Below are 57,671 nucleotides of genomic sequence, written 5' to 3'. Positions count from 1 at the left end.
AGTTGCTTCATATCCGTTAAAAACCGTTCGCCTGAATCGGTCAGGCGAACATGCCGTGTTGACCTGTTGAACAGTTTTACCCTCAAAGATGCTTCCAGCTGAGCAATCGCTCGAGTCACCGCAGGCGCTGATATATCAAGATTACGGCTTGCCGCCACGAAACTCCGATTGACGGCCGCTTCGACAAAGATACGGATTGTTTCCAGCTTATCCATTGAATATTCATCCTTATCATGAGATTATTATTACGCATTTAGTAATAGTTAATTACTATTTTAACCAATTATTTCATTAATGAATAACTGTATAGTCATTACTCCATTCACTAATTGACAAGGAGAACAGTTATGTCACGTATACATACACCCGCATCAATCAACGATGCACCGGAAGCTTCAAAAGGGTCGCTTGAAGCAGTGAACAAACTGCTGGGAAGTGTTCCAAACCTGTTCCGTATCGTTGCCAACAGCCCCCAGACTCTTGAAGGCTATCTGGGGCTGAACGGTGCACTTGGAAAGGGCTCACTTTCACCGCAAACACGCGAGCGCATTGCACTTGCTGTTGCCCAGATCAATGGTTGCAATTATTGCCTTGCCGCTCACAGCTACCTGGGCACCAATCTTGCCAGACTGAGCAAAGCCGAGATTGAAGCAGCCCGCAGAGGAACATCCAGCGATGCGAAGGCTGCCGCCGCAGTCAGTTTCGCCGTCAAGATCGCCAGAAACCGGGGCGCCGTCTCTGATAGCGACTTGCAGGCAGTTCGTGATGCGGGCTACAGCGATGCTGAAATTGTTGAAATTATCGGTAATGTCGCACTTAATACCCTGACCAACTATATCAATGAAGTTCTGGGTACTGAAATCGACTTTCCGGTCGTTGATACACTCGCGGCCTAAACCCTGGCATAGAACGGGTGGCGATGATCGTCACCCGATACCGTTGAAGCGGCAACAGGTTTCTGACGTATCTGCACAGTGAAAACCCGGGAAAATAACTGACGCGGTATTCGGAACGGGAAACGTGTAACAGGAAACAGAATTTCTAATACTCCCTTTAAACGCAAATTGACGGCAGCTTTATTACCCGTTCGCTTTTGTTCTTTCGGGCCATCAGACAGCGATAATTCACGCTTGAGCTGTCATGTATACCTGAATTGCCAGTACGCTGTCTTTCAATAATTTTAATCTTTCGGGATACTAATCAGACCATTAACGAGTGATGTAACATTGGAAATCAAACGCTTAAGGGAACTGTCAGCGCCCACTTCATATTCGCCAAGCAGCGCTCGCACTATTCCTATATCGGCCAGCGGCAATAGATTGCTTTCAAGCAGTTTGGTTAAGGCAATGAGCACGCGATAGCGAACATGCAGTCTTTTTGCACCTGGCGCGGCTTTAAGCAGTCTTTCGGCATCACCGGTCTCAGCCGACAGTATGATCGATTCTGCCAATCCGATCAGCAGCCCTTCGTGGTTCTCATTGGCTAGCTGATCTTTATTGATCCTGTTTGAGACAATATAAAAGGCCATTTGTCCCGCAGCCGCATTTTTGGCTCTTGTACGTTCCGAGTAATCCGGAAGATTGATCGCCATGTAAGCATCGGCCATTTCCCGCAGATGAGCGTCGATATCCTGCAAACCGGTATGCTTCAGCGTCTTAATTCCAAGTGGCTGTGCTGCCTTGAAATGCTGAAGCGCCAGCGATTTGACCTGATCCTGCTCCGCCTGCATGGATATAATACGCGCTTCCTGCGCTTCGACAACTGCCTTGATTTCTACACCTTCTCTGGTAATCGAAACAGCACTGCTCTTGTCTTCGATTCTTTTTGCAAGCGCCGAAATCACGCTTCGCAATTCCTTACGGGCTATGACGGCAATACCGATTGCAGTCGCCGGCCATGCAATATGGCCGATCATTGTGACAAATGCTTCAAGATAGTCCATTCTCAGCCTCCCGACAGGCTAACTGATGTTATAAATTTGCATTTTCCGGCCAGCAACAGAGAAAGATACGCAAATCTGTTAAACCGGTTTCTTGCTGACAATTATTTCGGTAAAGAATCGGGACCAACAACAGAATCTTTTACCTCACATACACACGACGACAGCCAGACTGCATAATACTAAACGGTTCAGGCAGTCCTTTACGAACCTGTTGAGGCTGTTATTTTGTCACCGGTTCAGATGCGCTTCGCAACATCTCGCTCCGCTCTACTGTCTCCAGTGAGAGTAGTTCGTTTCGTTCCTTGAGATATCCCTGAATAACAGGGGACTGGTAGTCATCAGGGTTTTCCAAAAACCACTTTCCACTTTCAATTCCGTCAATGATCAAATGAATGACCGCGGCGACAATGGCCTCATTTACGCAAAGCTGCGCAGGTTCGTTTCTGGTATAACCTCCTTCCGCTTCAAGCAGGCGGTTAAATGTCAGAAACTTGAATACGCCGGCTTCAAGCGCATAAGAGAATACGGTTTTGGTCGTCGATACGCTGCTGAAGATATTGCCGGTTCTAACATCCACGGCCCTCAGGGTAACCGTTACCTGGTCAGTCCGGTATTCACCAGAACCGCCTATCCCAAAATAACGCGCGCCCAGACCGCCTGTTTTTACATTCGTATCGTAACTGACAATACCGCCTTCCAGAATAACGCTGGAAGGAAACAGTGTGGGCAGCTCCGGTTCAATGTCAGGCCGTTGCTGCTCCACAGCACGAATGATTTTTCGCTCAGTCAACAGATTTTGCAAGCCTTCTCGTTCGACAGGTATGAACCATTGCGAATCAAGCAGTGCCTTGACCAGCATGCTCGCACCACCCTGCGTTACAGACGTGGAGAAAGCGCTTGCAGGGGTTGGTTTGAATTGACCGGTCTGATCGCGAAAACCATACACAGAAACACGAATTTTACCTTTCGATTTCGGCAACTTGACCAGGTCCTTATAGGTTGCGGATGCCGGTGTCAAACGCGCGGGAGTCTGCGTGGTCACGATGCTGGTTGCACAACCGCCGATCAATACCGCGATTGATATAATGAGAACCAGGTGCCTGTACCGGTAAAACAACATGTATAAAAACGAAAAGAACATCTTAAAAGTTATTATCAATTGAGAAAGATGTACTGTTACCGGTTACTTTATCAGTAGTTGTTATAGTCAGCAGGCCGCCACCAACATCAACGATATCGATAATAAAATCAGTCGTCTCCACCGTACCCGGAATCAGCCCGCCCTGGTCACCGATGACCTGACCGGCCACTGTTGCGCTTAACCGATTCAGAATCGATCTTTGCAGCGTCTCATTAAATTTTTCCAAAGGCGTCTGATCACCAAACGGATCCTTCTCGTCATTTTGTGCCTGGGCATTATTCAGCAGCGCCGGACCATTTAGTGGGTTGCCGCCAAACGCAGGGTTCTTGAAAGTATAAACCAGCTCGGTCGCATGGGCCGGGGACAAACTCATCCAACAAAACAATAGTAAGCATTGCAGTTTTTTCATTTGTGAACAACCTCTCAATTAATAGCCTTCCTTGGTCAGATCGGGATCATCAAACAACAAATCCTGCAATTCAATCTGTTCCAGTTGCTGATTGATATTTTTTGCTGCCATTTCAGCGATAGCCTCAGTTTTGGAACGCGCACTAAATAGATTGGCCCGAAAAATAATGATATTTTTATGCTCAATCCATACAATACTTCCCCAACGCGCTGTCGGTCTTTCATAAATTGTTAAATTATGAGTCGAAAATGCGGGTTGGTCCCGCCAGAATTTGACGAAATGCTGATAAAACTCATGCGCAATCATGGTAATTGTGTGATCGACTACAATGCCACCATCGATATCCTGAAGCAGATCCTGCTGTCCCTGCGCATTGTTCTCTATAACACCCTCATCGAGAGCGAATGCAGACATACTTCCCCCCAAAAATATTGCCACAGATACCAGAGCTAACACTGCAAACCACCTGCGGATAGTCGAGCCCGGTCGATTACTGCGGCACCTCTGTGCCAGATCACCAGGAATATTTTTCATAATTTCAGCTGTTGGCAAAATCTTTCATTTAACAAGCCAGTCGAATTAACTGGCTGTATTTTTTGATAACAGCCGGCAGCACCACCGCAATAGTGAACGGAAACATTGTTTAATCTTTCACATTAACGTTGATCAATGGAATTGAACCACTGTACGGCCTGAACACGGTTACTTACATTAATTTTCCTGAAAATATTGTATACATGCCGCTTTACCGTATGAATTGTTACAAACTGACTGTTTGCTATCCTGGTATTGGAATAGCCTTCCGATATTAAATTTAAAATAACCTTCTCTTTTTTAGTCAAATTTATCAACTGCTGCTTCGGCGACATATTATTCGAATGATGAATTTTTTTCAGAACCGCATTTAGTAACTCACGTGGCAACCAGTAATCACCCTGAGCAACTGTCGAGATACCGGACAACAGCTGTTTCTCTGAAATGGTATTCAGAAAACAAAATCTGAAGTTTTCCCAGCGCGTCAGTTTAATCAACTTCCCGGTATTGTATTTTTGATCAATATTGAATAAGCCAAAAATAGGCAAACGGGACAGTTTCTTATTCAGCCTGCTCATATGTTGATCAATCAGTTCCGGATTATTCACCAGGAAATCGATCATTAATATTGTCGAGGCGTTAAGGACCGGTTTCTCGACATCCCAGGCTTCGCGTTGCGTACAAGCAATCTTTTTTGAATTGAAGAATTTGATCAGAAAATCCACCTGAACACTTTTTTTAGTTATCAATAAAACCCTGTGTTGAGGTATTCCTGTACTCATCTCAGATTCAACGCTCCTCCGCATCCTGAAAACAAAAAGGCTTATTCATATTTCATAATTATTTTATGCTTTATAAAATCTCTTCTCAGCTAGCGACTCCTTATATGTTAAAAAAGCAAATTTTATGCCATAAATAATAATTTCATAGAAATCATATAATTATACTGATCACGAAAACCAGAAGAAGCGAAATGTAAGAAAAACCGACACCAGCAATAACAACGCGACCATCTTTGCTCAATCGACTGCTCCCAATGAAACAATCCTTTACTAACGTGTGACTTTCTACATTGACTTCGTTTCCCGCCAGCCGATTTTTTACACTTAAGTACTATTTTCAACTAACTATCCCTGTAAATTTCATACTTTCTGTCAGTTTTATTTGCAGAGGATAAATGCAATCATGAAGCCATATTTTTCGTAAGCGATGAGCGTGCAAACACCCATGCCAAAACAGACGAAATTCAAGCGCTTCATTCGATTGCTGATACTGCTTGCCGTATTGCAGTTTGTCAGCGTCACAGCTGCCAGTGCGCAAACCCGATATGACCTCGCGTCTTATTCGGATCTGGAGATCAGCATCGACCAGAACGGTAGCCATAACAATGCACTATCTACGCAGCATGGTTCGAATCTTTACGCCCAGATAACCCAGACCGGCAACCATAACAACCTACAAAGCCATCAATCTGGCAATACGCAGCACGCACTGATGTATCAGGATGGTATAGATAACAGCACTAATGTCGCGCAGTCAGGCGTTGGTAACCAGATCTATATCAGTCAGGAGGGAACCATTAATCGGACCGATGTACGCCAGTTGGGTGACTTTGGCGCGGCAGAGATCATCCAGAATGGAGCTGGAAATCAGATTTTGCTGGAACAGTTTAACTCCGGTCAGTTCATATCAATTCACCAGACAGGCAACAATATTCATACAGAAGTGTGGCAGTAGCATGCCCCCCCGAAGCACGCAACATACATTTCTAATGGAGAAAGCACATGTTGATTAACACATAACCAGAAGGAGTCAGGCACAGATAAACAAAACTGATTAAATTTCTATTTGTGACATATCAAGGTTCATCAAACCCAACTGAAAGGAGAAATGAAATGTATAGCAAACGAACAAGCGCACTGTTAGTCGCAGCAATTTTCGGTATGAGCAGCGCAGCATTTGCCGCAAATAATACCGGCACAATCAATCAGGATGGTGACGATAATACAGCAGATATCCAGCAAACAAGCTCGACTGATTCCAATGCGACCATTACGCAAACGGGCACCCTCAATGATGCAGCCACAACCCAGGATAACGTATTTGACGCTACGGCCAATACGACACAAACGGGCGAAGGAAACAGCGCCACCATTGATCAGTCCAACAGTGTGGTGGCAATGACCGCCACGATTGATACTCAGGGCGACAACAACATCGACACAATCACTCAGGATGATTCCTTCAATGCAGTAGCAACCATCCTGCAGACAAATGTCTTTAATAGCGATGCGACAATATCGCAGGTAAATACGTCTGATAACTCTGCGGCAACGATTACGCAATCAAATACGACTACTGACATTGCTATCATTGACCAGGACAATGCGGATAATTCAACAGCCAGCATTAATCAGGATAATTCGTTTGTTTCAGAAGCCGAGATTCAGCAAGTGGATGTAGTCGGCGCTTCAGCGACTATCGATCAAATCAATGTGAGTGATAACGCCACGGCATATATTTATCAGACCGGCGGCACTAACGTGACAGCGTCAATCACGCAGGATAGTGCATTCAACAGCAATGCTGATATACTCCAAAATGGTAATGACCTGAGCGCAACTATTGTTCAAACCAACAACTACAACGACGCGTATATCAATCAGGCCAATGAACTCAACACCGCCGTGATCAATCAGTCAGGACTGGGGCAATCCGGAAATGTCAATCAGGCATACATAACTCAGCTTGGTGTGGGCGATACCGCCACCATTAACCAGACAGGTGGTGCCGGCAATTACGCGAGCATTTTCCAGGCGCCTTAATTTTATAAGGCCATACAACAGCGCTGATGTTATCGGCAGGCAATCAATATGCGGCATCTCGATCCGATCAGTCAGCACCTTGCTGGTGCTTCGTATGCTATTTAAAATAACAGCGAAGCATCAGCCAAACAAACCTGCTTCAGTCAATACATTACAAGTGACTGTTTGCACATATCAAGTACACGCAAATTCTGAATTGAGTCATGAAAAATATCCTTACCCTGCTGTTGTTCCCGGTTCTGACCGGCGTTATTCCGCATGCTGAATCAGCAGAAATCATACTATGGATAGAAAAGGATGTAGCTGCGGACAATCAGGTTACTTTCACCCCGTATGCCAAAGCATTACGTGCATTCAATTTGCGATATACGCTTGACGTAGACAAACAGGGAAAATCCGGGCGCTCCAGCACGCGGCAGAGTGGTAAACTGTTGTTACAACCCAATCAACCGAAAGCGATTTCCACATCGTCCTTTAATTTAAAAGCTGACGATCACTACCGGATCAATTTCAAACTGTTTGACAAGAACAAACTGGTGGCAGAACTGGTGTCGGAAACACCTGACAATCTTCCTTAAAAACGCTCATCCGGCACAATTCAGGTGAAATTCTTAAGCAAAACAGTATTTTGCTGGCAAGATCGTTGCAGCATCAGCGTTATTCATCGTTTAGCCTGTAATTAAAAAGTTGTCAGAAATGCACTGCAAGCCACACAGTGTCCAGTTCCGGATCCGTCCAGTTGACCCTGTGTTTTTTGTGTGAAGGGATATGAATATAATCCCCTGCATCCAGAGAGATTACAGTTTGATCATCGAACATGAGCTCGGCGCGTCCCCTTAGCACCAGTACCCATTCATTTCTATCCTGATCATACCAACCGTTATCCGGCGATTGATGGCCTCTGGAAACAATTCTCTCGATGGTGACGTTGTCGCTCTGCAGCAGCACTTCAAACATCTCTGAATCCAGATTGACGGGGATTGCAGAAAAGATATTGTCAGCTTTCATGAAAAAATTTTTACAACACAGATTAAACTTGCCTGGATTGGCTGTTGACTGTTGCTTACGCTACGGTGCAAGGAAAGAAAAAACCAGGGCTGAAAAATGATCGGGTAGAAAGCAACGCAACACACGCCTCTTTGGCACGCCGAATATTCTACAAACAACAGCTTGCGCTATCCGGCATCATAAGGATTATGATCGGAATAAAAATCCCGAAAACGGCTGGCGGGCACAGCCACCGAGAAACAGGGGATTAATACCGACGCGAACCATTCCGTCAGAATTACCTGTCGTCTCGATGTACTGTAAATCAATCAAACAGAATCAGTGGTTTTTTACAAAATCGACCAGTTTCTGATATGTAAACAGATAATCCTGCCCAGAAAGCGGGGTGTGGCATTGTACGCAGTTCAAATCATTGCTTTTTTCGGTTCCATCCGGATTATAAACCGCAAAACCCCAGTTACCTGTGCGGTCTTCTGCTGAATAGGCATCGTCCCAGTTATCACGATTTTCCATAACAGCTACAGCAGCCAGCGAATCTATGACAAAAATACCATCATCACCGGGTATCGGCTTTCCATCTGCACCGGTTTTCGTACTGTAAATTTCCATTACCACTACAGAGCCCGGATCGCCTTTCTGGTCTGCTTTATAACTGTTTATTGCCGTATCGTTGGCGTAAAGCCTGGCAACCTGTGTCTGATTGGCACGATTTGCAGTGGCATATTTGGTAAAGGTTTTTGCATAGCCTTCCGGGAATTTAACAAATTCCGGGTTACCACCGCTATATGCATAAATAGGCGTTACTGCCAGTAGCGCTGCAACTATTCTCAAAATTCCTTTCATCGTTTTCTCCTTATTTATGGTCGTACGAAACAAAGTGATCCCTTCTATACATCCCCATGAAGATGCTATTCTTTCAGACCTATTTCGCTTATGTCAATCACCAGCCGCAGCGATAAATAGATTACCAGTATGGTTACAGCAAGGTGAACAATAAACAGAACGGGCCTTTCTTTTACTGCGTCGAGTAATGTTTTATGCTTCCCGGACTTCTTCAGGCTGTCGTATTCTTCACGCATCCTGATTGTTCGTGCCTGCTGGTATTCATCCAGCAACGCGCGCGCCCTATCGAACTGGTTTTCATCCCTTAACCAGATGGCCGGCATGGAAACGCCCCAGTTTCCGGCTGCTGTTTCAAAAAAATCAATATCGTTGTCACTCAGCAATGCGCGTACATCATTTGCCTCATCATCCGGAACGCCATTTAGTTTAAATAAAATTTTTGACATTGAAAGAATTTTTTCTATTGCACGTAAACCAAGGATTTCTTGTCTGAATGATGCTATCGTTGCGCTCATTTGATTGTCAAGTGATGTTATCACAGGCGGATTTAAACTATCATACAGACCATCATGGAAAAAACAATTTTAATTACAGGCTGTTCAAGCGGTATTGGCTATTGCGTTGCCAAGGCGCTGCATACGCACGGCTATCGCGTTTTCGCCACAGCACGTCGCCAGGAAAGTGTCGAGATGTTACTTAACGAAGGCCTGGAAAGCTTTCGTCTTGATCTGCAGGATTCAGATTCTATCGCTCAGGCCTTTGAACATGTCATGCACCAGACAAACGGAGAGTTATATGCGCTATTCAACAACGGTGCCTATGGCTTGCCGGGCGCGATCGAGGATTTAAGCCGCAAAGCGTTGCGCGATCAATTTGAAACCAACGTTCTGGGCTGGCAGGAACTGACTAATCTGGTCTTGCCTGTGATGCGCAAGCAGGGTTATGGTCGCATCATTCAAAACAGCTCGGTGCTGGGATTCGTATCACTGCCTTACCGAGGCGCATATAATGCAACCAAATATGCCATCGAAGGGCTAAGCGACACCATGCGTCTCGAATTAACAGGCAGCAACATTTACGTCAGTCTGATTGAGCCCGGCCCAATTGAAAGTAAATTCCGTGAAAATGCTGTCAAAATGCTGGCGAAATATGTTGATGTGGAAAAAAGCATTCATCGCGAACGCTATCGCAAAGTGCTCAAAAGACTGAATACAAAAGGACCCGCCGTACCTTTCACGCTTCCACCCGAGGCTGTTCTTAGGCGCGTTGTTCATGCACTGGAATCGGATAAACCGCATCCACGCTACTATGTCACTTTCCCTACCTATCTGTTTGGCATACTCAAACGTTTCCTCAGCACGCGCACTCTTGATGCACTGCTTGCCAGATCCGGTGGCGATCATTAATGGCAGTCCGTTGCCCCTGCTGAATTAACAAAAAAAACACCTCACTGAGACAGTGAGGTGAAACGGCTTCGTCACGAACTTGCAACTTTATTACCACTTTCATCGCTCAAACAACAACGATCTATTTGAAACGACGTTGAAACATTCGGTTTATACTTACATAAGACCGTTTAAATTTTAAAATCCAATTCCCAGATAACCACCAGCAGTCATCCCGCTCAGATTCACACCATCGATCTTACCTGCTGTCAGCTGGTAACGCCCATCAATACCGACAAAAAAGTTTTTCCACAGATGGTAATCAACCCCCGCCCCAAACTGGACGCCCGGCTGTATATACGTAATGGATTCAGTGGGTGGACTAAGAACATGAATGGCCAAACCTGCGGGAATAATCCACGGACGGAATTTCGAACCCTTGAAAAATTTTATTTTTGGAGAAGCAGCCAGCGTAAATTGATTAACAGTAACGTGAATCGGGTTCAGTTCACCACCTGCCAGCATGCTGGGCACATTACCTACCGCACCATTACCTGAAATATCATGTCCGAATTCTTTATATTCAAACATCAATTCGGCAAATATGGAGGTATTCGGAATAATACCCCAGACATCGTCAGTCAGGTTCCAGTCCAGCCCTGCTCCAATATACCAGCCATTCCGATCAGCCCTGTCCTGAGCGCCGATGGGCAGCACCTGACTTTGAATAGTCGCACCATTGCGGTGATTCATCATATGCGTAAAACCACCTCTGAAGAACAGCATACGGTCTTTCTGTTCCACCTGGCTGAGAATAGGCTCCATGCGTTCCTCCAGTACAGTATTTGTTCGCTGGACAGTTTCCACTTTCTCTGCCGTCTGGCTTGTTGTTTGTTCGATACGTCTTACCTGCTCCGCAGACTGTGCATTTTCGGATTTTAATTTTTCCAGTTCTGCCTGAATAGCCTGCAAACTTTGCTCCAGCTGTTGGATTCTCGCCGCTGTATTGTGAGCCATGGCATGTGGTGCGGTTGTCACCAGCACCCAGATAAAGATACTGAGCACACATCTGGCCGGCAGCCAGCCCTTTTTATAAAATTTGTTCATCCAATCCCCCGGTTTTTATGTAATTCTTTGTCTACACATGTAAAAATAGTATTATTGAAGCCATGTTGTTTCTTGCTTTCCTGAACAAGAAAACTTATCCATTCTCTTTTTTTGTTACGACCGAAACGGCCGACTCACACGTAAATACATTTGATGTTTGTTAATGTTATTGGATAATGGCCGCAACAACTTTGACCTGAGTCAAGGAATAAGTTGAAATAATCCTTTATTGGTGAATTTATGATTGCTTTTCTTTCATCCGAATCATCATTTCCTCCACTGGATAAAGCATTAACAGAGCCCAACGGATTGCTCGCAATTGGCGGTGATTTGTCTCCAGCACGTTTGATTGACGCGTATCGGCAAGGTATTTTTCCATGGTTTAACGAAAATGAACCGATCTTGTGGTGGAGCCCTGATCCACGAATGGTGCTGTACCCCAAAGAATTAACAATATCCCGTTCGCTACGCAAATCAATCAATAAAAATAGCTACCACATTCGTACCGACAGCCAGTTTGCTACGGTCATGCAGGCCTGCGCCGCACCACGCAAAAACCAGCCCGGCACGTGGATTCACCCTGAAATGGTTGCTGCCTATTCAGCATTGCATGAAATCGGCCTGGCACACTCAGTAGAAACCTGGATCGACGACGAACTGGCTGGAGGGCTCTATGGCATAGCCATGGGAAAGGTGTTTTTTGGCGAATCGATGTTTTCACGAAAGCCGGATGCGTCTAAAATCGCATTTGTGTATCTGGTCAGACAATTACTCCAGTGGGAGTATGTTGTCATTGATTGCCAGGTCAAAACAGCGCATCTGGCATCGTTCGGGGCACGTGAAATTCCCAGAGCCGAATTCAGTCAAATACTGAATACCTGGACCCAATCAAAAGCACTGGGAAAAAAATGGGATTTTAGCTTTATGAATGAATGATCCAATGAAGACACTCAAATATCATACTACGCATCCATATCCTTGCGGTTATCTGCCCGATAAAATGGCAAGATCCGAAGTTGTTGCACCTGAGTATCAAATCGACGCCACGACCTATGGCCGGCTATTGAAGCAGGGATACCGCCGTAGCGGGCATTTCATTTACCGCCCACAATGTGAACATTGCCGCGCCTGTCTGTCGGTGCGCATCAAAGTAGATTCATTCATTCCAAGCCGCTCGCAGCGCCGAAGCTGGAAAAGGCACCATTGCATGACTACGCAGCAGCATCAACTTCACTACAAAAAAGAGCACTTTTTACTGTATCAGCGCTATCAGAATGCGCGTCATGTTGATGGCAACCTGGACCACGACAAGCGCGAGCAATATCGGAATTTTTTGTTGCAAAGCCATGTTAATTCAAGATTGATCTCATTTTATGATATGGAGCGACTGCGTATCATCAGTTTTATCGACCTGCTCCCGGATGGACTGTCGGCAGTTTACACTTTCTATGATCCCGACGTCGCGCAAGCGAGTTATGGCACATACAGCATCTTATGGCAGATACAGCAATGCCGGGCGCTGGGTTTGCCATATTTGTATCTTGGCTACTGGATCAAGAAACATGAAAAAATGGATTACAAAGCCAATTTTCAACCTTTGGAAATTCTGATCGGTAACCAGTGGATGCCCTTTGAACATGTGATCGACGATCTATAATAGCTGAACACCAGGCCAATTCCGAAAGCGGCAAAACCGGCCGCTCATTAAAATGGAGACCAACGTCTCTCCACATTGATTTAATACAACCTGCAAATTTGCCAATGCTCTACTCAATATTGCGTCCGCTACTCTTTCAACTGGAGCCCGAGACAGCGCACCATGTTACTTTAAACGCAATTAACACAGCATTCAGGTTTGGCTTGCTCAAGCGCCCGACGATCAACTGTCAGGAACAGCACGTTATGGGAATAACCTTTCCTAATCCGGTTGGTCTCGCGGCAGGTCTGGATAAAAATGGAGAATATCTGGATGCCCTTGCCGAGCTGGGTTTTGGTTTTCTGGAGATTGGCACCGTCACACCGCGACCGCAACCCGGCAACCCCGCACCACGCATCTTTCGCATACCGCAGGCACGGGCAATTATTAACCGTCTGGGCTTTAACAATCATGGAGTCGACCGGTTAATTGAGAACGTCATTCATTCAAACTATAGCGGTGTACTGGGCATCAATATCGGGAAAAACTACGATACGCCGATTGATAAAGCCATAGAAGACTACCGGATTTGCTTGTCCAAGGTATATTGTTACGCCAGTTACGTTACCATAAACATTTCTTCGCCCAATACGCAAAACCTGCGTCAATTGCAGGCAAAAGACGCCCTGGATCAGTTATTATCCGCACTAAAGTCCGAACAACTGTCTCTAAGCCAGTCCCATGGCAAATATACGCCACTGGTCGTAAAAATTGCGCCCGATCTGGAAAAACCGGATATAGCAACTATCGCGCAGCTGCTCGTAAAGCATCACATTGACGGTGTTATCGCAACAAATACCACGTTGTCAAGGCAAGGTATCGATCATCTGTCAATATCACAGGAAGCAGGCGGGCTCAGCGGCGCTCCATTGACTGAAAAAGCCACGGCAATTGTGGCACAGTTGCGGCATTGTCTGGAAGACAGCATTCCAATCATCGGCGTTGGCGGCATCATGTCACCTCAGAACGCCAAAGAAAAAATAGCCGCCGGTGCATCTCTAGTGCAAGTATACAGCGGCCTGATTTACCAAGGACCCAGTCTGATTTCCCACGTAGCACAGGCAATCTGTAATAATCAAACCTTATCGGGCAAATAGGATTAATCAACATTGAAATCTGCCATGTTCCTGGAATTTTACGTGTTGTTTTCGACAACACCTGTATTTTAGCCTGCTTATCCCTATATACCGTTACAATAGCGCATCCGGATAGTTGTTGCCATCTCAAACAGAATCAGCAGATCATTGGAGAAATGAATGACGGGAATTTTTTCAAAGTTTAAATCAATCTTTAAATCAGAGAAAAAAACAAAGTCACCTGTTACCGCGCCGGAAGACAATAGCAGTTCCGCCAGTTATTCAATCACCACTCAGTTTTCGGCTGGCTTATTCATCCTGTCTGCATTATTGCTGGTCGCAGTACTTGCTTACAATCTGGAACAGACGCGCAAGAATACGGCAAGACTGGAAATTACCGCACGGATGCAAACGCATACTTTGCGTCTTCCAGCAGTGCTTCAACTTGTTTTTTCGGGCCGCAAGAATGCCTTTACGCAACTCGAAGACAGTCATAAACGAATCAATCAGTATCTCATGCTGCTGGCAGATGGCGGCGATTTTCGTCATCACAATATTTCAGCCATTACACAAACATACTTGAAGGCTCATCTTGAAGATTTAATTCAGAATTGGCAGCCGGAAGAAAACAAGATTGATCTGATTCTCAGTCACCAGCAAACGCTTGTTGACCTTGGCCAGGCAACAGGAGCCATTAACTCAACCAGCGACGCGCTCTCGAAAAAACTCGAAGAGTTAATTGAACGCCTAAGCCTGACCGGCGATTCACCAGACACGCTTGGCGCTGTGACTGCGATGCACACACTGTCCCAAAATGTGATACGCAGCGTTAATGTCGTGCTATCCAGCAAACTGCCGGTTTCAGAAATTAAAAAACAACTGTCACATGACCGCAAGCAGTTTTCAGCAATTTTGCAAGCATTTAATCAAGGTCACGATATACTGGATCTTACAGCGATCAATGATCCGGATACACAGCAATTGCTGTCGATGATCGAGACGTTTTTTATACAAATTGACAATAATATCAATACCATTCAAACTGGGATTTCTGATGTCATGGCAGCCAGGGCCGCTGCCAATACAATCATTCAACAGAGCGATGAGATTCTTAACAGCATAGTGGCGCTCGATAAAGCTTTGCAAGTAGAAGATACAAACCAGACAGAACTGCTGACGCTTATACATGTTGTACTGGTGATAATCACCATCGTGTCGCTCTTCATGTTCATTAACACGTTACGTCAGAAAAAAACCCTTGCACCAAAGGTTGCGACATCCATGATGGACGACACGCAAACAGCCATGTTAGATCTGCTTGACGACATGAAAAAAATGGCCGAAGGCGATCTCACTGTACGTACAGCTGTAACAGAGGATATTACGGGTGTGATTGCCGATGCGGTCAATTTTACCATTGATGAACTGCACACCCTGGTCAAACAAGTCAATACCGCCAGTACACAAGTGGTTAACACATCCGGCCGGGCACAGCAAATATCCGCCAGACTGCTATCCGCAACCCAGCAACAATCGAGCAAAATCGAAGAAACCACCGTGGCCGTTCTGGGCATGGCCGAATCCATCAATCAGGTCTCAGATACTGCATCCGGATCTGCTGAAGTGGCCAAACAATCGCTGTCTGCCGCGGAAAGAGGCGGTATCGCCGTGCGCGAATCAATTGCCGGCATGGAGCAGATCCGCACCTATATTCAAGAAACCTCCAAGCGCATCAAGCGGCTCGGAGAAAGCTCTCAGGAAGTCGGTGAGATTATTGCGCTGGTTTCAGATATCACAGAACAAACCAATATTCTCGCATTAAACGCTGCATTGCAGGCAAGGGCAGCGGGGGAAGCGGGACGCGGCTTTAACACAATCGCGCAGGAAGTGCAGCGACTCGCAGAACGCTCAGCAGAAGCCAGTAAACAGATCAGCCGGCTCATTAAAATGAGTCAGAATGATACATACGACACGATCGCCGCTATGGAGAGAAGCACAAGAGAAGTTATCAAGGGTGCACAAAAATCGAATATCGCAGGCAAAGCACTTGAAGAGATCGAAACGATCTCAAAACGACTTGCTGATCATGTCAATCATATTTATACAGCCACTCATGCGCAGACCCAGGCGGCCAAACAGGTGATCAACAATATGGAAGAAATACTGCTTATAACACGCCAGACGACTGACGGCACCCGGCAGACAACGGCCTCGATTAATCAAATTTCGGGCTTTGCATCTGACCTCAAGGCATCGGTGGCTAATTTTAAAATTTAAATTTCTGTTTTTATTACGCTACATCAATGAATATGCAAACCAGGCTTGACATCTCTTCTATCGCGGGAATCAAGGAAAATATTCATGAATTATTTGCACTCATACAGGAAAATCTTGAGGCTTACAGCCGGAATCCGAACGACCCGGAACTGATTGAAACATGCCGCACCTACATTAATCAGCTGGACAGCCTGTTCCAGGTGCTCGAGCTAAAGAGTATAACTGTCATTACCGGTAAAATCGAGCTACTACTTGACGACTTGATGACGCAGCGAAGCGATACCGTTCTGACATGCACGGACACAATCAATCGAGCTATCAATGCGATTCTTGACTATCTGAACCATCTGATCGATGGCTCGACAGGAAACCCGCTGCGACTTTTTTCAGCTTATCGGGATTTAATGTATCTCACAGGAAATCAGCAGGTATCAGAGCTGGATTTATTTTTCCCTTTTCTGAGAACAGACCCGCCATTAAAACCCCCTGTTAATGAAAGCAATTCCCAACAACTTAAATTACTTGCCAAACGCGCCCGTACGGAATACCAAATGGGACTGGTACAGTGGTTAAAAAACCCTTCAGCTACTGAAAATCTTGAAAAAATGCATCACGCGCTTACTGAGGTAGAGCAGTTACCCGGGCCTTCAGAACAGCGTATATTCTGGTGGGTAGCGGCCGGTTTTCTGGAAAGCCTTATATCTCAGGAGTCGGAGATCGAACTATCAAGCCGTAAGCTATGCGGTAATGTTGAAAAAATACTGCGCCATAGAGCAGAAGGCTCCCACCAAGATACGTCCCAACTGATACGCGAATTACTTTACCACCTGGCCAGATACCAGTCCTTTCCGGCAAGCGAACAAATTGAAGCAATACGCAAAGCTTTCTCGCTGCCATCGGTCACAGCCCACGAAGCGATTGAATCAGACCACCTGGCTGTACAACATGACAGTTTGTGTAAAATCAGGGAAACGCTCAAGCAAACCAATGAAGACTGGCAGGCATTTTGCTCTGGCAAGCAGATCGATTTAACGTCATTTTTAGAAAATATGGCACACGTCCGCGAACTGTCGAAGCATCTTCAATGCCTGCCGATACAACAACTGACCGATGCCATCGATCATGCGGCGCGCACTTTGCAGAATAAGCAGTCGCATTCAACGACTATGAATGAGCAAGCGACGATGGAAATCGCAACTGCGCTCCTGCATCTTGAAAGTATTCTTGAAAACTTTAATGTGCTGCCAAACGATCTGTCGGCGCAGATTGAGTCAATCTCTGCTCGCCTGAAAACCGTGACCGCCACTGATGAGGCCGAAGCAGGACTAAATGCCACTTCTTCCTCAGGCGAAACCCAGAATCCGGCCCGGAAAAGACAGTTACAGGAACAAGCCGTGCAGGAGATGCTCGCCAATCTAAAACAGATCGAAAAGAAAGTGGAACAGTTTTTTTTATCACCTACTGAACGCGAAGCATTACCTGATGTTTTAACACTATTTCATCAGACTGCTGGCGTACTTGACATGCTGGAATTGAAGCGTGCTCATCATTTATTGAATCTGTGCATCAATCAGACAAAAAAACTCCTGGCTGACGATTATGCAATGACGCACCAAGAACAGAACTTGCTGGCCGATGGATTAAGCAGTTTAAGTTTCTATCTGGAAGCATACAAGAACAACCCTGAAGCGAACCACAGAGTCATTGATTCCGCCATTGCGGTTTTTGAAACTACTGCTCACCAAAAGTCTGCAACATCATTGATTACTGGTGAATCAACAAACGATCCCGAAACTGAAGAGACTGATATCGAGGAAACAGGGACAGTCGAAAACGCGTACCCCGAACCGGGAAGCAAAACTGATTCCGGCGTGGATCCTGAATTACTGGAGATCTTTCTTGAAGAGGCGGATGAAATTCTGGCCGAAATCGCCGAAAGTACCGTCAACAGCCAGTCGGACAAGTCGGACTTGAAGTCACTTGCCACCATCCGCCGTGGCTTTCATACCATAAAGGGCAGCGGTCGCATGGTCAGACTTGATTCTCTGAGCGATGCAGCCTGGACTATGGAAAAAACGCTAAATTACTGGCTCAATGAAAAAAAACAGGTTACCGACGATCTGATTCATTTGATGCAAATTGCGCATCAATCATTCACGCATTGGTGTAACAGCCTTAAAACGACAGGCAAAGCGGAAATTCAATCAGATCAACTGCAGGAACTGATCAATTGCCTGGGTACTGGCGAAGAAAAAACACACCGCCTCGAACAGAATTCTACAGACAACTCTTTAATAAGTAACGACGTAACACAGGATGCAGTTACCATTGGTGGCATTTCTATTCCTGCTGATCTTTTTGAAATATTTGCCATTGAATCGAAACAGCATTTGACGACTCTTGAAAGAGAATTGAAAATGCTGCTGAACACCCATCCGGCAAAAATCAATCAACCGTTTTTACTGGCAATACATACCCTGGGAAGCACTTCCCGTGCTATAAAACTGGATTTTGTAGCCGACCTTTGCAGCGCACTCGAGAGCTGGCTGACACGGCTGATGGAAGCAGATGCGCATTTGCAGGAATCCGATACGCATTTGATACAAAACTGTATTCAACAAATCAGCGAACTGCTCAAAAAAGTCCTGCAACAGCAATTTCCGAATGATACTGATCTGCAACTGGGGCAATTTTTAATACATGAAATCGTAAACCACCAGACAAGAAGCAACGAAGCTGCGGCAGAAAATCGTTCCGAACCTGTCAATTTGAACGAGTACCGGCTCAAAAAAACACCGCCCGCTAACTATACAGAAACGGAATCAAACCGGCATGTCGATTCACTCCAGGAAATTGCTGAAAATATACATGATGATGTCAGTACAGAATTGATGCAGACTTTTCTTGAGGAAGCAAAAGACACCATTCCTCAAATCAGTACAAAGCTGCGCGCGTGGCGCATTTTGCCACAGGATGAAGAAATTCGTATCAGTCTTCTTAGATTATTGCACACATTAAAAGGAAGCGCGCATATGATCGGCGCGCAGCAGCTTGGCGAATTGATTCATGCAACTGAAGAAGAAGTAGAGCAGGCATTCAACAGCCCGGTTGTCTCAAGCCATGCTATCGAAACTGTTGAATATCAATTCGATCAGATCTGTGAAACTATTGAACGCTTGCAATCAAAAGCAAAGGCCGAACAGACACCAGAGATTACAAGTACGGCGACAGCAGCTGATACCGGTGCTGAATCACCGAAGATACATGAGATATCGGCATCGGAAATTTCATCCGCTCAGGAGCACTTAATTTCATCTGAAGCAAATTTCGAAGATGCACACCAGCCAATCAATGTGTTGCGTGTAAAGGCCGAGTTGATAGATCGCCTGGTAAATGATTCCGGGGAAGCCAGTATTTTTCGCAGTAAAATTGAAACTCAGCTAAATCATTTTAAGCAATCCCTTCAGGATCTGACTGAAAGTATTGATCGTTTGCATGGACAGCTTCGTGAAATCGAAATTCAGGCAGAAACACAAATGGCTTCACGAACTGCGTATCAACACAACAACGATCAATCCTTTGATCCGCTTGAACTCGATCGCTTCACACGTCTTCAGGAGCTGACCCGGCTCATGGCTGAAAGTATCGATGACGTCATGACTGTGCAGAAAAATCTCAAAACCGCACATATTGCTGCGGTTGAGGCAGTGGCACAGCAGGCAGACGTCAACCATCAGCTGCAACAGGAATTGATACGTATACGCACTGTGCCGTTTGGACATATTTCGGAGCGTTACTATCGCGTTCTCAGAAAAGCAGCAAATGAGCTTGGCAAAAAGGCCTGCTTGCAAATTCGGGGTGAAGCAACCGAGATTGACCGCAGCGTTTTAGAAAAAATCAGTGCATCCCTTGAACATATTTTGCGTAATGCGGTTGCACACGGTATTGAGAAAAGCGACCAGCGCATTCTATCCGGCAAGCCGGAAACCGGACAGATTGTGATGAATCTACAACAGAACAACAACGAAATCGTCATTACGATTCGCGACGATGGTTGTGGTCTCGATCTGGAAAATATCCGTAAAGCAGCGATCAGGCAAGGTCTGATTAATGAAAATGAATTATTGGAAGACGATCAGATTGCGGCGTTAATTTTTGCCCCGGGACTGACTACACAGGATCAGGCAACGGAGACCGCCGGTCGCGGTGTAGGAATGGATATCGTCCAAAATGATATATCCGAACTGGGCGGCCATATATCGGTCAGCACAGTAAAAAACAGAGAAACTGTATTTCATATCCAGTTGCCATTATTGCTAGCGGTAACACAAGCAATCATTGTATCTTCTGGCAATCAGGTATACGCAATACCGGAAACGATAGTTGAACAGGTACAGGAAATAAATGCCGATGCATTGCTGAAAGCATATCAGGATAGACAGATACATAATGACGGAAATATTTATCCGTTTTCCTACATTTCCTTTTATCTGGGTTATTTGGATAATAAACCCGAAACAAAAAAATATAATCACGTCCTGTTACTGCGCAGCGGTGATTTGCGGCTTGCCATTCATATTGATACCTTAGTTGGCAACCGGGAAGTCATCGTTAAACAGGCCGGCTCCCAGATTTTACATGCACCGGGAGTAGAAGGTGTCACTGTAACCGGCGAGGGCACGCCTGCACTCATTCTAAATCCACTTAAATTGCTGAACCGTGAAGACGTACAGCTGATTTTACAAACGCCTGCTTCTGAAATTATTGACCGCGCAGCTGATAAGATCAAGTCTGCGGCAACTGTACTGGTCGTCGATGACTCACTGACTGTACGTAAAGTAACCAGTCGACTTCTCGAACGAGAGGGCTACAATGTTTTAACCGCCAAGCATGGCCTTGAAGCCATTGAAACGATTACACAAATCAAGCCAGACATTATTCTGGTTGATCTTGAAATGCCTAAAATGAACGGTTTCGAATTCATTGAAAAAATTCGTGAAAAAACCGATACTGCGCAGATACCTATTATTGTCATTACATCACGGACTGCTGACAAACACCGTAAAATGGCACTAGATCTGGGAGCCAATGAGTTCCTGGGCAAACCATACAAGGATAGCGAGCTATTGAGTCACATTCTGCAATATGTACCGAATAATTCATGAACGGTTCTTTACTTTCCACGCATGAACAATTTATCCAGACCTGCCATGTTGATTTCGTACCAGGTCGGTCTGCCATGATTGCATTGATCAGCACGATCAGTCGCTTCCATTTCACGCAATAATGCATTCATTTCTGCAATAGTCAGCGTTCTGTTAGCCCGAATCGCAGTATGACAAGACATTGTAGCCAGGATTTCGTTACGTCCAGCTGTTAACACCCGATCACTTCCGTATTCTCTTATTTCACGCAATATATCCAGGGTCAATTTCACAATATCGGCCTGCTGCAGGATCGCAGGAACCGAACGTACAGCCAGCGTAGTTGGACTGAGAATAGCAAGCTCAAACCCTATCTGCTCAAATAGCGCCAGATTTTCTTCGGCAAAAACAACATCGCCTCGATCCGCATGAAATGTCACAGGAATCAAAAGTGCCTGCATGGACCACGATTGGCTATCCATTGCCGCCTTCAATTTTTCATACAAAATCCGTTCGTGCGCTGCGTGCATATCGACAACAACCAAACCATTATTATTCTGTGCAAGAATATACACGCCATGCAACTGACCCAGCGCAAAACCGAGCGGTGGAAAGTCAGGTACGTTTTCCGTTAATGCGCTGTCTGCTATCAGTACATCAGATCTACGATTTGCTTGCACTCCTGTGTCAGCTACTGCGGAAGTATTCAGATACGCATCGTCAATATCAAACAACGACTGATATAACTCTGTCGGCTGCTCGACTCCAAATTTTTTCGGTGGCCGGTTAGGACAATGCGGCATTGACTCAGAACCCGCGTTCGTTACCAGTTCCGGATGCATTTCTTTTGAAGGCCTGGCCAGTGATTTTTGAACGGCATGAAAAATAAATTGATGCAATGCGCGTGGATCGCGAAACTTTATTTCGGATTTCGCCGGATGAACATTGACGTCCACCTCTGATGGATTCATTTCCAGAAACAGGACGAAAGCCGGATATCGATCCAAATGGAGCACATCTCTGTAAGCCTCCCGGATCGCATGAGCAATCAGTCTGTCACGAATAAATCTATGATTCACAAAGAAGTATTGTGTGTCACGTGATGCACGTGAGTACGCAGGCAAGGCAACAACGCCCTGCAACCTTATATCGGCGGCCTGCTCATTGATACTAGCAACCGATTGCATAAAATCTTCGCCCAGTACAGCTTTAATTCGCTGCGATATATCAGTAATCGGGTATTGATGTCGCAGTTTTCCATTATGCTCCAAAGTAAATTCAACATCAGGCCGCACCAAAGCCATGCGCTTCAGCACGTCCTCACAATGCGTATACTCAGTTGTTTCTGTTTTCAGAAATTTTCTTCTTGCCGGAATGTTCGCAAAGAAATCATGCGCTTCCACAACCGTGCCTCTGCTTAGTGCCGCTGGTCGCGGCTGGGTAATCGATCCACAGTTGACCTGTACCTGCCACGCATGATTTTGCGTATCTGTCTGACTGGTCAATACTAAATTTGAAATAGCCGATATACTGGCAAGCGCTTCACCGCGGAATCCTAAACTTGTAATCTTGTGCAGATCATCCAGAGAACTGATTTTGCTTGTACTATGTCGTGTCAGGGCAGGGATCAGCTCATCTTTGGCAATGCCCGTACCATTATCAGTAATACGCATCTGCTTTATACCGCCCTGCAAAAGCTGTATATCAATCCGGGTTGCACTGGCGTCTATGCTATTTTCTAAAATTTCCTTGAGAGCCGAAGCTGGACGCTCGACAACCTCGCCAGCAGCAATCTGGTTTATCAACAGTTCAGGTAAGAGTTTTATAGCTGCCATAAAATTGTACAATTGCAAAACATAAACATTATAATGACCTGGATGATTTATTTTAATTTCAGTTGATGATAATAAACAAATGACTCAGGATGAACAGAAACGTGCCGTAGCGGCAGCTGCTATTGAACATATTTCAATTGGCAGTATCATTGGCGTAGGAACAGGATCAACAGCAAATTATTTTATTGATGAACTGGCAAAAGTAAAACACAAAATAGACGGAGCTGTAGCCAGTTCCGATGCAACAGCAAAACGTCTCCAGTCACATGGTATAGAAGTGATTGATCTGAATAATGTAGATGATCTTCCTGTATATATCGATGGCGCGGATGAAATAACCCCACATCTTCATATGATCAAAGGAGGGGGCGGCGCACTTACACGCGAAAAAATTGTCTCAGCTGTGGCAAGAAAATTTGTGTGCATTACGGACCAATCCAAGCTTGTCGATGTTCTGGGTAATTTCCCGCTTCCCATCGAAGTCATTCCGATGGCACGCAGCTATGTTGCCCGGGAGATTTTGTTATTAGGGGGACAACCGGCGCTTCGGCAGGGTTTTATTACGGATAACGGCAATGTCATTCTTGATGTACACGGTTTGCAGATTCTGAATCCTGTTGAAATGGAGTCCGCACTCAACCAAATAACTGGTATTGTAACGAATGGTCTTTTTGCTCGTCGTGCAGCAGATCTTTTACTGCTTGGCACTGATGAAGGTGTTAAAACCATGCATTCTGAGTAAATTCCAGTAACAATTGCCTTTTTTGTGCAAACTCAACAAAGGTGTTCACAATGAATAAAGAACATATTTCCAAACAATTTGATGCTGATCTTGAAGAAGCACGAACGCGTGTTTTACAAATGGGCGGTTTTGTAGAGGAACAAATTGAGCGCGCTATTGAGGCACTGACCACAGGCAACGAGGAACTGATTGACCAGGTTATCGAATATGATCACCGCGTCAATGCGATGGAGGTATCTATCGATGAAATCTGCAGTCAGATTATAGTTCGCAGACAACCAACTGCGGTTGATTTACGAATGATTGTCATGATCATTAAAACCATCACGGATCTTGAACGCATCGGTGATGAAGCACAAAAAATAGCGCGCATGGCACGATTGATATACACCAATGATCGTTTACAGATACCGCGCTTTACGGAAATCAAGCATGTCGCCAGCATCGCCATGGATATGGTAAAAAAGGCCCTCGATTCTTTCGCGCGACTGGACCCGAATTCTGCCTCAAAAATTGTGCGGCAGGATGAGTTTGTAGACGAAGAATTTCGCTCTATTATGCGTCACTTGATTACTTTTATGATGGAGGATCCGCGCAAGATATCCACCTCAATCGAAATATTATTTATTGCAAAGGCGATTGAGCGCATTGGTGATCATGCAAAAAACATGTCTGAATATGTCGTATACATGGTAAAAGGTAAAGACGTTCGCCATGTGTCACTGGAAGAGATGGAAAAAGAAATACAAAAATAAATAACTCATTTAATTGGACAGGACAGTTTCTCATCGATTCCAGCAAGTAGCAACATCTGCGCCGGCACCTTGTAATCCGGTATTTGTCAATGTTAGCGTTCCACAGAAATCACCGGCCATCGAACCGACAGGTACTGCTTGCAAGGTAAACGTATTGTTCGCGACAGCCTGAATTGAAACCTGATATTGCATATTCCCCGTTCTGGGAGACTGTGCTAAAGGTATGACAACCGCATTTCCTGCAAGATCCTGATCATAGCGATTGTTTTCCGTATAAAACTGTTCCATGAACTGGGCGTTCTCATAAAGAACTGTCTTCGCCACGCCACGATTCGTATCCCTGACATAATTCTGATAGGAAGGCAGGGCAACGGCCGCAATTATGCCAACTATTGCTACAGCTACAAGCAACTCAATCAATGTAAAACCACATGAACCACTTTTTTTTCTATTGTATTTCATTTCTACCTTCCTTTTGTTACTTTGTTAAAACGGAACCTGGCAACCGCTACACATTGACAGCAAGCTACCAAATTAAACACCACCCGCACTTGTGGCAACAATGAACGATATTTTTACGTACACACATATCATTTACAACACTATTGAATCAGTTCGCGCCAGGTAATTCTGCCACGAAGACCCGCCAGTCCTTTCGTTGCAGGTGTCTTGATTAATGTACCATCCGCCCTCGAAGAAACCAATACGTCCTCAAGTGTCCCCCGGATTCTTGTTACACCTCCTACAGAAAAACCAATCTCAACCCCTGCTGACAATCCGTCATCAAAACCTATACGATTATTTCTGTTAATATCGAATGCAGGAAATGACAGCATCCCGCCTGTTAAAAAATCAACTGTATTTACAAATCCCCTGCCACCAAAATCACAGGGAGAAGCTGAGGGAATTATCGTAGTAAAGGTAAACAGACCGTCTTCAAGTGCGGGAATACCGGTCAATCGCTCACCACTGATTGGCAAATCAAAATACCACCCTTTTACTGATGCAGAATAATCTACAGGATGTTGTGAGGCAGTCCGTACGGAAGCATCCGTAATTACTTGCTGCACCAGGTCACCGACTGTTATTGTTGCAGAAGTGTTGTGATCCCAGACACCATAGATACTTTGCGTATCGGTGTTGGTCGTATCACCAGTTTCCAGATATTTGCCTGTGCCAAACAGCACTAATTGACCTCCATCAGGATGTAAACTGATAACCGGTGGCGCAATCACCGGTTTTTGTGTGCCTGATACAAACAGTGGCAGACCGCCAATCGCAACATTCCAGCTTGATGGAGAAGCGGAACTTACATCGAATTTCCATAAATTACCCTTGATATCACCTGCGTAAACGACATCAATCAATCCGTTTCCATTCGAATCAAATGGAATTGGTGTCGACAGACCGTTATTGGGCCCTGTATCAGCGACAAGCTTGATATAGTCCGTACCTGCAGTCCAATTGCCATCTTCGCCGCCCGATATGAACAGTATGTACAAGACCGCCTTGCCGTTATCACTATTGTAGCCATTGCCGACGATAACTGCCCACTTGCCGTTTTCCATTTTTGCAATCTGTTTGGCCTGGCCGGTAAATGCATTCACTGGCGGATAGTTGTAGCTATAACCCACATCGGCATCATCTGCATCCGAAAATTCCCATAGAAGCAGATTTGCCGCGTTGGCTGTTGTAAATGCTGGCGCAGAGCCTGAAACCCCTGACGGGTTGGTAACATCAAGTGCAAAATAACCTTTACCGCCGCCATTCAGAGCACCGACCAATACACTTTTCCAGCTTGGTGATGAACCTGTATATGCGTCGCCAACCATCGGGGAACCATCGACAAAATAACGATGATTGGCGTTATATTCCTTGTCGGTCAATCTGCTTAAATTAGCATATACCATACTTGGAATATACGTAATGATCTCCTTACCGGCATCTGCAGCAGAACAGCCTGAAGTTATACCAGGCAGGCAGGCATTAAAACCATGCAAAATACCATCATTTGACCCGACATACACAACCGGCAAACGATCTTGGTAAGTAGAATGAAACGCAGCATACCCCGGATGGTCCACATCAGAATAACCGGCGCGCGGTTTTCCGACATAAAAGGGCCCTGAATTCACAATATCACCAAGCTTGCTGGTTGTGCGGTTACGGAATTTATTGACCGTGGTGGCGCTGGCACAATTGAATGTCCCTCCCGCGCCTTCATGATTACCGCTCCCTCTCAAAAAAGTGACTCTTTCAGGACCGCAATTATCAGTCACACCCGCTGCGTTTTTATCCAGGTAACCTTTCTGGGCAGTTGTCAGATTTGAATATTCGAATGCAACACCATCTGAACTGCCCTTTGTGATGACAACACGCGACGTCGGATTAATGGATGCAGCGGCAAGCGAGACCGAGCCGGCTTCCCACTCTGTAGCACCCAGATTACCGGCTGCATCAATCGGAATTGATAAAAGCTGTCCGCTCCAGTCACCACTGTTGAACTTTGCCTGATAAATCCGCCCGTTCGTCATCAGGGAATTTGAGTTGGCGGCCACGGCTGATGCCGAACCTGTTCGCGCAATAATGGTTGATAATGTATTGGATAAAGCGCTGGCGAAAACATTGGGGTCTGCGGCACTGAAAAACTCTCCTCGACTATTGACAGCAGCATGCCAGAGATCGTCAATCTTTGCAGGCGTTTCATCATTACCCGTTGGATCAGGCCATGTCTCCGAACCCGTTGGCAATGTACTCAAGGCACCGCTTACACCCAGGCCTACGGTAAACGTTACCATATGCTGCCAAAAAGCCGGGTCTGAGGGGTTAGTCGGCACATTATTGTCCATGTCCGGACGCAAATCATTTTTCCAGTAATACATAGCAATGTCAGCAAGCGTATCACTGTAACCATCGGCAAAAGGAAGCTCCGGCGTATAAGTATATGTCGGGGGTGTAGGCGGTGATGAATGGTTAGTGATGGTGGAGCCTGCTGTATTATCAACATTGCCGACTCCTGGTGAAGGATCGTCAGTATCATGCCAGTAACCGTCGGTCATCAAAATATTATAGTTCTGGCGACATTCATATTCTACGCCACCACTCGAGCCCGGCGTTTCGCTCCACGGCCCTCGATCATCATTACGCTGATAATATTTTCCAACATAATCAACCGAATTTCGCAGTGGTGTGCCGGCAGCGCGTAGTGTATATCCATACAGATTATCGAAAAAATCTGTCTTGTTTGCGCCGACAAATTGCCGGACCCCTTTAACAATAACCTCGGTCGAAACGCCGTCAATTGATTCTGAATTTTTGTTAATAGCAGCAAAGCCGACACGCATGGTATTGCCCTGTTCGGCGAAAGCCCGGCCAATACCGGCGCGTGCCAGCAGTATGCGAGATCGGTAATACGTATACCAGTTTGCAAAGTTCTGGATCTCTTCATCGTAAGTACATGTGAATACGGCGGCGCAATCCAGGCGATTGGCTCCCCCAGCGTATGTTGGCGTCGAGGATCTGATCTCAACTTGTGTATAACTGCTGGCGGAATTCACATTACCGCCGTTATATTTGAAGTATACCGCTGGGTAAAAAGTTCTTGACTCCCACCAGGATCGATCGCCATTATCCATCAACCAGCGAGCAGTTTCGGTATTGTTGACGGTAAGGTTGCGGCATCCCTTACCGGTAATCATCGGATTGTGTGGCGCACAGGTAGGGTCTGCATTACTCATCAGCGACCCATCATGATTGCTCCAGGGCAGGTAGCTTACTGTCGGATCGTAGTAAATGTTGTTGACATAACTGGAGCGCAAGGAAGCGGTGTATTTATTGGCCGGATCAAAATCTACCACATAATTGGAATAATCGCTGCCGCCATAAACATCATTGGCACGAGGAAACATGTAACGTACGGATTGAATAATCAAATGCTGCGGCATGATTTCAAACTGCATCGACCCGGAATCATCCAGGGTAAACATCACATTTGGCGAGATATTTCCGCCCAAAAAAAGCGGACCGTTTGATAATGGCGGCAATGCATAAATTGGCTTTACAAATACTGCCTGAGAACACACAAAACTTATTAATAATATCGAACGTACTAGATTTTCAATCATGATCGCGACACCCTATGTAAATTTCCAGTTGCTTTATATCCATGCGCAAGTCTTAGGGTCTGAAAATTTCCTGTAACTGCACTTCTGTTCCCTGTTTTGCTCCCAGTGCCCGCGCGGTAATACGGTAGTAATAACGAACACCATTACCCGGCGGTGTTTTCCTAATTCCTTCGATAATATATGTGGGCGCGGGCACACCCGCTGGCAGGGCCGGCGCAGTAAAATTGACACCGTCCACATTGAATACAGTTCCGGGCACATAGCTGATTGGGCAATCCGGCGTACAGTACGTGACCCAAGCAGGATTTCCGGGATTTCCAGGCTCTCCCGGTGCTGAAACACCTGCTCCGTAGTAGCATAGCCCGTTTGTGCAAACATTATCAAAACCAGTCACGCCATCAATGGGGCTTGGTGTATTTGTCGCCGGATCATTATCACGGATATGTTGCTCTGCATATCGCAGCGCCATTTCGGCTGCCTGAAGTGCGAGATTCCGGTCTCGCAGGTTACCGCTCATTCGTTCTTCCAAACCGGCTGTCCGCATTGCTGTAGTTCCGAACAGTGTCAGTACTACTAAAAAAATCAGACCTGTTGCAAAAGTTGCGCCGGCTTGACTTTTTGGCAGTGAATAAGACGTTATCATGGCAATATATTGATACGGTTACGTAAATTGAATGTGGCAGTAAACGCGCGCCTTAATCGACCATCTGCAGGGACAGCTGCCAATGCACCGCTACAGTCCCGGTAATTATTTCCGACGGAAGCAATGTTGTTCTGGTCTGAGCGCACGAGCACACAAACCCGCGCAGTGACTACCTGATCCCAGTCAGCTGGCGTATCAACATACTGGTTTGCTGATTGATCGCCAACAGTGTCAATACCGTAAAGAATCTGAAGATCTTCTATGTTTTCGACCAGCACAATACCCGAAGGGGGAGCGGCCGGCAAAGCTGGAGCTGGATCAATTTCGCCATCGCACCTTAATTGTGCATTGGCCACGTCTACATTAAAGTAATTCTGGATAATATTGTCAGCAGCCGTTACTTGAGTGCCCTCACAGTCATTGTCACCAATAACGCCATCGTATTGCACAGTCAATGTATCTGGAACGCCGCCGCCTCCATCGATACCGTTTATTGGCACACCCGAGAAAGCCACTTTAAATCCTGCGAACGGAATATCAGCATGCCCCGCCTGTTTAATGCTTCGACCAATAATCTCGAGCGCAAAACGGCCACTTTCCTGAATACGGGCATTTTCCTCCTGTCCGCGAAATGTCTGGCTGCTGCTTACAAACACGGTACCAATAGCCAGCAGTATCACCAGGCCGAGCGTTAAAGCAATCATCATCTCAACCAGAGTGAAACCACTTTGTCCGGATTTTTCAAATTGCATCATGGTGAGAACCTGGTTAGGAAACAACGTGTTTCAGGGGACACAGCTCCTTGGCATCCACCGCCTCTGTCTTTCTCTGTCCACATTATGGTAATGAGATATCCGTTAACCAAATCGCCAGAGACCGTTCCCTGACCATTTGGCAGCAGATTAGCATTGGCTGCATTCCACTGAGCATGGTCATACACGGCCATTTGATCGGCATCGCATTCAGCTGCAGTGCAATCATTACTGGCTGGAATACTTGTTGTCAGATCATTGTAAGAACCATTCCTCACACCTGACAGATTGGCGCGCATACGGTCAGCGATATCATGCGTTTGATGAATTGCAACAGAGCGATAATGCGCTGTGGTATTGCTCTTCATACCCGTCATTATCAAACCGGCCATGCCAAGTAAACCCAGCGAAAGAACCAGTACAGTGATCAGCACCTCCAGCATACTGAAACCGCGAACATGGTTCATTTGCAAGCCACAGCTTTGATGACCTAACATGCTGCTGTCCCTTTCTCTGTACGGACACGTCCCTGGTTATTCAAAATCACTGCCCTTGAGTGAGCGGAGCCGCGACTGTCGCATAAAGAAAACGTACTATTAAAACCCATGGAAAAACCGTTCGCTGAAAATGTCACCCGTAAATCACCACCAGCTGTCTGAAGTGTGTTTCCACCGGCAAATGCGGCTGTTACCTGGATAACTTCTTCACCGGCATCAACCACCCCGTCACTATTTGTGTCCGCAAATACAATCCATCCGTTCGACCAAACAGTTCCACCTGTACAGGCGGCACCACTGGTACTCGGACAAATTGTGGCAGGGCTGTTTCGTTTAATTGCCTCACTTTTTGTCAGCATAATTGAAGATAAAATGCTGTTGCTTTGCGCGGTTATTCTGCTTTCCTGCACAAATTCCTGATAATTTGGAGCCGCCACAGCCAGTAAAATACCTGCTACACTTAAAGTAACGAGCAGCTCTATTAGAGTAAAACCTTTGTCGATTGCTAAATTATTCACTTTTCACTTCTGACAACGATCTCGAATTATCTTTTTTACGGTAGAAGTTAAGAATGACTTTAGCTTTTTTTGAATTCCACCAGTGCATCTGTACTCGCCCTTTTTAGATTCAAACCACATCGCTAACTTCCGTTAATTGAGTCTTTACCCGCATGCATCTGTATTGTTTTTTTATTCAATAAAATCAATAGTATAAATATGAAGCAGCATACAATTATTGTAGGGGCGGGCATCATTGGACTGGCAACTGCTGAGAAGATGCTTCGAGAGGGTTTTAATGTATTACTTCTGGAGCAGGGTAAGGTAGGGAAAGAGGCTTCATGGGCTGGTGGCGGTATTTTATCGCCACTTATTCCATGGAATTACTCTGAAGCTGTTACACGATTAACACAATACAGCGCCAGGATTTATTCAGATTGGACATCTACATTGCATGCACTCACAGGAACCGATCCAGAGTACACCAAATGTGGAATGTTTATTTTACCGCCATACAACATCAAAGCCGCGATGAACTGGTGTTCAGAATATGATATCAGAATGCACCTGTCGAATTTATCTCGACTTATACCTTCCAAAAACTTCGAAGCAATCAACCGTTGCGATAGGATGCAACAGGCAATCCATTTACCCGATATTGCCCAAATCCGCAATCCGAAGTTGTTACAAGCACTTCATCAACGCGTAATTCAACTGGGAGGAGAAATTATTGAAAGCTGCAAAGTACAGCATTTAATTGTCAAGCAAAACAGCGTGAAACAGCTTCAGACATCTTCCGGTCGATTTGCCGCTGATTACTACATCATTGCTGCTGGCGCATGGAGTACACAGATTCTGGGACAACATGCACACAACCTGATCATCAAGCCAGTTTGCGGTCAAATGCTGCTGTTTAAATTTCAAAATCCACCTATACCAGCCATTCTGGTTCAAAACAGCTCATATCTTGTCCCGCGTAAGGATGGCCATCTTCTGGTCGGGAGCACTTCGGAAGAAAAAGGTTTTAACAAACAAATTACAGCTAACGCAAAAAAACAACTCATGGAAAAAGCGCTTACTGTCTTACCTCAATTATATAAAATGCCAATCATACGCCAGTGGTCAGGACTTCGCCCCGCATCGCCACAGAACATACCAACTATTGGCCAACATCCTGATTTAACCAATCTGTTTATCAATAGCGGCCATTTCAGATACGGCGTGACAATGGCTCCAGCCAGCGCAGAAATTTTGACTAACGCCATCATGGGGTTATCTCAACCAATTGACACGAATCCCTATCAGGCTGGCTGGATAAATTATTCACATAAGTCGCGTCATGAAGTTTAATATTTTTGGCCGCTCTGCTTACGCCAGCCAGACCTTATATGGTTTCACAAGCCTTGTGTTTCTGTTGCGCGGAGTATCCTGTAATTTTCCGATTCGCAACGCCTGCAGCTGTCAGCGGCATTTAACTCACAGCTGCTTTGGCCGTACACCCACTTTAATTTGAATATTCTTTTTCTTTTTGCTACGAATTATCGTTACTGTTACTGTTTCTCCCGGCGGGAGTGCGGCAACCTTGTTAAGCAACTCAGAGGAGTTTTCTACGGGCTCGCCTTCTATAGCGATCATGATATCGCCAGGCTTAATGCCGGCTTTGTCAGAAGGCCCGTCTTTAAGAACGCTCGCAATCAATGCGCCAGTCACGCTATCCAGATTAAACGAATCAGCCAGTTCCTTGTTCATATCCTGCATACTGACGCCAAGCCAGCCACGAATAACACGACCGGACTGAATAATCTGTTCCATGATCTCTTTTGCAATATGAATCGGAATAGCAAAACCGATACCCAGAGACCCACCAGATCGAGAATAAATTGCTGTATTGATACCAATCAGGTTACCATCAGTATCCGTTAGCGCTCCGCCTGAATTACCGGGATTAATTGCTGCATCTGTCTGAATAAAATCCTCAAAGGTGTTAATACCTACTTTTGTACGACCCAGTGCACCTATGATACCCATGGTGACACTCTGACCAACGCCAAACGGATTACCGACAGCCAGTACGACATCGCCAACTTTGGCCTGATCAGACTGACCAAAGATAATTGTTGGCAAATCCTCCAATTCGATTTTCAAGACTGCCAGATCGGTTTCCGGATCAGACCCGATAACAGCCGCTTCTACCTTGCGTCCGTCGGACAATGCCACTTCCACCTCATCCGCAGCCTCTATGACATGAAGATTGGTTAAAATATAACCATTAGAACTGACAATAACACCCGATCCGAGATTGGATCTGCGTCGCAATCGGGGTTCAAGCTGCTCGCCAAAGAATCGCTGAAAAATTGGATCATTCAACAGCGGATGCTGCGGTGTTTCCTTTACCGCCTGCCGGGTAAAAATATTTACTACGGATGGCATCGCCCGGCTGGCTGCTTCATAATAGCTGTCAGGCCTGGATTCAATATAGCTAGACGTTGTTTCCTTGATCGTTACCAGTTCTCCACGTGGCGTCCAGGGTAACAATTCAGGACGCAGCGTAGAAACTACAAAAAAAATTGCCAATAGGATTGTTGCAGTTTGTGCAAAAATCAACCAAAGCCTGTACATATATGCTGACCACTCCAAGATAATATAATCGCTTTTTATCGCGATTCGTAATTTAGTGCAACTACACAGGACAAAGCGCATGCATAGAAACGAGCTCGAACACTACGTAAATCAATTACTGGAAATACCCCGTTTCAAGGATTATTGTCCAAACGGCCTGCAAGTAGAAGGCCGTGAGAATATACATACAATAGTAACGGGCGTAACAGCATCGCGCGCATTACTGGAAGCTGCTGTGACATATCGCGCAGATGCCATTCTAGTGCATCACGGTTATTTCTGGCGCGGAGAAAATGCATGCATTACTGGAATGAAAGCCCGACGGCTTGAAATGCTGTTAACAAACAAAATCAATTTATTTGCCTTTCATTTGCCACTGGATTACCACACCGAGCTTGGCAACAATGCACAACTGGCAAAACGGCTGGAGTTTATCGAAACCGGCCGGTTTGGCGAACAAGATATTATTGTACATGGAAAACTTGCCGAACCTATGCTTCTGTGCGCACTCGGTGAAAAAATCTTACGGGTTCTGAAACGGGAACCGCTTGTTATCGGCAACTCTGAACAAAGTATCCAACGTATCGCCTGGTGCACAGGCGCGGCCCAGGGTTATATTGATGAAGCAATTGCACAAAATGTCGATGCCTACCTGACTGGTGAAATCTCTGAGCAGACTGTACACGCCGCGCGTGAATCAGGCGTGGCATTAATTGCTGCGGGACACCATGCTACTGAACGGTATGGCATACAGGCACTTGGCGAGCATTTGTCAACAAAATTCGGCCTTCAGCACCTGTTTATCGATATTGACAATCCTGTTTGACGCTTACTGGTTCAACATAAACGACACAAACATTCAGTCATCTTTGTCTTTTTTCTTTTTCTTTGAAAACATCGTCCACCAGATGATAAAAACAAACAGTCCCAGCGCCGCAGCCGCCTCAACCAACAATAGCCACCAATTGTTTTCCATATATATAAAATTTCAAGCTTGCTGTATAGTTAATATTTAAATTGTAACTCTAACCAATATTTGATGAAAAACCAATCCTGTTTTTCAATTATCTTAATATTGCTTGCACTGCTCGCCGGTTGCACAAGTAAAATCACTGAATCACCCGGAACAGTCAAACAGACCGACAAACCTGAAATAAAATTACCGGATGAAACACGCCTATCAACGCATGTTGTAGCGCACTGGCCAAACCTTCCGGGCTGGTCTGAAGACGATCTCTATGCAGCATGGCAGGCTTTTAAACAAAGCTGTTCCGTATTGAGACAACAACTGATTTGGCAGGAAGTCTGTAACGCTGCGACGAACATGCAGGCAACGGATAACAAAAGTCTGCGGATGTTCTTTGAGAATCAATTCACACCCTATCAGGTTATCGCCAATGACGGCAATAAAAAAGGGCTGGTTACTGGTTATTATGAACCGTTACTGCACGGCAGCCGTCAGCCGTCGGAACATTATCGCTATCCAGTGTATGGCGCGCCGGATGAATTACTGACAATAGATCTTGGTACGCTTTACCCCGAGCTCAAAGATTTACGGCTACGCGGCCGTCTCGATGGTCGCAGGGTTGTACCATATTACAGTCGTGCAGAAATCATGAGCGATCCAACTATTTTGAAAGGCCACGAATTATTTTGGGTAAATGATGAAGTTGAACTGTTTTTCCTGCAAATTCAGGGTTCGGGGAGAATTCTGCTCGAGTCCGGCGAAATTGTGAAAGTCGGTTTTGCCGACCAGAATGGTTATCCATACAATTCAATCGGCCGAATTTTGGTACAGCAGGGCGAACTGCCTTTGGAAAAAGCTTCCATGCAGGGTATCAAGCAGTGGGGGCAGCTGAATCCGGACAAATTGCCTTTATTACTTGAGCAAAATGCACGGTTTGTTTTTTTTCGAGAACTGCCTGAAGATCTGAGTGGTCCTATTGGCGCGCTCGGTGTTCCACTAACTGCGGGTCGTAGTATTGCAATTGATCCTCGATCGATTCCACAAGGCGCGCCTGTTTTTCTTGCAACAACATGGCCAAACACTGACAAACCGCTCAATCGTCTAATGGTAGCCCAGGATACCGGCAGCGCAATCAAAGGCGGTATCCGCGTGGATTTTTTCTGGGGGTATGGTCCAGAGGCGGCAAGCCAGGCCGGTAGAATGAAGCAACAGGGCAGCATATGGGTGTTGATGCCAAACAGTTATACAGTCCCGCAACTTGCGCAACAATAAAATCTGTCAATACGCATTATTGGGTGGTGGACTGCATTGAATTGTGCACCGATTTGTCCTGAATAGCCTGTTCGGGTTTTTTTCTGGGCAAGTGAGCAGGCAATTTGAGCCTCGCCAATTTTAAAAGCGGGCCGCCACGAAGTCTAATGGCGTCTTTCAATGTATCATTATTTCCTTCTTTAATACTGAGATACAATTGCAGATAATCGTTCTTCTCGGTATTTTCATAACCATCAGGCGGTGCCCCCGGATTATACAGACCGAAAGACAGCGACATATCCGCAGTCAAAAAAACAAGATCGTCTGCGAGCTGTGCCTCGGCATACTCAAGATGTGTGGGATCAACATAAACCACTACCTGCTGCTCAAGCGTTAAAGTAATTTCATCTTTGCGGTGACCTGAGAAAGACAACTCAACCTCCATCAGTTCATCATCGGTGACCATTTCATCGTCTTGACCGGCCTCGCTATTAACCTGGGAATTAGGAACAACTTCAGAAATAACTTCATTCATGAAGTTTTCCTGCTCTTTTTCCACATTTTTCAATGCCTCGATTTGTTCATCAACTGTATTTCCGGAGTCATACAATTCATGAATCGCCATAATGGTTTTTTGACCCGCTCCGGGGATATCAATTTCATCATCGAGAAAACCCAGAATGGGATCATAATCCAGCTCAACTTCCAAGGGATACGGCACATTATCGTTTGTATTGACTTCTCCTCGCATAAACAATGTGACCACAATTCTCCTGTTGCTGTACGGATCGAGCTGCATGCCGAGTGGCACTGGCCTCAAAATAATATGCCCAGTACTTTTCAGGTGCACATCAAGTGTCACCAGCCATCTGTCTTCAAAAGGAACTATTGAAGCATCCAGATTATTGGAAAGCCAGTCCGGTATCAAATCGAAAAATTTCAGTACGCCAGTGGCTCTTATTTCCTGACGATTATCTTCGCCGACTTCATCGCCTACAAGAATTTCTGTTTCAAAAAATTCATGGTCATCATCCTCGATCGGCACATCCACATCCGGATCAGGTCTTTCTCCGGTTCCGAGCGCTTTAGCAACCATCCCGGATACGGCCTCAATGTTAAAAACATCGTTCAATATCCTGGGAATACTGCCATTATCAGGGATCGGGACGCATAAGATACTCGATCTGCTGTGTGTATCAGCTCGAACCTGCTCTAGCCTTCGATGAAAATAATTGTTCAAATATTCGTATTCCGACGAAAATCCCTGATTCTCAAACTCCGAGAGACAGTGGGTGATTTCATACTTACGATATATCGCTCGTGATTCTAATCTTTGAGAAAAATATTCGTTTATTGAATCTACATCACTCATATGAAAATAGCTTTGGTATGAATCATGACTGGCAGACTAGTACTCGACACAACCCAGCCCATGGATGTTGACAAGCCCACTCAACCCGGCAATATCAAATTGATAGAGTACTAGTTGAATTATTGTACAACGAAATGAATTATTAATTGTATTCCACCAACTATTCATTCACCCTGAGCATCCAAACCTCTTTCCTGGTGACGTGCAATAAAACTTCATAATTTCAACTGATTTTGTTTGAATGTATGAAATTAATGAAAGAGTAATAAAACAACCTCAAATTTAAAAAATCAGAAATTGATGGGATTGATACATTTTGTGGTATTCAGTCTGTATTCATGTTTGACTGTATATAGTTCAACCGTCTGACACATGTTTGAAACATTTATAAACTAAACGGAGGGTTCCAATGAAAACCAGAACGGTAACACCTGTCAACATAGTGCTTACAATGCTGCTTGGGCTGATACTGGCGATACCCGCTGCAGTTGAAGCGGGAAGGGGCCACCACCGGTTTGGTCATACGCATCATCACCACCATTATTATAACTATGGCCACGGGCATTCACACAAACACCATCGACATTACAAGAAGCGACACTACAAACGCCATCATTACAATCGTCATAATCCTTATTACGGCGGCGGCTATAACAGAATTTACAGCCCGCCGCAGCAATACTACAACAGGCCGTATTACAATCAGCCGTATTATAATACCCGCCCCGGATATAATTATGGTCCAAACGTTATCAGCTATCCACCAGCAGCGGGTTATGCCTACCCACCACAGGTTATGCTAGGCGTTAATACCGGAAATGCAAGCTTTATGTTACGCTATTGAACTCATGCACCTGCGGGGAACTCAGCATTTTCCTCGCAGGCGAATTGCCTAATTCAATGCATAAACGGTATGTACTAGCCATGTATCGTTTAGCCAATAAAGCTGCTGACTTATGAATATATTGCAAAAATTTTTCTTGATCACGTTCTTATTCGCATTTTTTCCAATATCCGCCACAAGCAGTGAGCGCCATGAATCGATCAATGTGAAAAATCCAGAAAACCGGCATACAGAAATTTCACAACGCCAGGCGATAACAATTGCACAACAACATATCAAAGGCCGCGTACTGGATATCCGGCGCAGCGAAAACGTATATCGCGTCAAAATTCTCAGTGATCAGGGCTCTATTCATATCATTCAGGTCAATGTAAGTGATGGAACTATCAAATCTGGCCACTAGCTTCTGGCGTATCAGACAATCAGTTCGGATTGTGTAGCGGTCATGCGTATCCTGGTCATTGAAGATGAAATAAAGCTGCAGACACAGATTCGTCAGAAACTTGAATCCGCGGGATATATGATCGACACATGCAGTGACGGCAGAGAGGGCTTGTATATTGCCAATGAATATCCGCTGGATGCCGCAATTATCGACCTGGGCCTGCCCGGCATATCTGGATTGGAAGTCATTAAAACACTGAGAGAGCAGGGTAGTGTCCTGCCCATTTTGATTTTGACTGCACGAGACAGCTGGCAGGACAAGGTACAGGGACTTGAATTAGGCGCCGATGACTACTTAACCAAACCATTCCAGATAGAAGAGTTACAGGCACGGCTAAAAGCACTGCTGCGCCGCGCAACCGGCATTCCATCCACTTCATTAAAATGCGGTTCGATCGTGCTTGATGTTTCAGCACAACAGGTAACTGTCAATAATTGCAAGATCGATCTGACATCATTCGAATACCGTATGCTGGAACTGTTAATTCGGCACCAAGGCGAAGTGTTATCAAAACGGGTCTTGACGGATTACCTGTATCCACATGATGAAGACAGAGACAGCAATGTGCTGGAAGTTATGGTGGGCCGGTTACGGCGAAAACTGGACCCAGCAGGTGAATTGAACCCTATTGAAACGCTGCGTGGACGAGGATACCGTTTTACCATTGCTTGTGATAAATCGTCATGATGTCTTTGAATAGGCGCATCCTATTCAGTGCGACTGGTGTTTTACTGGTTTTTATTGTGGGCATAGCACTGGCACTGGATCGTGCATTTTATGACAGTGCCCGCCTGGGAGTTCAGGACAGAATGTTGGCCAGACTCCTCATGCTAATGGGAGATGCCGAAGTAGATGATGACGGCGAACTGGAAATGCCTACCAATCTGCTTGACACCGAATTCAGTCGCCCCAATGCGAACACCTATGCATTCATTGTAAATCATACCGAAAAAGTTGTGTGGCAATCGACTTCGGCATTGAACAAAAAACTACCCGAGCTTCAACTCCTCGACAAAGGCAGCAAAGATTTCAGTCAAATTGTCATCAGGGGTGAATCTTTTTTCCTTTATCGTTTTGGTGTTGCCTGGACAACCGAGACCGGCAGCTATCCATTGACTTTTAATGTGATTACGGACACGGCACTTTTTGATGCGCAAATCGAGCGTTACCGGGAAGATCTCTGGGGATGGCTGAGTGTCATGGCTGTGCTACTCCTGGTTACACAGATGCTGGTACTGCGCTGGGGATTGCAACCCATGCGCCAGGTGTCGATCGAATTGTCGGCAATTGAATCGGGTAAACAGGAGAATGTCGTTGGCAACTATCCGAGTGAATTAAAATTGCTGACTGATAGTATCAATTCGCTGATCAATCATGAGCGCAGACAGCAAAAACGTTATCGCAATGCACTTGCTGATCTGGCACACAGTCTCAAAACACCTTTAGCCATCCTTCATAATGCTGCAACGGTCCGGCAAAGCAAACCTGAAGAAAAAACCGTTCGAGAACAAATCGAGCGTATGGACAACATTATCCAGTATCAATTACGACGGGCAGCAACCGCTGGAAGTTCGCCTGGAATGCGCCCAGTTTATCTGTACCCGGTCGCAGATCGTATTGTAAAAACCGTCCGCAAGGCGCACCATGCCAAGAATCCTGAAATTACTATCGCCATTGATAAGACAATCAGCTTGCGCATAGACGAAGGTGACTTGATGGAACTGCTTGGCAATCTCATTGACAACGCTTTTAAATGGTGCGACCAACGGATTGTCTTGTCAGCCGAACGCCACCAGAAACAAATCGTCATTCAGGTAAAAGACGATGGTCCAGGTATTCCACAACATGAAATCGCCAGAATTCTTGAGCGCGGAGTGCGTGCGGATCAGTCTATTCCAGGACATGGCATCGGACTTGCAATTGTTAAGGATATCATTCAGGTCTACGGTGGTGATTTGTCAATTGAGCAAAACTTACCAAGAGGTGCATGCATCACAATTTACCTGGATGCCAAATAAGTTTATATTGCACATTTTTTGTTCAAAGCGCTGCTTTTGCCGGCGCACTTGCTTTTCGACACGTAGATTTTGAATACTGCTTCCATTTTCTCACTGCTCCAGCGCAGAACTCGCAGATCCCATGTATTGGGCTTACCGTGCACCATGTATCTGCTGGTTTTATTCTTCCTTTACAGCACGATATCTGCTGCCAGTAATGGCAGTTCGTACACAGATATTGAAACGACGCTAAAAAAGAAACAGGATCATTTCAGTCATACACTGAAAGATGTTGAAGCGCGAATTACAACTTTAAAAAAAATAGACTCGTTAAATTCTCAACAGCAGACTGAGCTATCTTCATTAAGTCAGGCTCATGATTTTTTACATAAAAGTATCGAGTCGGCAAATCGTGCATTATATTATGTCAATGCTGTCAAGAATGCGCCCCAACAACTAAGAACCCTTGAACGAACCCTGGATGCACCGCTGCAAAAAGAGGAATTAAATACTGATAATATAGACCTGAAGCTGCCGTTGGACAAACTTGAATTACAATTTGAATCCGTTAGAAAAATTCTGGCGGATGCCCGGAAAACGCGAACAGATATCGAGCAGGAAATCACCCGACGTGCTGAACGACAACCCAAAATCGAAGAAGAAATCAAATTAGCGCGCACCCGGATTGAGGAGTTGAAACAAAAAACAGCTGCCATTTCCGATCCGGCAGCAGAACATCTCAGCGACGCCCAGAAAACTGTGCAGGGTATGGAAATCGATTTTCTGCAACAGCTGATTCAGGAGCTTGAACTCGAAGATCGCAGTTATAATCAGCAGCGGGAATTGTTGCGCGCACAACGGCATGTTGCGGAACGTGATGTGTTGATTGCGGAGCGCAATTTTAATGTATTTGAAGAAATCATGAATCGCCGGCGGGCCGAAGCGGCCGAACATGCTAAACAGATAGCCGATACCGCAAGCGAGGCAGCCGATACTGCTCATCCACTGGTTCGCGCGATTCTGGATGAAAACAGACAACTTGCAGCAGAACTGGCAAGCATCACGGCAAACAGTGCATTATTAAGCGAAGAAAAAAAACGTATCGATCTTGCATTAACAGCAACACAACGCAACTATGACCGGATCCGGGAAAAAATAAACCAGACTGGTCTGACAAACGCTATCGGGTTAAAACTGCGCAATGATCGTAAGCAACTGCCTGATATTGATACCCATGAAAAAAAAATCGAAACGTACAGCAAGGAAATCAATCAGGTGCAGCTGCGACGGATTGAACTTGAAGATCGCCTGCTTGAATTGATTGATCTTGATTTTGAAGCTTCCCGGCTTATTAAAAATACCAAAATCGAGCTTCCCGAACCTGATCGCAACCAACTGCAAAAAGCTGTGTATCAAGCGCTGGACAGTCAAAAGAATGATTATCTGGATGAACTGATCAGCGCTTATGACGTTTATTTCGAAACGAAGCTTTATCCGATTCTGGAACACGAGCTCAAATTTATTGGCTTAATCAGCGAGTATAAAGCGTTTATCGATACCCGCATTCTCTGGATCCAGAGCGCCCCGATAATTCAATTGCAGGATATTCAGCGTTTGGGGGCAGCTGCGACCTGGCTTTTCAGTCCTACATCCTGGCTGCAAACAGCATCGCTTGTGGCCAAGGATGTCAAAAAAAATTTTCTGGTAATTCTGCCGTTCCTTCTCTTCACTATAGCGTTGCTGTTGATGCAACGCTTATTAAAATTGAAATTATCAGTACTTGGGCGCTATGTCACCAAACTCAGTAAAGCCCGGTTTACCGACACGCTTTGGGCCGTTGTGGTAACAGTACTGATGGCACTCGCCTGGCCGTCACTGATTTTCCTGATCGCCTGGCGCATCCAGCAAATCGAAACTGATTCCACTTTTGCTGTTGCCATTGGCAGCGGCCTTGCCGCACTGGCGTATTTGTTGTTTTCGGGTCTGCTGTTGAGTCATTTGTGCCGAAAGGAAGGGCTTGGTGAATTACATTTTCGCTGGAAACATGAAAGTATGGCGTTAACTAGACAGCAGCTTGCCTGGTTTCTTCCTGCAACTTTACCGCTGGTCTTTGTGTTTGTCGTGACACAGGAACAGCCGACGGAAGCACATCATGATTCTCTGGGGCGACTGGTTTTTTTCATACTGATGGCAACGACAACTGTACTGGTTTATCGTTTAATGCATCCTGAAAAGGGATTGCTGAAATATTATCTGGACAAAAATGCCGAGGGCTGGATCAGCAGACTGGCCGGCGTATGGTTTCCAAGTCTGCTGATTACACCCTTTGTGCTAACCATCATCGCAGCCGCAGGCTATATGTATACTGCCGGACAATTGTCGCTGCTGATTATCAACTCGCTGTTGCTGGTTTTTGCGGTGATTATTGGCAAAGCTCTGCTGATACGCTGGTTAAATATTGAACAGCGTAAGCTGGCGATCGAGCAATGGCGAAAAAAATTTGCTGCACAGGCTGAACAGGCGCAATCAGATGATGCCTCCAAAGCTGCCGACACAAGCGGCGATCAAATCAATGTTGAGCAAGATGGCCTGGATGTCGATGCCATCAGCACGCAGACCATGAAGCTGCTTAATACAGCGCACTGGTTCACGATTATCATCGGAATTGCGCTGATTTGGGCGCAGGTTTTACCAGCTTTCAACATTCTGAACGATGTGGTTCTGTGGAATACAGAAGTCACTCAAACAGAGGGTGGCGCTGAAATAACGGACCTGGTACCGATAACTTTGGCCAGCATACTGCTGGCGATCGTTATTTTCATGATGACTTTTTTTATCAGCAACAATATTCCCGGATTGCTGGAAATTGTCATACTGCAGCGTTTGCCATTTACACCAAGCGGCCGCTATGCAATCTCCTCCATTGTTCGCTACATTATCATTATCGTAGGTTTTGCCATGACATTTAGTGCGCTTGGCATCGGCTGGTCAAAAGTGCAGTGGCTTGCAGCAGCGGTAACAGTTGGACTTGGCTTTGGACTGCAGGAGATTTTCGCCAATTTTGTTTCGGGTCTGATTATTCTGTTTGAGCGCCCGGTACGTGTCGGTGATGTGGTGACACTTGGTAATATCAGCGGCAAAGTTTCGCGCATTCAAATGCGCGCGACCACGGTCACTGACTGGGACAGGAAGGAACTGATAATTCCCAATAAGGAGTTTGTTACCGGGCAGGTTATCAACTGGTCTTTGTCTGACTCCATTTTGCGGATTCTCATTCCTGTCGGAATCGTATACGGTTCTGACACAAAGCTCGCCAACGATATTTTGTTATCTATCGCACAAGATCATCCACATGTACTCAAAGATCCTGAACCCAGTGCACGCTTTGTGGCTTTCGGTGACAGTTCATTGAATTTCGAACTTAGAATCTTTATACCAGAGCCCGACCTGCTTCTGGAAACACGGCATGATCTACTTATGGAAATCGACCGACGTTTCCGTGAGGCGGCAATTGAAATCGCCTTCCCACACCAGGATATTCATATCAGAAGCCTGCCTGAAGAAATCACCATCGTCTCACGATCAGATACTGCAGGAGTCCGGCCGACTCAGAAGCCAATGGAACAAGGATAACCTGGTTTTCTGATTATATCGAACGCATATATTTTGTGCCGTTTCCTCCCGAATAAGCCGGTTTTGTGTTATCAAGCCAGACACTCTTCAGTAGCAGGCCGCCTCATAAAGATATCATTCATGGCATGCAATCCAATCGCATGATTGAGAATGATGTCTTTTCGCGTTTTCATTGTATGATCCTCGGAAACATCCTGGTTTTTATACAATTTTTTTATGGCTCGTTGATTAAAGATACCGGCTTGCATTACGCGCTGTGGTGATAGATATTTATCGATTAGATCCTGAATGGCTTGTGTTTTATTTTGATCTGTATGGGCCGGCGGGGCCATGAATGCAAATTTCTCGCGGTTGTACAGTACCTCGGGCAACAGATGTTTCATTGCTTCACGCAATACCCATTTTTCTACGCCATTGCGTATACGCACATGTGGCGGCAGATCAGCGGCCAGTTCCGTGACATGATGATCGAGAAATGCCGGGCGAGATTCCAGCGAGTTAGCCATGTCAACGCGATCACCGCCCCAGTTCAGGATCTGGCCTTCAAGCATGGTCTTGATCCAGCTGTACTGCGCTTTATCAAGCGGATGCCGCCCATCGAGTTTCGATTTATCCAGACTGTAAGCAATAGCAGCTATCGGATCATATTCCCCTAATAGGTCAAGAAATGTTTCTGACAACAATGGCTTGACCTGTTCCAGCACCAGCATCCAGGGCTGTATCCATGAAGGCGTGAATCCCATGACTTCCTCGAATGCAGGATGTGAAACAGCTTTTTCTGCCAGTACAGAGCCACTGAAAACTCGATTGCTGGCTTGCAACAGCGCTTCCATTGCTTCAGTCTGATAAGCGGGGTCATGAATAAACATGTCGCGTTTAAAAGCGGCATATCCCCCAAAAAATTCGTCTGCGCCTTCACCAGTGATAACAACTTTAAAATGATTGTCAGTAACATGCTTGCTCATCAGCATTTTGGCAATACCAAGCGTGTTATAAAAAGTACGCTCTGAATACCATATCGCTTTTTCAAAATTCTTACCATACAGGTCGGATGCTGAAACTCGTAAAATATCCTGATCTGCATTACATTTTTCGGCCATTTCAGTTGCGATGGTAGCTTCATCATAGCGCTCATCATCAAAACTGATTGTAAATGCCTTAACAGGTGATTGCTGAATGGATGATGCCATGCCCAAGATTGAGCAGCTATCAATACCACCCGAGAGATAGCAGGCAACCGGCACATCAGCTTCCAGACGTAACGCTACGGATTCAATCAGTGTTTCACGCACCGCCTCTATATGTTGCTGATCACTGCGCACTGCATGCTCACCGTTTAACGGAAATTCAGCATCCCAATAACATTTTTCAGTGACTGAAATACGGCCACCAGCTTTCCCGATGATCAGCATGTGCCCGGGTTTTAAAGCATGGATATTTTCAAACAGCGAATCGCCAGGCACCATGACCTGCATCATCTGATGCAATTGCGCCTTTTTTGAAATATCACTTGGAACATGCGGGTGGGCAAGAAGTGATTTGATTTCCGAGCCATAAAAAACAGCCTCGCCCGTAATATGATAAAAGAGCGGGCGAATACCAAACCGGTCACGCACCAGAATCAGTTGCTGTTTTTTTGCATCAAATAAGGCAAAGGCAAATTCACCACGCAAATGATCCACAAATGATAATCCGTATTTGCGATAAAGCTTCAATGCTATTTCACTGTCTGATTTGGTAGAAAAACTGAACCCTTCTGCCGTTAACAATCCGCGAATACGTTTGTAATCATAAAATTCTCCATTAGCGGTCAGTGTCAACTGGGCCTGCGAATCATGTATCGGCTGCTCTCCAGAATTCAGATCAATAATCGACAGGCGTGTGTGCGCCATGGCAATGCCATCTTTTGTATCGAAATGGAACCCGCGGCCATCCGGGCCTCGATGCAGCAACTGTGCGGCCATTTGATGGATATATTTGTCGTTATTCTTATCGTATCTGAATGGGCTCCATACACCGGCTATACCACACATAAGTTATACCTCTGTTCGTTTATTATTCAAATAATTTTCTGGCTCTGTAATTTACTATTCGATCAAATGATCGGGAAGCACCTGCTCGAGACGGCCAAAAACAATCAATAACAGTGCCTGACGAATAAAAACAGCGCCATCCGCCTGATTAAAATAAAGATTGTGCCGGGTATGATCCAGACTGACATCAAGCTCATCTTTTCGTGCCAGAGGATGTAAAACAACGGCGCCTTTTTTAAGTCTGGACTCCTTATCCAATTTAAATCGGGATCCAAGAGTTCGGTATCCATCACCCAGAAAGGCGATCGAATTCATATAAATGACATCAAGCTCGCCGACCACCTCCTGCAAATCATTTTTGATGTCGATAGGTATCGGACTAGAATCGCAAAATGACTGTACTTCAACTCCCAGGGGATCAGCCATCTCAGAAACGATGGTAATCTGGCTGATGTTGTGTCTGAACAATAGCGCCAGTATCAAAAAACTCTTCACGGTTCGCATGCTTCCGGGTGTACCGACAATGCCGAGGTGCAGCTGTTCTTCAGAAGCTGCGCCGAGCATGAGATCTGGCTTCCATTTCAGCAGCGCATACCAGTCAGCGAGCGCCTGCGTTGGGTGTTCGTCTGAACCATTTCCACCATTGATGATGGGAATGCGCAAATATTCGCTTAATTCCTGAATTGCTTTTTGCTGGGTATGACGTATGACTACAATATCGGCATAACTGTTAAACATTTGTCCAATATCCAGCAGCTTTTCACCTTTTGCCTCACCCGTTAAAGCGGCTTCCGCGACACTTAGCGTTTTTCCACCAAGACGCAGCATGGCGCTCTCAAAAGAAAGCCGCGTCCGTGTACTGGCCTCGAAAAATGCTGTTGCCATAATTTTGTCGTTTAGCACTTTATCGGCGCTGATTTTTTTCAGCTGCAGATAAGCAGCAACTTTGGCCAGTTCTCTCAGCATTTCTGTATCGAAAAGATCGGCGGAAAGAATGGATCTGTATGTCAGTTCCTTAAGTTTCTGCAAACAAATTCTGGGCTGAAACTTGATTAATCCTTCTGGTTCAGGACAAAGCCCGATCAGATTTGTTTTCAGTTCGCTTTGAACAATATGCTCTACTTTTGCTGCGGTTTTAATTACCATATATTACCCTTTCTCCATTCTTTCAGTAGCATAATAATCAGAATGACGCCTGTAACAGCACACCATCCCAGTGCACCATATACCAGATATGCAAGAAATTCCGTTGAAAACATCACGCCTGTTTTTCTTTTAACTGATGCCAGTCATAGTTGGCCGGATAGCAGTAGGCAAAGAAAATAACACACGCCATCGATGCAACAGCGCTTACCAGCGTAGCGATATACCAGCCAATCTGAAAGTAGGCCAGCAACCCAAGCGCGCTTCCAAGTAACATGCCGCAGATCGCGCCGCTAGATGTTGCATGCTTCCAGTACAATCCGGTAATAATCGGCCAGATCATGCTGCCAACAAGCGGGCCAGCGAAAAAAAGAACCGTAGCCAGTGTTCCAATACGTGGCAGGCAAACCAGCCATGCAGTAAGGCCCAGCAAAAGCGTTACTATTTGTGCAGCTTTTTTTAATTGCTCGCTACTGGCCTTTGGATAAACTATCTTGCGGTAAATGTCCTCAGTAATAAGATCGGACGTTGCGGCCAGCAGACTATCGATACTGGATGCCAGGGAACAAAAAACAACTATAAAAATTGCAACTGCGCCAGTCGTGCCCAGCACATTAGCAACAACAAGCGGTCCAACCATATCAGCGCTGGGTACCGCAACATTCAGTGCACCGGATGCCAAAGCGATAAATCCGGCGGCAACCGGTATTGGCAACCAGATAAATCCGGCAATAAGAAATGCTTTTTGGCCCACACCTTCTCGAAAAGCAAATGCCCTGCTCCACCAGATATTGTTATGAAACACTTCGCCCAATCCGAACAGCAGATTATTAAAGACAACCATGATCGCAACCGGAAACATGATATTCAGCAGCATCGGCTTTTCAGCTGTGAGATTGGCGTGAATTGTTTCTATACTGACATGATTCAAAACTGCAAATCCGACAATTACAATACCCGCCAGAATGATCAGACTTTGTATGAAATCAGTGCCGATAACGGCATATAGGCCGCCCCGCATAGTATAAATGACACATACCAGCAGCAGAATGCTCATTCCATACTCATAGGAAATTCCGGACAAGGCATTTAGCAAGATGCCGCCTGCCATTGCCATGCTGACCAGCCAGGCCAGACTGTAAAACAGCGTAAACAGCAAAAAAATACTCCATGCTTTCTTGCCGTAGCGCAGACGAATAAAATCGCCGGAGGTATAACCATGTGGCATTAGCGCGCGTATCCGTTTTGCCATCGGCGCAAAAAGAAACAGCCCAAAAGCAGCTGTACTGTATGCAAGCATGCCCCAAATACCCATCTGCAGCGCAAATTGTGGTGCCAGCATGGTTGTATTCGATGTGATCCAGGTAGCTACTGCTGTTGCAGATGCCAGCGTCAGGCCGACATTGCGTCCCGCCAATGCATGCTGCTCAAAGTGCTTGTTCTTGCGTCCCCAGTAAGTGCCCAATGCTATCCATATAACGCTTATAATAACCAGCAAAGACCAACCGAGCGAAGGGGACAAAAAAACTGCATCATGATTCATCTGCTGCACCCCTGACGATTACCCAGGCAACACTCAGAAAAACAAGTGCGCCAGCAACAAACAATAACCAGACTCTGGCAAGTGAATAATGAGCAACATCCAGCCTCACTGTATCGGACCATGTGCCAGGTTGTTTTTGATGAGCACGAATACGGTAATAATAAGTGCCGTCCGCCAAACCCGAGAGCATTAATGAGCTGTTTTTTCCTTCGTATAACGTGATCGGATTGTCGAAACTGGATTGTGCGGCTTGCTGCAACTCAACAGGTATCAGTTCCTTGTTTTGCCAGTTGAGCAGCACGTAACCGGTATTGTTTGTAATATGCCGGTCATTCATAAATGCGACAGCAGCGGCCTGTCCTGCACAGCTTTGCCAAAACAGAATTACAGCGGTAAACAATCCAAAAGATATGCTTTTCTTTTTTAAATCTACTTTCGTTTGAAATAGATGCATTAATCTGTGAAAATCTGTTGCATAGCATAAAAAGTGAAGTGGATAAAATCTGGACCCATCAGATTGAATGCCGGTGGCCCCAACCCTTTGTTATGAATGCGTCATGTTGAACCCGGATACTAAAGCAGTTGTTCAGTAATCTGGTCCGGAAGTTGTTGAATCAGAATTTTTTTGTTTTTGAATTGGTTCTGCATAAGTCGGCAGAATCATTAGATGAAATCTTATTGACACTGTTACCACTTTTTAGTTCTATATTGTAACCCAAAACAGCGTACATAAAAAACGCGACAGTTTTATTCACCTAAATCACTGTTGACATTCTCTTGAATTCATATTTAAAAACATTAATATTGATACGATGAACCGCCATGCATAAAGATCTGGCTGGCGGATTAAAAATCACCAACTCTGCAATAATTAATGACTTTAACAAATATCCGGTCAAATAATAACGCTCCATTACGATTAGTAATACATGGCGGTGCAGGCGCTGTTCAAAGAGATAAACTGAAACCGGAACGCGAGCGCACATTCATGAAGGTATTGACTCAATCACTGCATGCAGGTCATGCCGTACTCGCTGCCGGGGGTAGCAGTATAGATGCCGTGGTCGCTGCGATCGTAATCATGGAAGACTCTCCTGTATTCAATGCAGGCAAAGGCGCGGTATTCAGTCACGAAGGAAATAATGAACTGGATGCATCAATCATGGACGGCGCTACGCATATGGCAGGTGCGGTCGCAGCGGTTACCACTATTCGTAACCCGATTCGCGCCGCACGAGCAGTCATGATGCACAGCAGTCATGTGCTGTTGATAGGGCGTGGTGCGGAAGAATTTGCAGCCGAGCAGGCGCTTGAAATCGTTGAGCCGTCATTTTTCTACTCCCAGCGCCGTTGGGATCAGCTGCAAAAGGCCATCACAAAAGAACGTATCGCACTTGATCATGATTTGGAAACGGATAGCTGGGAAGAAAACAATGATAAACATGGTACTGTCGGTGCTGTAGCACTGGATTGCCACGGCAATCTTGCTGCCGGAACATCTACCGGCGGATTGACAAACAAGCGATTCGGGCGTGTCGGTGACACACCCATTATTGGAGCTGGCACGTACGCAGACAATCATTCAGTCGCGGTATCTGCAACTGGTACTGGAGAGATGTTTATCCGTACCGTAGCCGGATTCAATACTGCAGCGCGGATCAAACTGCAAAACATGCCTTTAACAGAAGCAGCTGATCATACGCTGGCTGAAATAGCAACCATCGGTGGGGAAGGAGGATTAATTCTGCTGAACGCACAGGGTGATTACACGATGCGCTTTAATACAAGCGGCATGTTTCGCGGCGCCATTGGCAACGATGGTATCGCGTATACAGGTGTTTTCTCTGGCGCCGAATCGCTGGCTGCTTGCAATACATCAGACTGACTGCAGATCAGAATCGTAATTCTGTCTAATCCGCGCAATGGAATCTTTAAAATTATTCTTTGCCGAACCATGCGCCTTGAGCGGCGACTCAATGGGGCAACCGATATATTTTAGGGCAGCTTTCCTTTGGGTGCACCAGGCGGCAGTGCGGAAATTATTTCAAAATCAATTTCGCACTGCGTATGTAAGTTCCCAATTCACAACATAATGGACTCAAGCTGGGAATACCCCGGGTACGTTCGAACTGATATAGCCTGAGCATGAGTTTTCCTTTTTCAAATTAGCGTGATAATTGAATAGCACAATGCATACTGATGCAGGAATTCAACCCATTCACTCGTTTATTGCAAGTAATATGGGATGCGATCTCAGTGAATTGAATTTCATTCATTTTTAAAGGATGTCAAATTCTGGAAAAACCCGGTTACACATTGAGGTCGCCTTTGCCTTTGCCTTTGCCTTTGCCTTTGCCTTTGCCTTTGCTGTGGCAACAGAAAGAATACAATCGCAGGAAAAATCACGAACCACGCTGAAAACGTGATAATGATACGTAGCAGGAAAGCTGGCCGATAAGCCGGATTCTGTCGTGGACAGTCATTCATCTAGATGCATGGTTACCCATGCATTCAAGCAACCTACCCGCAGGCTCCGCGAGCAACCTCATCGCCTGCCTATTTGGTTTTGCTCCGGATGGAGGTTACCGCGTTTCACCGTAACTCAATACGCTCGTCTCTGTGGCCCTGTTCCTCGCCTCACGGCGGTCGGCTGTTAGCCGACATCCCGCTCTATGGAGTCCGGACTTTCCTCTCCCCGCTGATTTGAAACAGCGGACAGCGACTGTCTGGCCAGCTTTGGTGGCATTTTATCATTTTTCAGTCTATCGCGAATCAATTCACGGAACGAGCTGTTTTTCATATCAGTACACGCATGGCTTACAGCCGTAAATACGCATGTGCACCGATTTTTCCGGGCAAGGTTGCAGGTCAGCAGTAAAGCTGATCTAAACGATTAATTACCTTGAAGCATTACATTTATCTGCTTAAGCACTTCCTCATCGAGTTCACCCGCTTCAGCACTCAATCGCAATCTGGACATCAGATAACCGTGATAGGCTTTTGCGAGATCGCGCCGCGCTGAGTAAAATTGTTGCTGTGCATTCAGTACATCGACCTCTGTTCTAACGCCGACTTCCTGCCCAAGCATGGTGGAATCAAGTTGTGTCTGGCTTGAGACAAGCGCTTGCTTTAACGCCTTAACCTGAGCAATTCCGTTGGTAACATTGAGGTATTGCTGGCGGACCTGCAGCATCATGTCGCGACGGGTATTTTCCAGATCGTGCTGCGCCTTTTCCTGATTGGCAATCGCTTCACGAACCCGTGACTGTGTACCGAATCCCTGAAACAACGGCAGGTTCAGTTGCAACCCGATTGACTTAGAAGTCAGATCAATACCGCGTCCGGTTATCGCGCCGCCTACACCAGTCTGATCACTGTACTGAGCAACGAGATCGACCGTCGGATAGTGTTGCGCCCAGGCTTTTTTGACTTCCTTGTTAGCTAGATCGTATGCCGCCTGCTGGATTTTTATCATGTAATTCTGTGCTTCCGCAGCTGCGACCCATTCATCCATGCTGATATATGGCAAGCTAAGCAGCTCGGTCGATATTTCATGCGCGCTGGCAAGCTGCCCAGGGAAACGGTTAATGATGCTTTGCAATGCACGCTTGCTGATTTCAAGTGCGTTACGGGCAGCAATTTCTTGCGACAGGGTCAGATCAAAACGCGCCTGTGCTTCATTGGTATCGACAATGGTTGCGACGCCGACTTCAAAATTGCGCTGGGCCTGCTCGAGCTGCTTGAGTATAGCTGTCTTTTGCGCTTCAGCAACTTCAACGTCGGTTTGTGCGTCAAGCACATTGAAATACGCCTGGGCGACACGCAGGATTAAATCCTGAGCTGCAAGAACAAATTGCGACTCAGCCTGCGATACCTGGGTTTTGGATTGCGAATAAATAATAAAATTTTCAAAACGGATAAGTGGCTGCGTCGCCGAAATAACAATTCCTCGGTTCTGGATCGTGACTGGAGGACCCAGCGTAGTATCGACTTCCTGTGTCTGGCGCGTTGCCGATAAATTGACACTGGGCAGCAATCCGGCCCGTCCTTGGGTTATTTTTTCCTGTGCCGCCTGATAAACTGCACGGGCGGACTGATATTGCGCGTCTTTTTCCAATGCCTCCTGATAAATATCCATCAGATTAGCAGCTCTTGACGCCGAACTGCTAGCTGCGCCAATGAAAAAAACCAGTAAAAATAACATTATACGTAACATACCTGTTGTCAAAACCAGCAACCTGTTTGCGAAGAATTAATAGAAGAGGATAGTGTGATGTTCCGTAAAACGTGTAATGACTGAAACTGATATGCGGGTATCAAAAGGTAAACCTGCTTGCCTGTTCCGCATTGATCAGTGCGGCTGTGCTGGTTTCGAATAACGTATTAACTGTAAATTTGCCTGGTGCTGTACAAGCAATCAGTTTTGCTTCCATAATCGGGTCTTCCCCGATGATGGCAAACAGGCGACCACCCGTATTCAGACTGTTTTTGAAGCTGTCAGGCAATACCGGCGTGGAAGCTGTAATCACGATGACATCGTAGGGTTCGTGTTTGGACCAGCCGTGTGCGGCATCACCCTGTTCAATCGTCACATTGGTGATATTATGCGCCCTCAAATTCGCCACAGCCATCTGTTTCAGCTCCGGGATAATTTCAACGCTATATACATGGTTGCCAAGCTGCGCCAGTAAAGCCGCCATATAACCGCTTCCGGTACCAACTTCGAGAATTTTGTCCGTTTTATTAATATGCAGCTCCTGTAAAATACGTGCTTCCATTTTTGGTGCGAGCATGACCTGCCCATGCCCCAGCGGAATTTCCATATCGACAAAAGCTGCGTGACGGTAAGCAGCCGGCACAAATTCTTCTCGGCGCACTTTATACAATAAATCAAGAACTTCATCATCCAGGACATACCAGGGGCGGATTTGCTGGACGACCATGTTATAGCGTGAATGTTCTAATGACTGTTCAGGATTCAATTCAATGTTCATATGTTTTCTTTTTAAAAAAAATAATATACTTGCAATTATTTCATATTTCTATTAGCTTCACAGCATCAGCTAGGGGTCCATTTCCTGAACACAGGAAATATTGGTGAGAAAGTCCCTTATTACCTGACGCGGATAATGCCGCCGTAGGGAAGCTGGAGCCTGTCCTCCCGCTCTTTATGGCATTTTAAGGAGCATCTTAATGAATATTACAGTTCTAAATCAAAAAAACTTTTCCAGTGCCACGGCCACTGTCGACGAAGCTGCCGTGAAACCGTTGCCGAACTCCCGCAAGATCTATGTACAGGGCCCGCGCCCTGATATACAGGTACCCATGCGCGAAATCCGGCAGACTGAAACCATGGCCAGCAGCGGCGCAGAGAAAAACCCTCCAATCTGGGTTTACGATACGTCCGGCCCGTATACCGATCCGGCTGCCCAAATTGATATTCGTTCCGGACTGCCGGCGCTGCGCGATCACTGGATCGAGGAACGCGGCGATACCGAATTCCTGAACGGACTCAGTTCATCCTATGGCCGCGCACGATTGCAGGACCCCAAGCTGACCGATATGCGGTTTAACCTGCAACGCCATCCACGTCGTGCCAAGGCGGAAAAGAATGTAACACAAATGCACTATGCACGGCAGGGTATTATTACACCAGAAATGGAATTTATCGCTATCCGCGAGAACCAGCGGCACGAAGCATTCAGTGCCGAGAATCATCAACTGTTAACGCAGCAGCACCCCGGGCAACATTTTGGCGCAATTTTACCCGGGAAAATCACGCCTGAATTCGTGCGCGACGAAGTGGCGCGTGGCCGCGCCATCATTCCGGCGAATATTAACCACCCGGAATCGGAACCGATGATCATCGGACGAAATTTTCTGGTGAAAATCAACGCCAATATCGGTAATTCGGCCCTCGGTTCCAGCATACAGGAAGAAGTCGAGAAAATGACCTGGGCGATCCGCTGGGGTGGTGATACCGTGATGGACTTATCCACTGGAAAAAACATCCACGAAACACGTGAATGGATTATTCGCAACAGCCCGGTGCCGATCGGCACGGTTCCGATTTATCAGGCGCTGGAGAAAGTTGACGGCAAGGCGGAAGAACTGACCTGGGAGATATTCCGCGACACCTTGATTGAACAGGCAGAGCAGGGGGTTGATTACTTCACTATCCATGCAGGTGTACGCCTCGCCTATGTGCCGATGACCGCTAAGCGCATGACAGGTATTGTCTCGCGCGGCGGTTCGATCATGGCGAAATGGTGCCTTGCACACCACGAGGAAAGCTTTCTGTACACCCACTTCGAGGAAATTTGCGAAATCATGAAGGCGTATGATGTCAGCTTTTCACTCGGCGACGGCCTTCGCCCGGGCTCGATATATGACGCTAACGACGAGGCGCAGTTTGCCGAATTGAAAACCCTCGGCGAATTGACCAAAATTGCCTGGAAGCATGATGTACAGACTATGATCGAAGGCCCCGGCCATGTCCCGATGCATCTGATCAAGGAAAATATGGACCTGCAACTGGAGCATTGCGATGAAGCGCCTTTTTATACCCTGGGACCATTGACGACCGATATAGCACCGGGTTACGATCATATCACCTCGGCCATCGGCGCTGCAATGATCGGCTGGTACGGTACTGCAATGTTGTGTTACGTCACACCAAAAGAGCATCTTGGCCTGCCGGACAAAAACGACGTCAAGGACGGCATTATCACCTATAAAATCGCCGCGCATGCAGCCGACCTCGCCAAAGGTCATCCGGGTGCGCAGATTCGTGACAACGCTCTGTCCAAAGCGCGCTTTGAATTCCGCTGGGAAGACCAGTTCAACCTGAGTCTCGATCCCGACAAAGCAATGCAGTTTCACGACGAAACCCTGCCGCAGGAAGGTGCCAAAGTCGCGCATTTCTGCTCGATGTGCGGACCGCATTTCTGTTCGATGAAAATCACCCAGGACGTGCGTGATTATGCTGCCAGGCAAGGTGTCAGCGAAGATGAAGCAATCAAGCAGGGTATGGATGAGAAAGCCGCTGAATTTAAAAAAGCGGGCGCAGAAATTTACAACAAATTATAAATAACCTGGGGCCCGCATGGATCCGGTCTTACTGTTTAAAGCGTTAATCCTCGGAATTGTTGAGGGGTTAACAGAATTTTTGCCGGTTTCATCCACCGGCCATTTAATCCTTGTCGGTGATTTACTGGAATTTAATGAGGACCGTGAAAAGGTTTTCATGATCGCAATTCAGCTCGGTGCGATTCTGGCTGTCTGCTGGGAATACCGCCGAAAAATCGTTGATGTCATAACGGGCATAGGCTCGGAGAAATCGGCGCAGCGTTTTGTATTGAACCTGCTCATCGCGTTCATGCCCGCGGCTGTGCTGGGCCTGCTGTTTATCGACAGCATCAAGCAGTATCTGTTTAATCCGTTATCCGTTGCAACAGCACTGGTAATCGGCGGCATTGTGATTTTATGGGCGGAGCGGCGCGATCACCAGATTGAAGTCGAGCATATCGACAACATGGACTGGAAACATGCGCTCAAAGTCGGCTGTGCGCAATGTCTGGCGCTGATTCCTGGCACTTCCCGCTCTGGCGCGACAATCATCGGTGGTCTGCTGTTCGGCCTGTCGCGCAAAGCTGCTGCAGAGTTCTCCTTCTTTCTGGCCATTCCCGTCATGTTCGCCGCGACGTTCTACGACGTCTACAGAAACCGCGCCATCCTGGAGTTTAACGATGTTGGCATGTTTGCCGTTGGCTTCGTTGCTGCGTTTTTCAGTGCTCTGGTCGCTGTACGCGGCTTACTGCGCTTTATCAGCAATCACGATTTTACGTTATTTGCATATTACCGGATCATTTTTGGGTGCGTCATATTGCTGACGGCTTATACGGGAGTCGTGGGTTGGTCGGAGTTTGGATGAATTTAATGCAACAGTGGATAGTGTGTTAGTCCTGTATCTTATAGTGCCATGATAATAAAAACAAATACAGGTACTTACGAATTCATGGTACTAGTACTCTATCACGGTCCAATGCGTTACAAAACTCCTGTAAGTGCATCAGGCACTATCGGTATCCTTTTCCACTGCAACCACGACATTCAACATATCCAGACTCGTTGCAAATGGGGCAACGCTCGCGGGTATTCAGTTGTTGGTTATAGAACCAACCGCGCCCATCGCACTGTACACATTTACGCTTTCCTGTGCCACCACATGCTACGCAAGCTTCGGTATTTGCCTGTTTCTCCTTTTTGACGACTCCACACTGCTGGAGGCACGTCGCAACGATTCCAATTCAGCGCTCATCCTGCGCTCCCGTTCATAAAGTTCTCGATACCGGTCTGTAATCTTGCGCAAATCCTCTTCAACTATCCTTCTTGCTTCTTCATCGGTAATATTCCTATTGCCCTTTGCGTCTTTGTTGGCCATTACTTACCTCCAATGCCATTCAGTTGAATATGGCAATAAAGTTTTGAAATATCTTAGATAGTGTCGTCATAAGATACTAGCCCAAATAGCGATGCACCGTATATGGACAGCCGCCAGAAACGATGCGGCATTCTTTGCGTATCGTGTTG

50 protein-coding genes, 1 other RNA gene, 1 pseudogene and 1 riboswitch (1 of these 53 running past the window's edge) are annotated in these 57,671 nt (G+C 46.0%); of the genes and pseudogenes, 24 read left to right on the top strand and 28 right to left on the bottom strand.

Annotated features, from left to right (window positions below):
- On the bottom strand, positions 1–215 hold the beginning of the coding sequence (locus tag BMY62_RS06150) for a LysR family transcriptional regulator (RefSeq protein ID WP_090657725.1). 685 nt of this gene lie to the left of the window's left edge; the window shows 215 of its 900 coding nt (coding positions 1–215); its start codon is at positions 213–215; its stop codon lies off the left edge, out of view.
- 132 nt (positions 216–347) lie between these two features.
- Here BMY62_RS06150 and BMY62_RS06145 point away from each other — a divergent pair, with 132 nt between their 5' ends.
- Positions 348–896 (top strand): carboxymuconolactone decarboxylase family protein, encoded by a 549-nt coding sequence (locus BMY62_RS06145; RefSeq protein WP_090657723.1) that lies wholly within the window; start codon positions 348–350, stop codon positions 894–896.
- A 284-nt stretch (positions 897–1,180) separates the two neighbouring features.
- On the opposite strand, the gene BMY62_RS06140 is transcribed toward BMY62_RS06145, so the two are convergent.
- The 5 genes from BMY62_RS06140 to BMY62_RS06120 all read right to left on the bottom strand — a co-directional run bounded on the left by BMY62_RS06140 (position 1,181) and on the right by BMY62_RS06120 (position 4,808).
- The gene (locus BMY62_RS06140; protein WP_090657721.1) at positions 1,181–1,942 is read right to left on the bottom strand and encodes a hypothetical protein; all 762 of its coding nucleotides are present in this window, start codon (positions 1,940–1,942) and stop codon (positions 1,181–1,183) included.
- A 220-nt stretch (positions 1,943–2,162) separates the two neighbouring features.
- The gene (locus BMY62_RS06135) at positions 2,163–2,984 is read right to left on the bottom strand and encodes a CsgG/HfaB family protein (RefSeq protein WP_218142941.1); all 822 of its coding nucleotides are present in this window, start codon (positions 2,982–2,984) and stop codon (positions 2,163–2,165) included.
- A gap of 100 nt (positions 2,985–3,084) precedes the next feature.
- Positions 3,085–3,492, bottom strand: coding sequence for a curli assembly protein CsgF (locus BMY62_RS06130; protein ID WP_090657719.1), 408 nt, complete (start codon positions 3,490–3,492; stop codon positions 3,085–3,087).
- A gap of 18 nt (positions 3,493–3,510) precedes the next feature.
- Positions 3,511–3,906: a CsgE family curli-type amyloid fiber assembly protein gene (locus tag BMY62_RS06125; protein WP_177170308.1), complete on the bottom strand. Its 396-nt coding sequence runs from the start codon at positions 3,904–3,906 to the stop codon at positions 3,511–3,513.
- Between the two features lie 242 nt (positions 3,907–4,148).
- Complete coding sequence (locus tag BMY62_RS06120; RefSeq protein ID WP_177170307.1) at positions 4,149–4,808, bottom strand: LuxR C-terminal-related transcriptional regulator; 660 nt, start codon at positions 4,806–4,808, stop codon at positions 4,149–4,151.
- A 445-nt stretch (positions 4,809–5,253) separates the two neighbouring features.
- Here BMY62_RS06120 and BMY62_RS06115 point away from each other — a divergent pair, with 445 nt between their 5' ends.
- From BMY62_RS06115 to csgH, 3 genes are all read left to right on the top strand, one after another.
- Positions 5,254–5,763, top strand: a complete 510-nt coding sequence (locus BMY62_RS06115; protein ID WP_177170306.1) for a hypothetical protein — start codon at positions 5,254–5,256, stop codon at positions 5,761–5,763.
- Between the two features lie 158 nt (positions 5,764–5,921).
- Positions 5,922–6,851: a hypothetical protein gene (locus BMY62_RS06110; protein WP_090657711.1), complete on the top strand. Its 930-nt coding sequence runs from the start codon at positions 5,922–5,924 to the stop codon at positions 6,849–6,851.
- Positions 6,852–7,054: 203 nt separating this feature from the next.
- The gene (gene csgH / locus BMY62_RS06105) at positions 7,055–7,429 is read left to right on the top strand and encodes a curli-like amyloid fiber formation chaperone CsgH (protein ID WP_090657709.1); all 375 of its coding nucleotides are present in this window, start codon (positions 7,055–7,057) and stop codon (positions 7,427–7,429) included.
- 112 nt (positions 7,430–7,541) lie between these two features.
- Here the strand turns inward: csgH and BMY62_RS06100 are convergent, their stop codons facing one another.
- Positions 7,542–7,859 carry a cupin domain-containing protein gene (locus BMY62_RS06100; RefSeq protein ID WP_090657707.1) on the bottom strand — a complete coding sequence of 106 codons (318 nt, stop codon included), beginning with the start codon at positions 7,857–7,859 and terminating at the stop codon, positions 7,542–7,544.
- Between the two features lie 44 nt (positions 7,860–7,903).
- On the opposite strand from BMY62_RS06100, the gene BMY62_RS16080 reads away from it, so the two are divergent.
- The gene (locus BMY62_RS16080) at positions 7,904–8,110 is read left to right on the top strand and encodes a hypothetical protein (RefSeq protein WP_090657705.1); all 207 of its coding nucleotides are present in this window, start codon (positions 7,904–7,906) and stop codon (positions 8,108–8,110) included.
- 67 nt (positions 8,111–8,177) lie between these two features.
- Here the strand turns inward: BMY62_RS16080 and BMY62_RS06090 are convergent, their stop codons facing one another.
- The gene (locus tag BMY62_RS06090) at positions 8,178–8,702 is read right to left on the bottom strand and encodes a cytochrome P460 family protein (protein WP_090657703.1); all 525 of its coding nucleotides are present in this window, start codon (positions 8,700–8,702) and stop codon (positions 8,178–8,180) included.
- A 65-nt stretch (positions 8,703–8,767) separates the two neighbouring features.
- Positions 8,768–9,148: a DUF6164 family protein gene (locus BMY62_RS06085; RefSeq protein WP_090657805.1), complete on the bottom strand. Its 381-nt coding sequence runs from the start codon at positions 9,146–9,148 to the stop codon at positions 8,768–8,770.
- A gap of 123 nt (positions 9,149–9,271) precedes the next feature.
- Between BMY62_RS06085 and BMY62_RS06080 the strand changes: the two genes are divergently transcribed.
- Positions 9,272–10,108: an SDR family oxidoreductase gene (locus BMY62_RS06080; protein WP_090657701.1), complete on the top strand. Its 837-nt coding sequence runs from the start codon at positions 9,272–9,274 to the stop codon at positions 10,106–10,108.
- Between the two features lie 177 nt (positions 10,109–10,285).
- Here the strand turns inward: BMY62_RS06080 and BMY62_RS06075 are convergent, their stop codons facing one another.
- Positions 10,286–11,194, bottom strand: a complete 909-nt coding sequence (locus BMY62_RS06075) for a hypothetical protein (RefSeq protein ID WP_090657698.1) — start codon at positions 11,192–11,194, stop codon at positions 10,286–10,288.
- Positions 11,195–11,434: 240 nt separating this feature from the next.
- On the opposite strand from BMY62_RS06075, the gene aat reads away from it, so the two are divergent.
- The 5 genes from aat (at position 11,435) to BMY62_RS06050 (ending at position 21,408) form a co-directional block, all read left to right on the top strand.
- Entirely contained in the window at positions 11,435–12,130 is a 696-nt protein-coding gene (aat, locus tag BMY62_RS06070) for a leucyl/phenylalanyl-tRNA--protein transferase (RefSeq protein WP_090657696.1), read from the top strand.
- Between the two features lie 4 nt (positions 12,131–12,134).
- Positions 12,135–12,851, top strand: coding sequence for an arginyltransferase (locus BMY62_RS06065; protein ID WP_371264074.1), 717 nt, complete (start codon positions 12,135–12,137; stop codon positions 12,849–12,851).
- A gap of 104 nt (positions 12,852–12,955) precedes the next feature.
- A complete protein-coding gene (locus tag BMY62_RS06060; RefSeq protein ID WP_090657691.1) occupies positions 12,956–13,987 on the top strand; it encodes a quinone-dependent dihydroorotate dehydrogenase in 1,032 nt (343 codons plus the stop codon).
- A gap of 159 nt (positions 13,988–14,146) precedes the next feature.
- On the top strand, positions 14,147–16,243 hold the full coding sequence (locus BMY62_RS06055) for a methyl-accepting chemotaxis protein (RefSeq protein WP_090657689.1): 2,097 nt from the start codon (positions 14,147–14,149) through the stop codon (positions 16,241–16,243).
- A gap of 26 nt (positions 16,244–16,269) precedes the next feature.
- Positions 16,270–21,408 carry an Hpt domain-containing protein gene (locus BMY62_RS06050; protein ID WP_090657687.1) on the top strand — a complete coding sequence of 1,713 codons (5,139 nt, stop codon included), beginning with the start codon at positions 16,270–16,272 and terminating at the stop codon, positions 21,406–21,408.
- Positions 21,409–21,416: 8 nt separating this feature from the next.
- Here BMY62_RS06050 and mutL read toward each other — a convergent pair whose 3' ends face one another.
- Positions 21,417–23,222 (bottom strand): DNA mismatch repair endonuclease MutL, encoded by a 1,806-nt coding sequence (gene mutL, locus BMY62_RS06045; RefSeq protein ID WP_090657685.1) that lies wholly within the window; start codon positions 23,220–23,222, stop codon positions 21,417–21,419.
- 79 nt (positions 23,223–23,301) lie between these two features.
- Here mutL and rpiA point away from each other — a divergent pair, with 79 nt between their 5' ends.
- Positions 23,302–23,964, top strand: coding sequence for a ribose-5-phosphate isomerase RpiA (rpiA, locus tag BMY62_RS06040; RefSeq protein ID WP_090657683.1), 663 nt, complete (start codon positions 23,302–23,304; stop codon positions 23,962–23,964).
- Between the two features lie 50 nt (positions 23,965–24,014).
- On the top strand, positions 24,015–24,719 hold the full coding sequence (gene phoU, locus BMY62_RS06035; protein ID WP_090657681.1) for a phosphate signaling complex protein PhoU: 705 nt from the start codon (positions 24,015–24,017) through the stop codon (positions 24,717–24,719).
- Between the two features lie 30 nt (positions 24,720–24,749).
- Here phoU and BMY62_RS06030 read toward each other — a convergent pair whose 3' ends face one another.
- The 6 genes from BMY62_RS06030 to BMY62_RS06005 form a co-directional block, all read right to left on the bottom strand.
- Positions 24,750–25,181 (bottom strand): type IV pilin protein, encoded by a 432-nt coding sequence (locus tag BMY62_RS06030; RefSeq protein WP_090657679.1) that lies wholly within the window; start codon positions 25,179–25,181, stop codon positions 24,750–24,752.
- A 140-nt stretch (positions 25,182–25,321) separates the two neighbouring features.
- Positions 25,322–28,843, bottom strand: a complete 3,522-nt coding sequence (locus BMY62_RS06025; protein ID WP_256207452.1) for a pilus assembly protein — start codon at positions 28,841–28,843, stop codon at positions 25,322–25,324.
- Positions 28,844–28,895: 52 nt separating this feature from the next.
- Entirely contained in the window at positions 28,896–29,486 is a 591-nt protein-coding gene (locus BMY62_RS06020; RefSeq protein WP_090657675.1) for a pilus assembly PilX family protein, read from the bottom strand.
- Positions 29,483–30,241, bottom strand: coding sequence for a PilW family protein (locus BMY62_RS06015; protein ID WP_090657673.1), 759 nt, complete (start codon positions 30,239–30,241; stop codon positions 29,483–29,485). The genes BMY62_RS06020 and BMY62_RS06015 overlap by 4 nt, the downstream gene beginning before the upstream one ends.
- Positions 30,238–30,735: a type IV pilus modification protein PilV gene (pilV, locus tag BMY62_RS06010; RefSeq protein ID WP_090657671.1), complete on the bottom strand. Its 498-nt coding sequence runs from the start codon at positions 30,733–30,735 to the stop codon at positions 30,238–30,240. The genes BMY62_RS06015 and pilV overlap by 4 nt, the downstream gene beginning before the upstream one ends.
- Positions 30,729–31,253 carry a GspH/FimT family pseudopilin gene (locus BMY62_RS06005; RefSeq protein WP_090657670.1) on the bottom strand — a complete coding sequence of 175 codons (525 nt, stop codon included), beginning with the start codon at positions 31,251–31,253 and terminating at the stop codon, positions 30,729–30,731. Before BMY62_RS06005 ends, pilV begins: the two co-directional genes overlap by 7 nt.
- Before the next feature lie 198 nt (positions 31,254–31,451).
- On the opposite strand from BMY62_RS06005, the gene thiO reads away from it, so the two are divergent.
- Entirely contained in the window at positions 31,452–32,582 is a 1,131-nt protein-coding gene (gene thiO / locus BMY62_RS06000) for a glycine oxidase ThiO (protein WP_090657669.1), read from the top strand.
- Positions 32,583–32,708: 126 nt separating this feature from the next.
- Here thiO and BMY62_RS05995 read toward each other — a convergent pair whose 3' ends face one another.
- Positions 32,709–33,851 (bottom strand): Do family serine endopeptidase, encoded by a 1,143-nt coding sequence (locus BMY62_RS05995; RefSeq protein WP_090657667.1) that lies wholly within the window; start codon positions 33,849–33,851, stop codon positions 32,709–32,711.
- A 79-nt stretch (positions 33,852–33,930) separates the two neighbouring features.
- On the opposite strand from BMY62_RS05995, the gene BMY62_RS05990 reads away from it, so the two are divergent.
- Positions 33,931–34,677: a Nif3-like dinuclear metal center hexameric protein gene (locus BMY62_RS05990; RefSeq protein ID WP_090657665.1), complete on the top strand. Its 747-nt coding sequence runs from the start codon at positions 33,931–33,933 to the stop codon at positions 34,675–34,677.
- Between the two features lie 213 nt (positions 34,678–34,890).
- The gene (gene mltA, locus BMY62_RS05985; protein WP_090657663.1) at positions 34,891–36,090 is read left to right on the top strand and encodes a murein transglycosylase A; all 1,200 of its coding nucleotides are present in this window, start codon (positions 34,891–34,893) and stop codon (positions 36,088–36,090) included.
- 16 nt (positions 36,091–36,106) lie between these two features.
- On the opposite strand, the gene BMY62_RS05980 is transcribed toward mltA, so the two are convergent.
- Positions 36,107–37,441, bottom strand: a complete 1,335-nt coding sequence (locus tag BMY62_RS05980; protein WP_177170304.1) for a hypothetical protein — start codon at positions 37,439–37,441, stop codon at positions 36,107–36,109.
- 409 nt (positions 37,442–37,850) lie between these two features.
- On the opposite strand from BMY62_RS05980, the gene BMY62_RS05975 reads away from it, so the two are divergent.
- The 5 genes from BMY62_RS05975 to BMY62_RS05955 all read left to right on the top strand — a co-directional run bounded on the left by BMY62_RS05975 (position 37,851) and on the right by BMY62_RS05955 (position 44,360).
- On the top strand, positions 37,851–38,285 hold the full coding sequence (locus BMY62_RS05975) for a hypothetical protein (protein ID WP_090657659.1): 435 nt from the start codon (positions 37,851–37,853) through the stop codon (positions 38,283–38,285).
- Between the two features lie 112 nt (positions 38,286–38,397).
- Entirely contained in the window at positions 38,398–38,688 is a 291-nt protein-coding gene (locus BMY62_RS05970) for a PepSY domain-containing protein (protein WP_090657657.1), read from the top strand.
- Positions 38,689–38,730: 42 nt separating this feature from the next.
- The gene (locus BMY62_RS05965) at positions 38,731–39,417 is read left to right on the top strand and encodes a response regulator transcription factor (RefSeq protein WP_090657655.1); all 687 of its coding nucleotides are present in this window, start codon (positions 38,731–38,733) and stop codon (positions 39,415–39,417) included.
- Entirely contained in the window at positions 39,414–40,748 is a 1,335-nt protein-coding gene (locus BMY62_RS05960) for an ATP-binding protein (RefSeq protein WP_090657654.1), read from the top strand. The genes BMY62_RS05965 and BMY62_RS05960 overlap by 4 nt, the downstream gene beginning before the upstream one ends.
- A gap of 144 nt (positions 40,749–40,892) precedes the next feature.
- Entirely contained in the window at positions 40,893–44,360 is a 3,468-nt protein-coding gene (locus BMY62_RS05955; RefSeq protein ID WP_090657652.1) for a mechanosensitive ion channel domain-containing protein, read from the top strand.
- 71 nt (positions 44,361–44,431) lie between these two features.
- Here BMY62_RS05955 and asnB read toward each other — a convergent pair whose 3' ends face one another.
- The 4 genes from asnB to BMY62_RS05935 all read right to left on the bottom strand — a co-directional run bounded on the left by asnB (position 44,432) and on the right by BMY62_RS05935 (position 49,416).
- A complete protein-coding gene (asnB, locus tag BMY62_RS05950; RefSeq protein ID WP_090657650.1) occupies positions 44,432–46,393 on the bottom strand; it encodes an asparagine synthase (glutamine-hydrolyzing) in 1,962 nt (653 codons plus the stop codon).
- Positions 46,394–46,447: 54 nt separating this feature from the next.
- Entirely contained in the window at positions 46,448–47,539 is a 1,092-nt protein-coding gene (locus BMY62_RS05945) for an aspartate/ornithine carbamoyltransferase family protein (RefSeq protein WP_090657648.1), read from the bottom strand.
- A 112-nt stretch (positions 47,540–47,651) separates the two neighbouring features.
- The gene (locus tag BMY62_RS05940) at positions 47,652–49,079 is read right to left on the bottom strand and encodes a sodium:solute symporter family transporter (protein ID WP_090657645.1); all 1,428 of its coding nucleotides are present in this window, start codon (positions 49,077–49,079) and stop codon (positions 47,652–47,654) included.
- Complete coding sequence (locus BMY62_RS05935) at positions 49,069–49,416, bottom strand: hypothetical protein (protein WP_177170303.1); 348 nt, start codon at positions 49,414–49,416, stop codon at positions 49,069–49,071. Before BMY62_RS05935 ends, BMY62_RS05940 begins: the two co-directional genes overlap by 11 nt.
- A gap of 537 nt (positions 49,417–49,953) precedes the next feature.
- Between BMY62_RS05935 and BMY62_RS05930 the strand changes: the two genes are divergently transcribed.
- Entirely contained in the window at positions 49,954–50,964 is a 1,011-nt protein-coding gene (locus tag BMY62_RS05930) for an isoaspartyl peptidase/L-asparaginase family protein (RefSeq protein ID WP_090657641.1), read from the top strand.
- Between the two features lie 554 nt (positions 50,965–51,518).
- Here BMY62_RS05930 and rnpB read toward each other — a convergent pair.
- The 3 genes from rnpB to BMY62_RS05910 all read right to left on the bottom strand — a co-directional run bounded on the left by rnpB (position 51,519) and on the right by BMY62_RS05910 (position 54,073).
- Positions 51,519–51,817: RNase P RNA component class A (rnpB, locus tag BMY62_RS05920), an RNA gene on the bottom strand.
- 155 nt (positions 51,818–51,972) lie between these two features.
- Positions 51,973–53,217, bottom strand: a complete 1,245-nt coding sequence (locus tag BMY62_RS05915) for a TolC family outer membrane protein (RefSeq protein ID WP_371264073.1) — start codon at positions 53,215–53,217, stop codon at positions 51,973–51,975.
- Positions 53,218–53,395: 178 nt separating this feature from the next.
- Positions 53,396–54,073, bottom strand: a complete 678-nt coding sequence (locus BMY62_RS05910; RefSeq protein ID WP_090657637.1) for a protein-L-isoaspartate O-methyltransferase family protein — start codon at positions 54,071–54,073, stop codon at positions 53,396–53,398.
- A 61-nt stretch (positions 54,074–54,134) separates the two neighbouring features.
- A riboswitch (TPP riboswitch) is annotated at positions 54,135–54,240 on the top strand.
- 32 nt (positions 54,241–54,272) lie between these two features.
- Here BMY62_RS05910 and thiC point away from each other — a divergent pair.
- On the top strand, positions 54,273–56,168 hold the full coding sequence (thiC, locus tag BMY62_RS05905) for a phosphomethylpyrimidine synthase ThiC (RefSeq protein ID WP_090657634.1): 1,896 nt from the start codon (positions 54,273–54,275) through the stop codon (positions 56,166–56,168).
- A 16-nt stretch (positions 56,169–56,184) separates the two neighbouring features.
- Positions 56,185–57,012, top strand: a complete 828-nt coding sequence (locus tag BMY62_RS05900) for an undecaprenyl-diphosphate phosphatase (RefSeq protein ID WP_090657632.1) — start codon at positions 56,185–56,187, stop codon at positions 57,010–57,012.
- A 297-nt stretch (positions 57,013–57,309) separates the two neighbouring features.
- Here the strand turns inward: BMY62_RS05900 and BMY62_RS05895 are convergent, their stop codons facing one another.
- Together BMY62_RS05895 and BMY62_RS15925 are read right to left on the bottom strand one after the other, a co-directional pair.
- Positions 57,310–57,522, bottom strand: a complete 213-nt coding sequence (locus BMY62_RS05895; RefSeq protein ID WP_090657631.1) for a hypothetical protein — start codon at positions 57,520–57,522, stop codon at positions 57,310–57,312.
- 66 nt (positions 57,523–57,588) lie between these two features.
- Positions 57,589–57,671 (bottom strand): annotated as a pseudogene (locus BMY62_RS15925) (IS5/IS1182 family transposase); the annotation flags it as partial.

Origin of the sequence: Nitrosomonas marina (genome assembly GCF_900111605.1) — a bacterium.
In the GTDB taxonomy this organism is placed as follows: Bacteria; Pseudomonadota; Gammaproteobacteria; order Burkholderiales; family Nitrosomonadaceae; genus Nitrosomonas; species Nitrosomonas marina_A.
The sequence above is the reverse complement of the archived record's forward strand: the minus strand, read 5'-3'. Positions and strand labels throughout refer to the sequence as shown.

Coding starts and splice junctions, on each gene's coding strand:
- BMY62_RS06075 (WP_090657698.1), bottom strand. CDS start 11,194: ATGAACAAATTTTATAAAAAGGGCTGGCTGCCGGCCAGATGTGTGCTC.
- BMY62_RS06020 (WP_090657675.1), bottom strand. CDS start 29,486: ATGATAACGTCTTATTCACTGCCAAAAAGTCAAGCCGGCGCAACTTTT.
- thiO (WP_090657669.1), top strand. CDS start 31,452: ATGAAGCAGCATACAATTATTGTAGGGGCGGGCATCATTGGACTGGCA.
- BMY62_RS06085 (WP_090657805.1), bottom strand. CDS start 9,148: ATGTCAAAAATTTTATTTAAACTAAATGGCGTTCCGGATGATGAGGCA.
- aat (WP_090657696.1), top strand. CDS start 11,435: ATGATTGCTTTTCTTTCATCCGAATCATCATTTCCTCCACTGGATAAA.
- asnB (WP_090657650.1), bottom strand. CDS start 46,393: ATGTGTGGTATAGCCGGTGTATGGAGCCCATTCAGATACGATAAGAAT.
- BMY62_RS05980 (WP_177170304.1), bottom strand. CDS start 37,441: ATGAGTGATGTAGATTCAATAAACGAATATTTTTCTCAAAGATTAGAA.
- BMY62_RS06120 (WP_177170307.1), bottom strand. CDS start 4,808: ATGAGTACAGGAATACCTCAACACAGGGTTTTATTGATAACTAAAAAA.
- BMY62_RS06110 (WP_090657711.1), top strand. CDS start 5,922: ATGTATAGCAAACGAACAAGCGCACTGTTAGTCGCAGCAATTTTCGGT.
- BMY62_RS06050 (WP_090657687.1), top strand. CDS start 16,270: ATGAATATGCAAACCAGGCTTGACATCTCTTCTATCGCGGGAATCAAG.
- BMY62_RS05900 (WP_090657632.1), top strand. CDS start 56,185: ATGGATCCGGTCTTACTGTTTAAAGCGTTAATCCTCGGAATTGTTGAG.
- BMY62_RS06145 (WP_090657723.1), top strand. CDS start 348: ATGTCACGTATACATACACCCGCATCAATCAACGATGCACCGGAAGCT.
- BMY62_RS05990 (WP_090657665.1), top strand. CDS start 33,931: ATGCATAGAAACGAGCTCGAACACTACGTAAATCAATTACTGGAAATA.
- BMY62_RS06015 (WP_090657673.1), bottom strand. CDS start 30,241: ATGATGCAATTTGAAAAATCCGGACAAAGTGGTTTCACTCTGGTTGAG.
- rpiA (WP_090657683.1), top strand. CDS start 23,302: ATGACTCAGGATGAACAGAAACGTGCCGTAGCGGCAGCTGCTATTGAA.
- BMY62_RS06065 (WP_371264074.1), top strand. CDS start 12,135: ATGAAGACACTCAAATATCATACTACGCATCCATATCCTTGCGGTTAT.
- BMY62_RS05930 (WP_090657641.1), top strand. CDS start 49,954: ATGACTTTAACAAATATCCGGTCAAATAATAACGCTCCATTACGATTA.
- BMY62_RS05915 (WP_371264073.1), bottom strand. CDS start 53,217: ATGGATATTTATCAGGAGGCATTGGAAAAAGACGCGCAATATCAGTCC.
- csgH (WP_090657709.1), top strand. CDS start 7,055: ATGAAAAATATCCTTACCCTGCTGTTGTTCCCGGTTCTGACCGGCGTT.
- mutL (WP_090657685.1), bottom strand. CDS start 23,222: ATGGCAGCTATAAAACTCTTACCTGAACTGTTGATAAACCAGATTGCT.
- BMY62_RS06060 (WP_090657691.1), top strand. CDS start 12,956: ATGCTCTACTCAATATTGCGTCCGCTACTCTTTCAACTGGAGCCCGAG.
- BMY62_RS05940 (WP_090657645.1), bottom strand. CDS start 49,079: ATGAATCATGATGCAGTTTTTTTGTCCCCTTCGCTCGGTTGGTCTTTG.
- mltA (WP_090657663.1), top strand. CDS start 34,891: ATGAAAAACCAATCCTGTTTTTCAATTATCTTAATATTGCTTGCACTG.
- thiC (WP_090657634.1), top strand. CDS start 54,273: ATGAATATTACAGTTCTAAATCAAAAAAACTTTTCCAGTGCCACGGCC.
- BMY62_RS05935 (WP_177170303.1), bottom strand. CDS start 49,416: ATGAATGACCGGCATATTACAAACAATACCGGTTACGTGCTGCTCAAC.
- BMY62_RS05995 (WP_090657667.1), bottom strand. CDS start 33,851: ATGTACAGGCTTTGGTTGATTTTTGCACAAACTGCAACAATCCTATTG.
- BMY62_RS05970 (WP_090657657.1), top strand. CDS start 38,398: ATGAATATATTGCAAAAATTTTTCTTGATCACGTTCTTATTCGCATTT.
- BMY62_RS05945 (WP_090657648.1), bottom strand. CDS start 47,539: ATGGTAATTAAAACCGCAGCAAAAGTAGAGCATATTGTTCAAAGCGAA.
- BMY62_RS06115 (WP_177170306.1), top strand. CDS start 5,254: ATGCCAAAACAGACGAAATTCAAGCGCTTCATTCGATTGCTGATACTG.
- BMY62_RS05975 (WP_090657659.1), top strand. CDS start 37,851: ATGAAAACCAGAACGGTAACACCTGTCAACATAGTGCTTACAATGCTG.
- pilV (WP_090657671.1), bottom strand. CDS start 30,735: ATGTTAGGTCATCAAAGCTGTGGCTTGCAAATGAACCATGTTCGCGGT.
- BMY62_RS06090 (WP_090657703.1), bottom strand. CDS start 8,702: ATGAAAGGAATTTTGAGAATAGTTGCAGCGCTACTGGCAGTAACGCCT.
- BMY62_RS05910 (WP_090657637.1), bottom strand. CDS start 54,073: ATGAACATTGAATTGAATCCTGAACAGTCATTAGAACATTCACGCTAT.
- BMY62_RS05895 (WP_090657631.1), bottom strand. CDS start 57,522: ATGGCCAACAAAGACGCAAAGGGCAATAGGAATATTACCGATGAAGAA.
- BMY62_RS06125 (WP_177170308.1), bottom strand. CDS start 3,906: ATGTCTGCATTCGCTCTCGATGAGGGTGTTATAGAGAACAATGCGCAG.
- BMY62_RS05960 (WP_090657654.1), top strand. CDS start 39,414: ATGATGTCTTTGAATAGGCGCATCCTATTCAGTGCGACTGGTGTTTTA.
- BMY62_RS05955 (WP_090657652.1), top strand. CDS start 40,893: ATGTATCTGCTGGTTTTATTCTTCCTTTACAGCACGATATCTGCTGCC.
- BMY62_RS06080 (WP_090657701.1), top strand. CDS start 9,272: ATGGAAAAAACAATTTTAATTACAGGCTGTTCAAGCGGTATTGGCTAT.
- BMY62_RS06140 (WP_090657721.1), bottom strand. CDS start 1,942: ATGGACTATCTTGAAGCATTTGTCACAATGATCGGCCATATTGCATGG.
- BMY62_RS06025 (WP_256207452.1), bottom strand. CDS start 28,843: ATGATTGAAAATCTAGTACGTTCGATATTATTAATAAGTTTTGTGTGT.
- BMY62_RS06130 (WP_090657719.1), bottom strand. CDS start 3,492: ATGAAAAAACTGCAATGCTTACTATTGTTTTGTTGGATGAGTTTGTCC.
- BMY62_RS06055 (WP_090657689.1), top strand. CDS start 14,147: ATGACGGGAATTTTTTCAAAGTTTAAATCAATCTTTAAATCAGAGAAA.
- BMY62_RS06100 (WP_090657707.1), bottom strand. CDS start 7,859: ATGAAAGCTGACAATATCTTTTCTGCAATCCCCGTCAATCTGGATTCA.
- BMY62_RS06030 (WP_090657679.1), bottom strand. CDS start 25,181: ATGAAATACAATAGAAAAAAAAGTGGTTCATGTGGTTTTACATTGATT.
- BMY62_RS05965 (WP_090657655.1), top strand. CDS start 38,731: ATGCGTATCCTGGTCATTGAAGATGAAATAAAGCTGCAGACACAGATT.
- phoU (WP_090657681.1), top strand. CDS start 24,015: ATGAATAAAGAACATATTTCCAAACAATTTGATGCTGATCTTGAAGAA.